Genomic DNA, 55,709 nt, shown 5'->3' with positions numbered 1-55,709 from the left:
GGTCGTTATCCAGTGGCTTGGAGTGACACGGAAAGCATGCTGGATAACAAAATGAGGCTTAGGGGGAAGAGAAGCAGTAGTACAGACAGGTTCCAACTTATAAAAAGGCACGTTCAAGGGGGGAAAGAGCCGGTTTTTATGTTTTTGCGGCACGCAAGTAGGGAGCTTGGAGTGACACGGAAAGCATGCTGGATAACAAAATGAGGCTTAGGGGGAAGAGAAGCAGCAGTACAGACAGGTTCCAACTTATAAAAAGGCACGCTCAAGGGGGAAAAGAGCCGGTTTTTATGTTTTTGCGGCACGCAAGTAGGGAGCTTGGAGTGATACGTAAAGCATACTGGAAAATAGAAGAAGGTGTTTGATAGGGGAGGTCGTTAAAGCTTGTTTAGACGTATTGGAACAGGGGGGAGCTTCTGGGTGCTTTTGTGGTGAGTGTTGGGGGAGTACAATGACGGGCAAGTGTTTTTTTATTGCAGAGACAATGGTGCGCGTTATGCTTTCGTTCTTGAGGGGAAGCTCAGGGGCGCCGCTTGGGGAGAAGAGCTTTGCAGGAATTTTCTTAGCCAACATGGAAAAGGATGTTAGGGGCATGAGAAAAAGTCTGTGTGGAATCAAGCGGGCTTGTTGGGGGAAAGGTTGGGGGGCGGGTTGTGGAAGAAAATAGAGGGGTGGAGGAAACGGGAGAATAAGAAAAGAACGAATAGAGACATTATAATCTTTATGTTTTTCTACACTACCTTGTTATAGAAGATCAAGGATAATGATGCCTTGTGAATTCGCTGCGGGTTGCTTTTAAAGCTCTTCAAAAGCACTTTGACTATTAAAGTTGAAATCCAAACACTGTTATCATTGTTATGAAAAAACAAATAGCAATAAATATTGTTGTTAAAAAAGTCATAATTCTGTATTGTGTTTTCCATAACCATATAATTATTTCAATTGCTGTAGGTTTTTCGTATTCATTACTTTCAGAAGCCTTGTCATTATCTTTAAAAGTTTCATGATAGAACTGATTGTAAGCAGCTCTCTTTTGAGGATCTTTAAGAACTTCATAGGCTTCACAAATTTTTCTGAATTTTTGTTCTGCTTCGGTACTAGAATTATGATCAGGGTGGTATTGCAGAACTAATTTACGAAAAGAAGATTTTATCTGTTTAGCGTTGCATTCGTAGCTTACACCAAGAATTCCATAATAATCGTCTTCATTTATTATCATTAAATACAGCCACTTGTATATTGCTCTTCTTTTATAAGATCGTTTAATTGATCCCCTTTGAATGTATCGACATGTGTTGTTTTTTGTGTTGAGAATATGTGCAAAAACATGTTTAATGAAAATGGCTATAGTGATTATACTGTATCTAAATGAGAGGAGATACAGTTCAAGACGCTTAAAAATGCAGGGTGTTTTTAATATTTTAGAAATATTTTTTTACAAAAATAGATTAAAAGAGAGACGATAAATCAAATGTAAAAGGGACGGCAATAATAGCCAAGGTTGTCATTATTGTAAATAAACAGGCAGGAACCTTAAATCTAAAACGCCAAAGTAAACTTATGGGAACAGACATTATCGTTGTTATTACGAATGCTACGATAAACCATTGCATGAATAATTTCATTATATTGATTTCATTATTAAGACGATTTTGTTTTAGTTCTTCCTCTCAAAACACAATCGATAATAGAAAAGCCATGATAAACAGGAAATTCTCCACCTGGACAAGCGCTAACAGAAAACTGTTCAAGCTCTAACCATTCTCTTTCGCGTTCTTTTTCCAATAGCTTCTTTTTTATTTTCTGTCTTATATATTCTTTTGAAATACAATTGATCGGAGAAGTACTTCCAACAAAAAGATCATCTGTTGTACATCCACTCGTTGTATGATGCGTAAATAAAATAGCGCTTATTACGATAGCGAAGAAAATAAAGTGTTTAAACATAAGGTATTTATTGTCGTTTGTTTCTGATGAGCTTTTATAAGTCATTTCTGTTGAATAAATCAATATGTGTTATTTTATGTTGGTAAAATACAACAAATTGTATGATAACGTTACTGTATTTTGGCACTCTGTATCTAAAGATGGCGATAGATAGTTCAAAGTGCTTGAAAATAAAAGATATCCTTTGAGAAGCACTTTTCATCAAGTTATGGAATGAATAGATCAAAGTTTATGGTAATTTTGTATACTCTATGATAACTTTGTATAAGATCTCAATTTCATGATCAAGTTTCTCAAGTTCTTTCTTGTTTTTAACTATACGCTCTTGATATGTCTCTATGTGTTTCATAAGGTTTGAGAGATGTGTATGCTCATGAGAGTGTTTTGCTTCATTCACATGTCGCATTGCATCTATTTCTAATTCTATAAGGGTGCACAGAGTATTAAATACATGATGTCGTTTTTTGATTATATTCTGCCATTTTTTTATTATATTGACATGTTTTTCATAGAGCGGTTGCGATAACTGCCGCTTGTTTTCCAAAAAAAATGTTTTTTCTATCCAGAGAATTTGGTAGAATTTTTCTTCCCACCAGCGACTTCCATTAACAAGGAAAATGCGGAAAAATCTCTCTCTTTCTGTAATCTCTTTTGAAGAGAATACTTCATTCGAATGAGTATATCCCTTTGAAGAATAAAAAAGATGCGTTGTTAAAAGAGCGATAATTAAGACGCTTCTCAATAAAGACTGTTTAATTAACATTGTTTTTTATACCCTCTTAGTGGCTTGATTATAGTCATTGTGAGGGGGGCTTAATGGTTCTTTAGAAATATTTTGAAAGGCGTTTTATGATCCGTTTAAAGATTTTTTAAATACTGCTTCCATTTTTCAAAAGTGCTATATCTTACAGGTGGTTTTACATTTTCTTTGGGCATCATTTTAAGGTATACCTCTCTAGCCATAACGCACATTGTTGCTGTGTTTCTAAAACGAGTGAGTTCATTGCCTATGATGAGCTGCTCTGTCTGAAGAGTTTGTTCTTTTCGACTAATGCCATTGGGAGAATCCAAAAATTTTTCTGCGTACGCAAACATTGGATCATCAAAGTTTGTTTCAAATTTTGCTTTGAGGAAAATATTTTCTATATAATCCCAATCTTTCCTGTATTTCATCCCGTTAGCTTTAAAATCCTTCAGTCTTGTTGGTAAGTCGTTAAATGTAAGTGTGGGCATCGTTTTATCATCTTGCCATAAATCAAAAAAGCGTCCACAAAAAACAAGCAATATGTGATAATGTCTTAAAATATTGAATTCTGGAGGATTATTGGGCAATATTATTAAATATTTCCAAAATTGACTTTTGTCATGGGGTATACTTACAGTTTTTTCCATATACGCTTTTAAATATTCTACCTCTTTTTTTGCTTTTTCTAATTTCTGAGAATATTCTAAATGAGTGTAATTTTCATGGACATATTTTTGGTAAAGCTTATCGTATTCAGCAAGGTCGCTTACTTGAGTACAACCCAATAATATGAATACAGAAAAAAACGTTATAAATATTATGACGTACGTTCTGAATAATAATTTCATCATTTTAACTTTTAATGATTATCATGAATATTTAATTGATTTCTGTTAAATAAATCAATGTGTGTTATTTTTGTGTTGAAAATATACGTAAAAACGTATTTAATAAAAATGGTTATAATGATCATAATGTGTATAAGTAAAGGTGTGGTACTGGCTAAAACCCCGCATATGTGGGGTTTTAGCTTATTGGAGGAGGTATGACAGCAGAAAGTATAAGGGGATCTGTAGCCAAAATGGTTGTCCTAAGGTGGGGAGAGTAGGCAATATCCAAAATACTCCAAATGAAATATACTTGTTGTTGTACATTCACGCACTTGTTTTAATAAAGATATCTCGCTCTAAGCTCATTTCACACCCATTTCATGCCTGGCGTTCGTAAATTTCATACTGGCACCTGTGAATAATATCGTGAGGGGTATAACGATAAAGCCCCGTAGATTATAAAGTCCGTAGATTGTACCCCCTAGAGATTATAAACATTGCGCACCCTATCTTTACTTTATGAAAAAGTAAGTTGGTACTATTGGGGGCCGTTGCCAAAATTGCGGCATGGGCTGTAGCTCTTGAGACGATTCATAATCTCGTTTACTGGGAGGCTTTTTACGAAGAGATATGCTTTTCTTGGAAAGTTTCTCGCTATACGGATCTTTCTGCTTGTGAAGTGTAAGCGAAGAGGGGTGATTAATTTCAATAGAACAGAGGGAGAGAGCTTTTCGCTTTTGGGGCTCTTATGCAAGAGGAATAACGCTATCCGTATCAATCAAAGTATTCGTATAAAAAAGATGCGTGTTGAAAGAGGGAGGCTTAGAGCACGTGGAAAACCATAGTGTATAAAATTGGTAATGAGGGATCTTCTTTGAAAAGGCGGGCTCTCAATTTTCTGCCATATGGGATGTCTAGTATATAGGATGTCTAGTATATGGGATGTCTAGTATATGGGATGTTTACCATATGGGATGTTTGGCATATGCGAGCGTGGGGTGGCTTAGTGAAAGCTTTATTGAGGGGGATTTTATCACTGTTTGTTTTTTGCTTTTGGTAAGGGGTGGGGAGAATGGGAAAGGAATTGAGTTGAGAGGAGGTTCTGGAAATGGCTCTGTTAGATCTGTTGTAAATGACGAATAAGATCGATGAAGCTTATTCTAATTTCTAGAGGGAATGCTTGTGTTGCTTGAGATGGATAGAGAGGCTAGAAAGATAAGATTATTCGTTTTGGGTCGGATAAAGGTATCAATGGGATATGTTCAAACAATGAGTTTATAATAATTCATTATTGAGATTCAATTTGAATTTCAATGAGAGCCTGAAATAGTGTGAGATGTTCTTAGTTCTCTTATTCAAACGCTCTTATATTGAATCAAGTAAAATCGTTTGTTTGCATATTACAAACAGGGTGAGCTTGTGGGGAAAAATATTCAAGAAATAAAATATTGAAAAAATAAAAATGCTTATATCGTCTCAAGTGCCAAGAGCTGTTGCAATAGTGAGGCTTGGCAAAGAGAAGGAGTAAAGGGGGGCAATCTTACAGAAATGAAAGAGAGGGAGGGGAAAGGAAAGAGGGAGGGGCAAGGAAAGAGGGGAAACCAATAGGAGAGGGACTATTCTTTGGGGGGCGGTCAATTTCAAAAGCCGTTCGTAAAGTATTTTAGAGATTAAGCGTGTTATTGAGGCCATTGATTTTGAAGCTATTGAAACGCATAGTTTAAAGGATGGAGGATTTGATGAAGCTGATGGAGGTTGGGGGAAAAGATTTAGGCTTATAGGGAAGACTTATAAGGGCAAAAAGAGAGAGGCAAAAGAAGAATAAAATGGTGCTGCGAGAGAGGATTGAACTCTCGACCTCTCCCTTACCAAGGGAGTGCTCTACCACTGAGCTACCGCAGCCCTTTTCAATCTTTGCGCTGTCTTGTGCCATATTGTCAGAAAATAGGCAAGAGAACATTTGTATATTCTTGCAAGAAAACGTATCTTATGTCATGACATATGCTTCTTATATGCTTAAATATCTAAATGAGTTGCTTGGATAGAAGCTCAACACTGTTTAAAAGGTTGCGCAATGACACAAATGCATCAAAAACAAAAACAAAATGAAATTAATCATCAAGATGAAAAAGCAAAACGACGTCAAGAAAGATTGGCACAACAATTGCGTCAAAACCTGAAACGTCGAAAAGAGCAAAGCCGAAAAAGAGCACAACCAGAGCTCTAAAATGCAAAAAAATGTTTTTTAGTAAATTTTTGCAACCAAACTTCTCAATAATTTGTTCTCATAGTTAGAATGCGTTCTAAAACGATTAATAAAGCATAACTTCCCGAAGGGGGACAATCCTTTGGAAGGGCAGGCACAAAGGAAAAGAGGGAAAACACGATGGATTCTATTCAAATTGTTGGGGGAGAAAAACTTAAAGGAACAATTCCTATTTCTGGGGCAAAAAATGCTGCATTGCCTCTTATGATTGCGGCGCTTTTGACAGAAGAAACGCTCACTTTAGAAAATATTCCGCATCTGGCCGATGTTGAATTGCTTATTCGTATTCTCAATAATCATGGTGTTGGATATGCCGTTGATGGACAAGAGTTTAACGATGAATGCGTGAATTCAAGAACAATTCATTTTACGGCGCAAAAAATAGCTACAACACGGGCACCATACGAACTGGTGAAAAAAATGCGTGCAAGCTTTTGGGTTATTGGACCTCTGCTTGCACGATGCGCAGAGGCTTATGTTTCGCTTCCTGGAGGATGTGCTATCGGGACAAGACCTGTCGATTTTATCCTTGAGGGACTTAAAACTTTAGGCGCACAGATTACTATCGAAAATGGATATGTTCATGCAAAAGCGCCAAGGGGGTTAAAAGGTGCTTGCTATCGTTTCCCTAAAGTCACTGTTGGTGGAACCCATGTGCTGCTGATGGCGGCGACAATGGCAAAGGGAACAACCACTCTTGAGAATGCGGCTTGTGAACCAGAAGTGACAAACCTTATTCGAACCCTGAATACTATGGGGGCTCAAATAACCGGTGAAGGAACAACAACGCTTACAATTGAAGGGGTTAAAAAACTCAACGGTGCTAGAGTACGCGTTATTGCTGATCGAATCGAAGCGGGAACATATGCAATGGCTGTTGCTATGACGGGAGGAGATGTCTTTCTTAAAAATGCAAATCCTAATCATCTCACAAAAGTGCTTAAGGTGCTGCAAAAAACAGGACTCGAGATTCAAATAGAACCTCAAGGAATTCATATTAAGCGAAATCCAAAGAACACCAAAATTATGCCCGTTGATATTAAAACAGGACCTTATCCTGCTTTTCCAACCGATCTCCAAGCGCAATTCATGGCGCTCATGACACGGGCTGAAGGAATCGCGCATATTACAGAGACAGTTTTCGAAAATCGTTTTATGCATGTTCAAGAACTCAATCGCTTAGGAGCACAGATAAAGCTTGATGGGCAGACGGCAACCGTTTATGGAACAGAGAATTTGCAAGGGGCTCCTGTCATGGCGACGGATTTGCGTGCTTCTGTTTCTCTTGTGATTGCAGCATTGGCGGCAAAGGGAGAAACAAACGTCAATCGTGTCTATCATCTTGATCGTGGATTTGAGAGATTAGAAGAAAAATTAGCTCGTTGTGGCGCAAAAATCCAACGCATCACAGTGTAAAGCTTTCAAAGATATGCTCCAAAGAATGGCTTTGGGAGGGGGCGATATATTTTTAGGTGTGCTTTTTGGAGGCTTGATCTCAAGAATCAAGGGTTGTTAATCCTCTCAATAAACGTGGGTTTTATCTCATGGTTTTTACGAGCGAGCATAAGAGTTTGAGAGGCGGGTGGGGTTCATAAAACAAACAAATAGAGACTTGTATCATTGTTTTCAGTGTCGTTTACGGCGCTTATGACACGGGTTGAGGGAACCGCGCGGATTACAGAGACGATTTTTGAAAATCGTTTTATGCATGTTCAAGAATTCAATCGTTTGAGGGCGCAAATAAAGCTTGATGGGCGAGAGGGCAACCGTCTCGTGGAACAGAGCATTTGCAAGCGGCTCCTGTCATGGCGACGGATTTGCGCGCTTGTTGTTTCTCTTGTGATTGCAGCCCTCTTATCTTGTTCCATTGGCGGCAAAGGGAGAAACAAACGTCAATCGTGTCTATCATCTTGATCGTGAATTTTGAAAAGTTGGAAGAAAAATGAATCCGTTGTGGTGCCAAAATTCAACGCATCACAGTGTAAAGCTTTCAAAGATATGCTCCAAAGAATGGCTTTGGGAGGGGGCGATATATTTTTAGGTGTGCTTTTTGGAGGCTTGATCTCAAGAATCAAGGGTTGTTAATCCTCTCAATAAACGTGGGTTTTATCTCATGGTTTTTACGAGCGAGCATAAGAGTTTGAGAGGCGGGTGGGGTTCATAAAACAAACACTGTTTTTAAATTTTATTGCCAATTTCCTGAAATTACTTTATACCTTAAAGGGTGACTTTGGTCGTCTACGCAGCGATCAACAGGGATTCAAAAACCCCTAAAATCCGAGTGTAAAAATGAACCTACTCTTGTGGGTATCCCGGGATTCCGGGAGTTTTTGCCATGTCCAGGTGCTCTCTAGCACTAAAAGCAAAAAAAAGCTGATTCGAACTCAGTACTTTCAGACTCCCGGAATACCAATGCGAGGGCGCTCGCACTCGGCAGGGGAGCTTGAAGTGAAAGCTAAAAATCCACATTTTAACGATATTTCGATTGGCAAAAAAATTCGCTTGAAAAGAACAATGATCGGAATGTCGCAAAAGAAATTAGGCAGCCAGTTAGGAGTAACCTTTCAACAAATCCAAAAATATGAAAAAGGCTTCAATCGTATAGGGGCGGGGCGTTTACAAGAAATTGCCGACATTCTTAATGTTCCCATTTCCTTTTTTTACTCCGATCTCTCAACAAAAGAAGACGTCTTGTATCCTTATGATGATGAGATCTCAAGCAAAGAAGAATACATTCTTTTGAAAAGTTTTAGAGAGCTCAAACCTCAAAAACAGAAAGCATTTTTGTGTTTGATTATCTCATGAGATAAAAACACTGTTTTAAATTTTATTGCCAATTTCCTGAAATTACTTTATACCTTGAAGGGTAACTTTGGTCGTCTACGCAGCGATCAACAGGGATTCAAAAACCCCTAAAGTTCAGTACATAAAATTAACCTACTCTTGTGGGTGTCCCGGGATTCCGGGAGTTTTTGCCATGTCCAGGTGCTCTCTAGCACTAAAAGCAAAAAAAGCTGATTCGAACTCAGTACTTTCAGACTCCCGGAATACGCATAAGAGGCGCTCGCACTCGGCAGGGGAGCTTGAAGTGAAAGCTAAAAATCCACATTTTAACGATATTTCGATTGGCAAAAAAATTCGCTTGAAAAGAACAATGATCGGAATGTCGCAAAAGAAATTAGGTAGCCAGTTAGGAGTAACCTTTCAACAAATCCAAAAATATGAAAAAGGCTTCAATCGTATAGGCGCAGGGCGTTTACAAGAAATTGCCGATATTCTTAATGTTCCCATTTCCTTTTTTTACTCTGGTCTCTCAACAAAAGAAGACGTCTTGTATCCTTATGATGATGAGATCTCAAGCAAAGAAGAATGTATTCTTTTGAAAAGTTTTAGAGAGCTCAAACCTCAAAAACAGCAAGCAATTTTAAGATTAAATTTTCGTTAGAATCAAAAAAAGACTAAAGAGGCTCTTGCTAAATAATAAATTATTATATAAAGCTTTTTTTAGAGAAGGGGGTTAACATTTCTCCTCCCCCCCCCCGCAGAAATGTCGAAATAAAACCTCCTTCTCATCGTTTTAAAAATCACGAAAAATTTTATCCTTTATCCTTTATTTTTTTAAAAAGAGTGACTTATTTGTGCTAGAAAAGTTGCTGTATTAGGTAAATTGGAGGGCGGGGTGTTTTTAGTAGGAATTTGGGAAGGGCTGGAAAAATCGTCTTGCCAAATAGAGTTCTCAAAAGGAAATCTTGGAAAGAAACTATCAAAGGGGCGGCTTAAAAGAAGCTACCAAAAATCCGGAACTTCAGGCTTTAAATGAGGACCAATCCGTACCGCCGAGACCTTTTCTGCTAAACCGGTGCGATCTGAAATCTCAACCGCTAAACCACAAAGGGTGGCAGGACCGCACGCCGGTTCAAAACGGTCTTGCTTCGTCTTATAAAGAAAACGGTGTAAGGGTTCTTCTTTATCCATTCCAAGAGATGAGTTATAATCTCCACACATGCCTGCATCTGTTAAATAGGCGCTCCCACCTTCTAAGATTTGCGCGTCAGCCGTGGGAATATGCGTATGGGTGCCAACGATAACACTCACACGACCATCAAGAAAATGACCAAAACATTGCTTCTCGCTTGTCGTTTCTGCGTGAAAGTCAAAAATAATCGTATCGGCTTGCTCCATCAACGAACAGGCAAGCAGAATATTTTCCGCTGTTTCAAATGGATCTTCTACTTTACACGGCATAAAAACGTTGCCCAACAGATTGGCGACAAGAACACGGGCGCCATTTTTTGCCGTAAAAACACCAGAACCTTTTCCGGGAGTTTCTTTCGAAAAATTGGCAGGGCGTAAAAAACGATCACTCTCATGGGCATATTGCAATGCTTCTTTGTGAGAAAAAGCATGATTACCTGTGGTGACAACATCAACACCGGTTATCAAAAGATCTTGATACGTTTCTTGTGTAAGACCAAAACCACCAGAGGCATTTTCACCATTTACCACAACAAAATCAAGCTGCCATTTCTCAATCAGTTGAGGAAGGTATTCAAAAACAGCTTTACAGCCTGTGCTACCAACAATGTCACCTAAAAATAAAAAACGCATAGGCGCTTTAATCACATTTTAACATTTTAAGAAACCTTTTTCTGTAAAAATTCCTTGTACCTGTAGATCATGTTCTGCTGCGGGAATAGAGGAAACCTCCTGACATGAAAACCCTATGCCCCATAATATCATTTGATGCCCTTGTTTTTCAAGAGCTTCAACAGCACGGTCATAATATCCTCCTCCATAGCCAAGACGGTGACATTGACGATCAAACGCAGAAAGCGGAACAATAATATTATTGGGGGCAACAACGTCATTGTCTGCACTGGGACCAAAGGTGCCAAAACGCATGGGCTCTAAAATCGTGCTGGGCGAAAATGTACGGAAAATCATGGTGGTGGAATTAAGAACTGCTGGTAAGGCTAAATGCCCACCGCGTAACGCTACAGCATCCAGTAAAGGACGCGGATCAATTTCCGATTTAATGGGCCAATAGCCTGCTAAAATGAGGCGTGAAAAATCGGTTCCCTTCTTTTCGAGGTATTCAATAAAGTGGCAACAAGCACGCTGCGAAAAGAGTGCGCGCTCTTCTGTTAAAAGAGCATCACGACGCGATAAACCGCTTTTGCGTTGCTGTGTGCGAAGGGATGAAGCAGATTCACAGAGGGGATTGTTTGTCATTGTCTCGTCAATTATTTTATAAGATGCTGGTATTTTATCCATTGTTGGCGTTTTGTAAATCTCTGTATGGATAAGAGCTGTGCTCATGAAAAAAAGCATGAAAAAAGTGTGTGCTCTTTAGGGGGTATCTTGGTGCAATAAGCCGCTTTTGCGTTGCTGTGTGCGAAGGGATGAAGCAGATTTATAGAGGGGATTATTTGGAAGTGCTGTCTGTTTTATAAAATGAAGCCTATCGTAATTTTTATTTCTTGAAAAGAGTATCGTCATTGGTCTTATGTAAAAAGATGCTCTCAATTTTAGCTGGAAAAATTTTTATGCAAAAAAGTTAATACAAATAAAGGGTGATCCACAACAGCCGATGGAAAAAGCTGATCCCGGGAACCTATACAAATAGGTGGGCGCCATATGAAAAAGCCCACGGGCTTGATCAGGGACAGCTCCCTTGGAGATCATTAAGGTCTCAGGAATACGTTATTTCCTGTCGAGAAGCGCAGAACACCCTCCTTAATATAAAATAATTTCAGAGCTTCTGCTAGAGATAAAATAACCTCGCCCTCTTCTTTTTCATAACGTTTTTCAGGAGAGTTTTTAGAACCTTGCTGGTGGTTGCTCGAAATGGCTGTATGATGGATGGCTTATTCAAAGTAAAAAAGCAAAAAATATGAGTGAGGGTGGGTGATTGAGTGACGCAGAACGATTTATTGGCAATGGCTCTTTTGGAACAATGCTTGATTTTTATGTTTCGCAGGAATGCTTGGAGGAGTTTTGAAGGGAAATATTTCTTATTCAAAAGGATGTTGGTTGAACTGGTGTTGCACCTTTGAAGTTTTTACTTTGTGAAGCCATATTTCAGGGCTATTTTATCAACTTTGAGGGGGGAGGAGAGCCGATACGGTATGTGCTGCTATGGTTGAAGTTCATAAAAATAAAAAACAGACGATGATAGTTTATCAGAGGCGCTAAGCGATGTTTTAAGATTTTTTCAAAAAGTGTTTTTTGAGCTTCGTGTTTACAAATTTTTTATCCATGATGGAAGGTGTGAAAAGAAGAAACGGCGTGAAGAGGACTCAAGCGTGGAGCGTTTGCTTGCTATGAGAAGAAATGCTGTAGGGGGTATATTGGAAGTGTTTGGACGCTGCTTGCAATACAAAAAAGGTCAAAATTCAAAAAAAGCACTGTGAATTGTGTGGGGGGATGTGTGGTTATAAGCAGGGGGCTTTTAGTTTATTGAGTGGAATGTGAAGCCGGCTTGCGTCTTATCTAGATTTGAAAGGATGTCGTAAAGTGTCTCGTTCTTGAATGGTTTCAAAGAGCTTGTGGTGATTGTTCGTCTAACAGAGCTTGCACGCGCTTTTGAATCCTGCGCATTTGTGGATAGTAAACCAATGCTGTTTTATAAGCTTTAAGAGCAAGTTTGGGACGCTCCGTTGCTTCCATGACAACGCCAAGTTCAAAAAAAGCACTATAATTGCGCGGCTCAAGTTCAAGAGCGTGGTTGAGATCAAGCATGGCAAGCTTGAAATCGTTCAGTTGAATGTGAATCCAAGCGCGTCTTATCCAAGCTTCAGCATGAGTAGGCAAAAGTGCAAGAGCATTATCAATATAATCAAGCGCAAGTCCATAATCGTCGCTGTTGAGTGCATTTTCAGCCCATGACATCAAAAGATCGATCGTCTCGCTCCCTGATTGGGACCATAAATGTTGAAGTTGTTGACTGATCTTTTTCGCTTTAGCAACATCAGCACAATATTTCAATTCTTTGAGTAAACGTGAAATTTCTGCTTCTTTGCGCTGCTTAACTCTGTCAACATGGGAAAGCTGCTCTTTGTCAAGATCTTCAAGAATAACCGCCGAGGAATCAGAATCGGAGGGCGTTGAGGAAGGGGGAGGAGAATTGGGAATAAGATCATCTAACGGTAAAAGCGATTGTGGAGAAGGCCGATCTTCAGGAAGAGAAGGAGGATTTTGCCCATAGCTCGAGGGAACAAAACAAAAAACGCCAACAAAAGAAAGAAAAAACGCGCGCTGGAAAATACAGAAAAAACGCAACTGGAAAAATCGAAAGGCTTTTAAAAAAATAGAAGAATCCATAAAAACAAGCCCCCAAAAGATAAATCACCAAATATTATCAAATACTAGACTTGTAATCAACGGACTTATAACAAAAAAACTCAAGAAAAAAAATTTTAAGCCTACAATTAAAGTAGGCATAAAAACATTGATCCTAAAGAAATTATCCCTAAAAGAATTAGCCCTGACGTGCTCTAAAACGTGGATTCGTTTTATTAAGAATATAAACACGACCCTTACGACGCACCAAACGATTGTTACGGTGGCGCTCTTTTAGTGCTTTAAGCGAATTTTTAATTTTCATCATATTCACCGTTTAAATAGTTTACGTAACACAATACTATAACACAATATTAAAACACGAAAATACAATATTACAACCCCAATAGACTGCTCACTTTAATGAGCATTGCATTGCGATATCGTACTTGCATCATAACATCACACGATACACTTTTTCACTGTGATCACAAAAAGAAAAGCGCACTCTTAAGGTACGCATTAATACACTTCATTAGCACAACGATAAGTGAAAATTGCAAAAAAGTAGGAGAAATCTAACAAGAAATCTTATTCTTGTCAAGGGTATATCCCTTACAAATTCCTATAGTGTGTTAACGGTTGGCCTTGAAGGTAAAAATTTTCTCGTAAAAAGAAGGACACCAAAAAGCACAAAGAGTGGAAAAAAGTAAAAGCTTCCTATTTGTGAGAAAATAATCCTGTTTTTTCGTAAAATATCATCGTTAAGTAAGGCTCATGTAAAATTTATAACATGAGGTGTTTTTTGTTCGTGTGTGAGGATATTCTTAAGGCTTATTCTTAAAACCTAAAAAATAAACCGCATGATGATGACAAAGATGATGAATTGATAAGGATAAATTTCTATTGTTCAGAGAAAACATAGTAAAATAAGAGTTTTGCATAGTCTTAAGGTTTTCTCATTGCAAATTTGTGTAGCTTTAAGCATAGCATTCGCTTCTTGCATATCACAAGCGGGATTGATCTATGGTAAAGATACTTGAAGATAAGGAATAAAACGGTCTTTTATGAATGCTTTCAAATGCTAAGAGTGTTGTAACATTGGGGGGTGGCAAAGCGGTGTGATGGCGTTGGTGTTTACGCTGCATAAGTTTAAAGAGGGTGGTGCACTATAAATGTTTAAGCTATTATCGAGAGCTTTATGCTCTATGACGGGGGCTGCTGTTGTGAAGTGGTGGGGCAATGTGCATTGGCAAAATGTTTCTTTAAAATAAGCGCGTGTTAAAACAAGTGCGTAAATTGGCAACACAAGTGTCTTCTGTTTGAGGCTTTTTATTTTACGTGAGGGGTGAGAGGATATTTGGTTTGGGAATGGATAAGCTTAGTGCTGTAATCATATCCTGTAATTATATCTTTGATGTGGAGATCAGGGACGGAGCGGAGCGCTCGGTACTTTTAATGAGGGATTAAATCTGTGTGGTTAGAGTGAAAGATTATGCATAAATTTCTCTTTTAAGGCAATAGTTTATGATTCTTTGCAACCCAATTATTTCTACGTGGGTGGAGTGCTGGATATTGTCGAGCAGATGGGGAATTCAAATTATCCAATAAGGGAGCCAGTATACTGAGAATACACTTTGGCTCTTGAATGTGGATAGTTTGAATCCTTTTTAATATCCATGTTGCAGAAAAAATTTGACCTTCCCAAGGGTGGTCTATGATGATGTTTATTGAAAGAGTGAAAGCTTCACATTGTCTGGCGATAGACGTAATAAAAGTATGTCATAATACCAATTTATATACATGTTGCAAATGCCAAAGAGAGCTGACGTAATGATCATTGGTATCCCGATCAATAGGGGCAGTGTTTCTCTTCCTCCTGTGAGGTATATTAGACAAAGAATTCCTGTCATTAATAAAAAGCCTATCGACAGGATTTTCGTTACGAAAACAATGGGTTTACGAAAAGTTAAAAGAAAAAGGAACAACATATGTCTAAATGGACCCCCTTTACGTTTTTGGGGAAGAACAGACTGTACCTCATTTAAAGTTTTATTATTGTTAGAAATGAAGTGTTTTTTGCCACAATAAGCGTTTTAAAGGCAATGATAGTGTTAAAATGATCGTATTAAAAAGTATAGTTTAGCTTTATCAGGATAATAAAATAAACATTTATATTTATAAATTATTAGGTGCTCTTGAAAGAAGCTTGGATTGAGAAAAATTGTGGGAACTTCATGAAGCGCTGGTCTGTTGGGGGGGGACGAATGTCATTGCTGAGCAGGATTAGAGAGTTACAGACAATCTCTTATGGGTGGTTAAGAATATGCGTAAACAAAGTGCGTTTACGATAAGGGGAGTTCATAAAGAATTGTGCGAGATGCAATAAAATCAATGCGCATTATACGGTGATGATGTGCCTTATAATTCATTGTCTTAACAGGATTAAAAGGTGGAAAAATTGATGCACTAAAAAAGGGGAGGATTTTGTGAGAGAAGAAAAATTGATCTGAAAAGAAGAAACTTAAGCCTTTGGGGAGAAGTTCAGGAAACCTTTTCGAGGAATGTGTTGGGGGAATTAATGAAAGAAGAAAATCTTCTATCCGTTGAAGGAAAAAGAGAGAGGAGAAAAAGAAGAAAGTTGCTATGCTGGAGAGGGCTATCGTCTGGCCGATATTGGGCCGAATTCTCGAGAGTTGTTTTGGGAGAGTAATACGTTTTACCTCTTTGCAGCAATTTTATGGAAAACAAAACGATGCTTTTGTGAAAAAATGAACATAAGAAGAGAAGCTAGAGACAATAAAAACGCAATCATGGGGATTGGTATCTATGGGGGTGCAATAAATCAGTCTATTTCTTAAAGGTTGGCATTAAAAGAAAAATGAAGGGGCTGCGTATGTTATGGGGAATATTTATGCTGTGGAAGGTGGAGGGGTGGTGAAGTTAGGGGCTGGTGGATTGTTTTGAGCTGTGGGGGGATATTTTTGAGAAAAGGAAGGGGAGAAGAGCTAGGGGGTGGAGTTGAAGGGGGGGAGCGCTTGTTGTGCTGCTTGGATATCGGTGTGGAGTGAAGCTTTGTTTTTGAGGGCGGATGAGATGTTCGTGTAGGATGAAGCGGTTTGGAGGAGGAAGAGGTGATGTTTTTAAAAGAGGCAGGGCTTGTAGGAGGGCTTCACGCCCTTTCAGGGGCAAATTAAAAGGTTAGGGGAGCGCTTTTGAAGCCGCTGGATATCGGTGTGGGGAAGAGGTTGTTTTTTCAGTTCATTTTGGAGAAAAGTGTGAAAAAGTATTTATATATATGTGGGCTTAAGATTTGTTGGCTGGTCCCAGTAATTGGATGATATGCCCCATTTTGCGGTTGGGGTGAACAGTGCTTTTGCCATATAAATGGATCGAGGTGCGCTCTTGTGTGAGGAAATATTTTAACGTGCTAAAATTGTTACCAATAAGATTGGTCATTTGGCAATCGCTGTGGCGATAGGGACTGCCTAAGGGAAGTCCGCAAATAGCGCGGATATGCTGTTCAAATTGTGAAGTTATGCATGCCTTTTGTGTCCAATGACCAGAATTATGGACACGCGGTGCTAATTCATTCACTAAAAGATGACCATTCGTTAAGACAAAAAATTCAATGCAAAGAACACCAACATAATTGAGGGCATCCATAACTGTTAAGCTGATTTCTTGTGCTGCTTTTTGCACCTCAGGTGGAATATGTGATGGAACAAAGGATTTATGAAGAATACCATTTTTGTGTTGATTTTCAGGGCAATCATAAAAAATATGTTCCCCTTGTTTTGTACGTGCCGAAAGAACCGAAATTTCCGATAAAAAAGGAACTATTTCTTCCAAAATACAAGGCTGTTCCTGAAAAGTCCTTAAGGCTTCGTCAAGGGTTTGTTCATCTGGGTGATCAAGCTTGATCTGGTTTTTTCCGTCATAACCAAAACGACGCGTCTTTAAAAGACCACGTCCGCCTAAGGTATCAAGAGCGGAAAGAAGAGAAGAAGAATTGTCAACAGCATGCCATAACGCGGTGCCAATCCCTTGATCACGCAAAAATTGCTTCTCAAAAAGTCGATCTTGCGTGATCTCTAATGCTTTGGAAGAAGGATAAACAGGCTTACTCTTTTCTACATATTGAACCGTTTGAAGCGAAAGATTTTCAAATTCATAGCTGACAACATCACACTGAGAAATAAAATGATCTAAAGCTGATATATCGTCATAGGAGGAAACAATATGGTTGTTTGCTGTTTGAGCGGCTGGGCAATTGGCTTCAGGGCAAAAAATAACGGTTCGAAATCCTAATTCTGCGGCCGCTATGGCGAGCATCCTTGCTAATTGGCCGCCCCCGATTAAACCAATGACGCTGCCTGGAGGTAACATGGTGAAGGGAGTGGTGTTGGCTAAGGAGGTGTTGGTTGAGGGGGTGGTGTTGGAGGGGGTGGTGTTGGCTGAGGGGGGAGTGGAAAACGGTGCCATTTTAAACCTCCGTTACAGGCGTTTGGGCGACATTGGCTGTTTGTTGTTGACGCCAATCTTGTAATCGTTGGGCGAGATCATGGTCATAAACGGCCATAACGGCCGCGGCTAAAAGTGCTGCATTAATTGCGCCTGCTTTGCCAATTGCTAATGTGCCAACGGGTATCCCTGCTGGCATTTGCACGATTGAAAGCAAAGAATCTTGACCAGAAAGAGAGTGAGAATGCACTGGAACGCCAAAAACAGGAAGAGGAGTAAGGGCTGCTAACATACCTGGAAGATGCGCTGCACCCCCTGCACCGGCAATTAAAACTTTAAACCCTGCTTCTTTTGCTTCTTTGGCAAATTGATAAAGGCGTTCAGGAGTTCGGTGTGCTGAGACAATATGCGAACTATGAGAAATACCAAGATTCGTCAAAATATCTGCACTATGGCACATCGTTTGCCAATCCGATTGGCTCCCCATTAAAATCGCGACATCACATGATTTTTTCATCATTCTCTATCCTTTTCAAAGGTTCAATGCGATTCTTTATCATTATTTTTTTAAAGTTTTATATTCTTTTTGCAAAGCCAATTGATGACAGAGAAACAGTTATTTTTCAAATAAGGTGGAAAGCTAAAAATTTAAAGGGGATCTCGAGAGATGAAAAACTAAAGTATTGAAGGCATGAAGCACTTCTTGTGAGGGGGGAGGGGAATGCAACGGGGTGGTGTGGGACCCATGAGGCTGTTGAGCTTGCGGCATTGTCTTTTATTTAAGATAAGAGGGAAAAATGCATTGAGGAAAAGCCATTGATTATAAGTTTTTTAAAAAAATGTCTTATTTTTTATTTGCTAAAATAAACAAGATCACCATATGATATAAAATCTGTTGCAATTTGAAACATTACTTATGAGAAAAGAGATTTTTATGTCAAAAATGTGTTGCAAAATGAGGATATTCTTATGAGAAAAAAAGAGATGTATATCTCTCGATTTCAAAGCCTATTTATTTTGTTGTTCAAGTGATTCTTTTGTGAGTGGGGGATATAATCTTTATAGGGGATATAATCTTTATAATTGTCGATATATCTTTAACAATGGCCGATATAAGGGGAAGCGAATAATCAACGCTTTTGTGCTTTTAACGCTTTTGTTGAGATGTGCTTCTGAGCGATTATATCGTTCTTTGTTTTTTCACTTAAATATAATGGTAATATCAATCGCGAGTGACGAATTGTGAATAATAAATCCATGGTCTCTTTTTTGCCCAATTTTGTAATATGGTGAACGCTGAAATAAATAAGAGTTAAACAACGGATGTAAAGGAGATTTAAAAGCTATGTTTCTTCCATTTTTAATCGCTTTAGGTACTGCAGTAACGACTATGTGTGGTAAAAAAAATATAAGTTATGCTTTGTGGGCAATTTTATTCGTTGTCATTCTTCTCACTTTCAATCATCACGCAACTTCCACTTTAAATTTATCTTTTTGAGAGAATAGCCATGGAACATGTTGAACAAAAAAATCCTCACTTCGTTATCTTTATGAATACGCTAGGACTCTTTGGATTATCCGTTGTCTTGGTGGTGGCTTTTTATTATCAATTGGTAAAGTTTGAGTTACCTTGTCCCCTTTGTTTGCTGCAGCGCGTTGGATTGATGCTGGCAGGTTGTGGGTTCTTGCTCAATATTCACCATAAGGTGAAAAATACCCATTATGGTATGGTTATTCTCGGTTGTATGGTAACCAGTGCTGTGGCAGCACGCCAAGTGTTTTTGCATATCACACCTGATGATTTAGGATATGGTTCAACGTTCTTTGGATTGCATTTTTATACTTGGGCTTTCATTATTTCTGTCCTTTGTATCTTTGCTGTCTCATTTGTCATGATTTTAGGCGAATTGGCACACAAGTTCAAAGAATTTTCTCCTTTTCCAGTCTTGAGTAAAGCGGCAAGTTTCTTATTTGTATTTTTGATTGCGGCAAATTTGATTTCTACCATACTGGAATGTGGTGGTGGACAGTGTGCCGATGATCCTGTAAGGTATGAATTGTTATCAAATTGGTTCCCTTCATAGTCTTGAATTTTTTTAATAATCCCTCATTATAATTTTTATTGTTAAAAGAGGCGGAAATATTTAAGAAACCGCTTCTTTTTTATTTATTTGGAAGACATTTCAGAAAAATTGTTCGATAATCTGATCTTTTATACCAATGCTGGCTTTTATGAGCGATAGCGATTGATATTTTTTTAGCGAAGACTTGTACTGTGAACCTTTTATGCTGTCTTTTGAGAGAGATGAAGGGATTGATTGGCTTGGAGGAGTTTGTAGAAAAGCCCCAGATTGTTGAGCTGCGTGGGTTAAGAAGCCTCGTTTTTAAAGGTGCATTAACGATAAAAAATTTTTGTTCTTGATTTTTCTTAACATTGTGTTAAATAAAGTTTTGTATTCATTTTGGTGCTTCTAAAGCGTTTTTATTGCTTCTAGAGGGATTAATTTAAAATTTTGAAAGTTATGTGAATAATTTTCTGTAGAGGTTTGTTTATTAGAGGCAAACCTTTTTTTTTATCTAACGTTTAGATGTTTTCTCTCAGTGTGAAGCTTTTTTTTAGAAAAAGGTAAGCGGCTTGATGATGACTCTCTTATTTATTAATATATTGATTTATAATGATAAATAACCCTTTTAAAGTGAAGCGCGTTGCTGAATATAATAAAGTTGCTGAATATAATAAAGTTGCTCATCACCAGTTCTCTTATATTGAATCAATTAAAATTACTTGCTTGTATATCATAAGTGAGTGGGCCATGTGGGTCAAAACTGTACAAGAAAGGCATGCCTTTAATGAAGTGTCTCTTGAACCGAAGGCTGTCTGCAACATTGGGAGCTGGCAGAGTTTTTGTGATGATGCCGGCTTGTTCTTCTATAAGCGTAAACTTGTTTTTCCATAAGCGTAAAGATAGGGGGGGCTGAATGGATTTTATATCCTTCATGGGAGCTTACCATTCCTTTACGGGTAGCGTTTTGCAAAATGGGTGTGATGGAGCGTTGAGAGATCTTTCTTTAAAACAAGCGCGTGAATATGCAACACAAGTATATTCCTTTTGGCACGTTTTGTATTACGAAAAAATATTGACTTATAAGGATAAGTTATCGTTGCGGATGTTGAATGAGAAAAACGAAGAGCTTCTCTCATTTCAAACTTTCTTATAGTCAATTAATTAAATGTGCTCTTCTACGTTACAAAAAAGCACTGGGTGTAAATAAAAATTCTTTTAAAAGTCGTAAAATGCTTCTTATGACCCTTTTTGATCGTTAGAATTTTTCGAAAAATTTTATGCTGCTCAATACAATAATAGGGCGGTTTATATCTATGATTTAAGTGAAAATAGGGGGATTTAGATGAAAAGGGAGGCGAGTTTTTAATGACAGTTGTTGAAAACGTTATTGTGTAATGCATTTTTTACAGATTTTCTGCTTTCTGTAAATATGTAAAAGCGTAAAAACAGAAATGTGTAAAAAAGGAAGCTGGGATTTTATGTGGGGTGTATGATTTTATCATGGCATGGAATGTGGAGAGAAGATTGCGGTGTGGGGATGAAGAGTTTTATGAAGGGGGGAGAAGTTTGGATGAAGAGGTGGGTGCGTTGACGAGAGAGGAGAGAGGGTGTGGGGAAAGTTGTTTTTGAAGTGAGATTGACCGATGCTTTGCGTGATCTTACTTTAGGGTGGTGAAGGAGGGGCAAGAATATTTTAAAATAGGACGTATCTGTCGCGTTTGATGCAACATTATCCTTTGTGGTGTCGTGATCTGAAATCAGCAGGGGAATTCGCTAGAGTAAGAAGCTGTATTGTTGACAAACCTATGTTTACAAAGTGGTGCGAGGGAAATTTGAAAGTTTCGTTTGGCTGCTTTCTGTAAATGTGGAGAAGCGTAAAAACGGAAATGCGTAAAAAAGGAAAAGGCTTTATGTCGTTAGAGGCGTTGTGGTTAATGATACGCAATGTATAGGGATTGTGTTTTCGAAGGTAGGAAGAGCAACATAAATGGAAGGAGTGGCTTAGAGGAAGTGTGTGAAGAGAGGGAAAATGGGGAAGGCTGTATGGGAAATGCATAGAGTATGAAGTGTGGGGCAGTGAAGCATGTTGTGAATGGTGTGTGAAGAATGGAGAAGGTTTTTGAGAAAAGGAGGGGCTTCTGGCGTGGGGGAGTGGTGTTTATCTGAAGGGCGCATGTTTAAAGTGTGGAAGGTGAGGAAAAGTTGGAGAGAGGATGATTGTGAGTAAGTTTTGGAGGGATTAGTCAGAGGTGTTGGGAAAATGCTTTAGGGGAAAAAATTAGCATAATTTCTTGTCATACTGAAACCAAAATCATCATAAAAACTGAAGGAAATTAGCGGGTAAAACTGGTGGAAAAAAGTTTTGATTCTTAAGGGGTGGGGGGGCCGTTTTTTTGAGAGTATGGAAGAGTAAACTTGAAAAACCTTTCCCTTTTTGTGGAATTTTTATTCACAAACTTAAGAAAATAGGATATGAACGCTGGAAATAACGCGCAGCTTAACAAAATATGTGCACTGTAAAGGAAATGTTTGTTTATGTCAAAAGAAGAAGTTTTAGAATTTTCTGGTATCGTTACTGAACTCTTACCTAACGCGATGTTTCGTGTGAAACTGGAAAATGACCATGAAATTATTGCTCATACCGCTGGTAGAATGCGGAAAAATCGTATACGGGTGTTGGCCGGTGATAAAATCATGGTGGAAATGACACCTTATGATTTGACAAAAGGGCGTATTACATATCGCTATAAGTAGCATCGTGGGTGGCTTGCACTTTTTTCTAAAAGCTATCATATTATTTCTATTATTTTTTAACAGTTTTTTAGTTTGCTTTTCATGAGTGAAAAAAGGGGAGTGTTTGAAGAGCCTTGAAAAACTGTAAAATCGTTGCGGAAAAAGGATAAGGAGATCAATAGCGCTTAAAAGGGAGCGCTAAAGGGGCGCTTAAAAGGGGGCGCTAAAGGGGGTGAAGAGGGAAGTCGATTGTGAAGGGGTGGAAATGAGCAATATAAGAGAGTGGGGGAAAAAACGTTTGGCAGATACTCTTACAGAAGAAATTTATTTGGTGCTTGCCTCCGCTTCGCCACGGCGTTTGGCGCTCTTGGCACAAATAGGGATTGATCCCCAGCAGGTTTATGCAAGCGATATTGATGAAACGCCAAAATTAAAAGAACATCCTGCAAACCTTGCCAAACGTTTGGCAAAAGAAAAAGCGCTGAAAGCCCAAAAAATTTTGCGCTGGTACAGTCAGAATGGTCAAGACGAGTTGCAGAATGTTCCCCAAAAATTGTCTGCGCAGAAAATGATTATCTTGGCGGCTGATACGGTGGTGGCTGTTGGCCGGACCATTCTCCCCAAACCAGAAAGCGAGGATGAGGCTTATGAATGTTTACGATTCCTTTCTGGACGGGCGCATAAGGTCTATGGTGCCATTTGTGCGCTCAATGAACGTGGAAAAATAACCGTAAAATTGGTTGAAAGTCGTGTTCGTTTTAGACGCTTAACCTCTGCTATGATGAAGGCTTACCTTGCTTCAGGAGAATGGCAAGGCAAAGCGGGGGGCTACGCTATCCAAGGAAAAGCAGGGGCTTTTGTTGTTCATATCACGGGTTCTTATTCTAATGTTGTGGGATTGCCTTTGGCTGAAACAACCGATCTCTTGACCGCTTATCACTATCCACTTTTCACTCACTGGGCTGAACAAACGCATGAGAGAGATTGATTGGTCCGTAGAGCTAATGCAAGGTAAAAAACAACAAAAAGAAAATATGAAAACAAATAGAAGCAAAATTAATGAAGGAGCCAATGACAAAGGTGTCCCAAAAACAAAAAGAGCCTAATTTACAAAAAGAAACCTCTCATCGCCCACCACATCCTTGTCCTATTTGTGGTCAGATGTCACAAAAATCTTCTTATCCTTTTTGTTCCACACGCTGTCGAGCTATTGATCTTAATCGTTGGCTTTCAGGTGCTTATATCTTACCACCCCCACCACAAGTAAGTGATGAAGAAGAGTAAAGAAGAGGCATGTCTTTTGAGAAGCAAATGCTTAGAAAACGTTTTTGTGTGAAAGCTGAAGGGATGGGCGTTGTTTGTTCTAGCGGGGAGGTCTGAGTGAGATATTTTGCGTGTGGCGTTGGAGAGAAGCTTGAGTTTGAGAAGAGGAGGGATGAGGTTAAAGAAATATCTGAGCCTTTTTGTTTAGAGAATTGGGGAAAAGATTGAGTGGTGAGAAATAGGGAGCGGCTGAGGAGATAATGCTTAGTCTGGTTGTTTTGCTGCTGAGGGGATACGAGAAGATTGGCTGTTTTGAGTAGAAGACATTTAGGCATTTGAAGGCATTGGCGTTAAATGTAGTTTTAAATATTTTCTTTTTAGCTCTTCATAAATACCAACAAAAAACAGTAAATTGTCAGTCATATTAAATAAAAATTATCACTTGTTCAAATTGGATCTGTAATAAATACCTTTTTTGAGACAATTATCCTGAAAATCATAGAAGTAAAAAAATCTTCGTCAGTTACTTGAAAGAATGATATTTGTAATAATTGATTTTAGCTTTTCTATCGTATAACCTCAATTGCTCGGCGCCGTTTGATGACGTACAAGAAAATTTTCGGCGTTGTGAATGGCTGAAGAAAATGTGATGTTTCTCAAAAGATGGTCTACAGAGCCTTTACCTTAGTTGCTTTCTGGTTGCCGGTTTAGCGTCATTGATATAGACGCAGATTGGGATCAGTCAACGATGGATGTTTTAATACATATATATCCAAGACTTACCATTGGTGGTTTTGTTATCATTGATAATTATAAATTGCTTTGTTGCAGGAAGGTTGTTGGTGCCTTTAGGGTGTGAGGGAAAAATTGATAGTCCAATCAGTATTGCTAAGGAAAAAAAGAGGGGCACGTGTTTTGGTGCAAAGAGCTTGATCGCTGCGTAGACGACCAAAATTACACTTTAAGTGATAAAGTAATTTCAGAAGATTGGCAAGAAAAATGAAAAATTTTCTATTCTGTTATACCGTAAAACGGCGCTATTTGAAGGGGGAGTGAAGAGCTTGAATATTCATGATAGGGCTTTGATTTGTTGAGCCTGATGAAGTGCTGTCGTTTGAGGAGGGTAGTCTGAAGACTGTAAGGGGACTAGGCAAAAAGCTGGATTCATTTTCAGAGCAGTGTTTACAAAGCGGTGCGGGGTGGTGATGTGGAAATTTTATTTGTCTGATTTCTGTGAATATGTAAAAGCGTGAAAACGTATATCCGTAAAATAATGCGGAGGATTTGTACTGTGTGTATGCTTTTATCATGGCGTGGAATGTGGTGAGAGTAGGGGGATGCATTTGTGAATGGAGCGGGGAAGCTGGGATGAAAAGGGGTGTTAAGTGCATTTTCTGGAGAAGAGTATGTGGAGAATATTGGGAGGAAGGGCTTATTTGTCTTGTTTGATAACGCCTCTTTTGAGGGGTGGTGATAATTATATGAAGTGATCAGTAGTCCTTCCCTGGATAAGAAGCTGGATTGTTTACGGACCAGTGTTTATCGAGCGGTGTGGGGTGGTGAATCTTTCGTTGGCTGTTTTCTGTGAATGTGTAAAAGCGTAAAAATGTGAATCTGTAAAAGTGAAGTGGAGGATTTATGGATTTATGCATTGTGCGTGTTTTGGGGTTACGTTGGGCTTTTGTCTGGCATGGATGGGGTGAAATAAATGGGGGGGTGAAGAGACTGTGAATTGAGGAGGGAAGCTGGAATGAAGAGTGCTGTAAGTTGTAAGTGTGTGACGGGAAAGAAAAAGGGGGGCGTGGAATGGAGAGAGTGCCTATGGACAAAGGGAGGGCGTGGATAAGAGGCGGGGTGGTGTAAAGGATTGCGGTAAAGGATGGTGTGAGGGTGATAGAAGAGGGAGGTGAGGAGATAGAGAGGAAAGGGTGTGGGGTTTTGAGAGAAGGTGAAGGTGAAGAAAATGCCCTGAAAGTATGGTGATGAGGTGAGCTAAAGGGGACGATGGGATGAGAGCAGGGCTCGAAAAAATAACTGGGAAAGGGAGCCGTGGTGGGGAAATGAAAAAAACTTCCTCACCCCCATTTATTTTTAAAGGGGAGTGAGGGGCTTATCAAGAAGAAAAAAGTTAGTTTTTTTTCATAATTTTCCAAGTTTTTCCATCAGACATATACATAATCTTTTGGCCTGTGGTTATCTTTTGTGTGCCGTGAGTGGTGTGAAGCGTAGAACTAGAAGCCGCTAGATGATCTATAAAGATTGATTTCCACTTAAATGAAGCAGGAGATGGAAAAGAGATATTGGGTGCCCAAGAACGATCTTTTGAACGAATAACGACAAGCTCTTTTTGTTTCAAGATGTTAGAAATTGTTTCTGCAGACAGATCTTTCCCATTGGAAATGGGGACTTCTGGTTTAGCTGTAGGCGAGGCTAAACCTCCAAAGTCGCTTATACTTGTCATACAAAAAGTGAACGTACATGATGTTTGGATGAGGTCAGAATCTCGACACTTTCCTTGATTAGAAACTTTCAGAGTCCCTTCGTATAGCTTGTTTTGTTTTAAGCCATTAGGATCAAAAAAAATCGAACTTTGCGGACTTAAATCATAACAGGAGGAAAGATGTCTCTTCCAACGAGAATGGTCTTCAACAAAACTTGAAGATTTACGGAGTTTGCCAAATGTATTTGGTACTTCTATGGTCCCAATATTCACTTTTTTACCCGTTGTAAAATCGACTACTTTCGCTGTAACTAGATTCTCATTTTTTTCAACATATAATCGATATCTGCGTCCCATTTCCCATGGAAACTTGATTTCACATCGTACTCCTGAACCTTCCTGAGTAAAATGCTTACATGTATTACCCTTCCATCCCGTTGCATTCCAGATAGAAAAATGAATGGTACGGCCGCTCCTGTTGAAAAAACCAATTTGTCCACTTTTTCCGTTTTAGAATTCAAATTTATTTCCCCAGAAATAGATGGAGTTAGGCCCACCATCGTAGTTTACTTGCTGGGTGAAAACAAATAGATCAAATAATGCATTCTCAGGCCATTCATGCTCTATTGTAATAACTTTGCCGGCAAAGATGGCATAGCTTGGTTTACTTATCAGAAGGAATAAAAGTATTAAAATAACCTTTTTTACAGTATGGTACATACTCAAACTCCTTTATTTTGATAAAGACAGTATAAGTTTATAAATATTAAAGCTTATACTCAATGTTTTGTTAAGTAAAAAGAGAAAAAGTAATTTTGACTTTTACTCTAAACTATATGCTGTAAAGACTGCTTTGTTTTAAATGTTTTTGCGTGCTCCTTTTCTGCTGTTCAAATTTAAGTTTTAATGGTGGAGTTTGTGGGTGAGAGTTTAAAAAGGGGAGTGATGATGTGGGGTATAAGAAAAGTTGCGGTTTTTATTTAAAATGATAGCGTATTTTTTTTCTCCCTCTTGCTATGAGGCTTGTAGAAACCCATATTCTTTTTAGCACTACGGTTCTTCTTCATGCTGCTTTTTCCGCGGTGTTTTTTAGAGGCTGGATAATCCTTTCTGGATGTTTCTTTTGTGGAATATTGGAGAGGTTAAAGTGTGGTGATGGCTTGAGGTTTAAGGAAAAAAAATGAACTTGGAAAAATATAGCGAACGCGTACAGGGTTTTTTACAATCAGCACAAAATAGCGCTCTTGCTTCTGATCATCAGCAGTTTATGCCGGAGCATTTCCTGAAAGTGTTGTTAGACGATTCTCAAGGATTGGCTGCATCGCTTATCCAAAACGCTGGTGGTGATCTTACTCTTATTCAAAAGGCGCTAAAAGAAGCACTTGATGCTTTGCCTAAAGTGCAAGGGGGAAATGGACAGCTCTATCTTTCGCAGCCATTGGCAAAAGTTTTCGCGCTGGCTGAGGATATTGCGAAAAAAGCCGGTGATCAGTTTGTGACCGTGGAGCGCATGTTGCAAGCGCTGATCATGGAAAAGACCGCAAAAACAGCCGATATTTTAACAAGTGGAGGATTGACCCCGCAAGCGCTTAATCGGGCAATTAATGCGCTGCGGAAAGGAAAAACAGCAACAAGCCCCCATGCCGAAGGACAATATGATGCCTTGCAAAAATATGCCCGGGATCTCACAAAAGATGCACGCGAAGGAAAACTCGACCCTGTTATTGGACGAGAAGAAGAAATTCGACGCACTATTCAGGTGCTCTCACGGCGGACGAAAAATAATCCCGTGTTGATTGGTGAGCCTGGGGTGGGGAAAACAGCTATTGTGGAAGGGTTAGCTCTGCGCATTATCAATGGCGATGTCCCTGAAACTTTGCGGGATAAACAACTCTATGCGCTCGATATGGGAGCGCTTATCGCTGGTGCAAAATATCGTGGAGAATTCGAAGAACGTCTCAAAGCAGTGCTGGCAGAGGTGCAAGCCGAAAATGGACAAATTATCCTCTTTATTGATGAATTGCACAATCTTGTTGGAGCAGGAAAATCTGATGGTCCTATGGATGCGTCTAACTTGTTAAAGCCTGCTCTTGCACGCGGAGAACTCCATTGTGTGGGTGCTACTACGCTCGATGAATATCGAAAATATGTTGAAAAAGATGCTGCTTTGGCACGCCGCTTCCAGCCTGTCTTTGTACCTGAACCCTCTTTGGAAGATACTATTTCTATCTTGCGCGGTATTAAGGAAAAATATGAACAACATCACAAAGTGCGCTTGGCTGATAGTGCTTTAATTGCGGCCGCGCGTTTGTCTAACCGCTATATTACGGATCGCTTCTTGCCGGATAAAGCTATTGATCTTATCGATGAAGCGGCGGCACGTTTGCGTATGCAGGTCGATTCAAAGCCGGAAGAACTCGATGCTGTTGATCGGCGTATTTTACAGTTGAAGATCGAACGGGAAGCTTTGAAAACAGATGTCGAGCCAACAGCAAAAGAACGGTTGAAAAATGTGCAGGAGGAACTGAAAACATTGGAACAACAGTCCGCTGAGATGACAAGTGCTTGGCAGGCTGAGAAACAAAAATTAGGGCATGCTGCTGATTTGAAAAAACAACTCGAAGAAGCCCGTAATGCTTTGGCTATTGCACAGCGTGATGGACAATTCCAACGCGCTGGAGAACTGGCTTATAGTGTCATTCCTGAACTCGAAAAACAATTGAGTATCGCGGAAAATGATGACCAACAAAATCATCTCGTTGAAGAAACGGTTACAGCTGAACATGTGGCGCGGATTGTTTCGCGCTGGACCGGTATTCCTGTTGATCGAATGCTGGAGGCAGAACGGGAGGCGCTGTTGCGGATGGAAGATGAAATTAGCAAACGTGTGATTGGGCAGGGAGAGGCTGTTCAAGCTGTTTCTCGTGCTGTACGGCGTGCGCGTGCGGGGCTGCAAGATCCTAACCGTCCGCTGGGGTCTTTCATGTTCTTGGGACCTACGGGGGTGGGAAAAACCGAGTTAACCAAAGCTCTGGCCGCTTTTCTCTTTCAAGACCCAAATGCCATGTTGCGTATTGATATGTCGGAATATATGGAAAAGCATGCTGGGGCGCGGCTGATTGGGGCACCTCCTGGATATGTTGGATATGAAGAAGGGGGCGTGCTGACGGAGGCTGTACGTAGAAGACCTTACCAGGTCATTCTGTTTGACGAAATTGAAAAAGCACACCCTGATATTTTTAATCTCTTGTTGCAAGTGTTGGATGAGGGACGCTTGACGGATAGTCAAGGACGTACCGTTGACTTTCGAAATACCTTGCTGATTATGACTTCTAATCTTGGTGCTGAGTTTTTAACTGCTTTGCCTGAAGGGCAAGCAACAGATCAGGCAAAAAATGATGTTATGAATGTCGTCAAAGCCGCTTTCCGTCCTGAATTTTTAAACCGTATTGATGAGATTATTCTCTTTCAAAGGCTGCAACGTCAAGATATGGAAGCTATCGTCGATATTCAGATAGAACATTTGCAAAATCTACTCAATGAACGCAAAATAACTTTGCAAATCGAGCCAGAGGTGAGAAAATTTCTTGCCGATAAGGGCTATGATCCGCTCTATGGTGCTCGTCCGCTTAAACGGATTATTCAAAAAGAAATTCAAGATCCTCTCGCAGAGAAAATCTTGTTTGGAGAAATTCACGACGAGACAACGGTGAAAATTACAAAACAAGGAGATCGGTTGGAATTTTTGCCTGAAGATTAAGTTTGGAGAAATTCATGGTATAAAGGGCGGTGATAATCTTATTGTGCGATAAAACACCGCGCTTTGAGGCGTGCTGATTTAGAAAAATTCACTGTGAGACAGCGGTGTTTTATTGCAAAGCAAAGGGAGTAGCCGGTGTTTTTGCATATTAAATGAGCGTTCTCGAATATCGTAGGATTCTTTTCCTTCTGTTTGTCGTGAAAACTATTTTCTTGCAATGTTATAAGTGAAGTCACAAGCAGGATTGCTTTGTTGCTTTATTGCTTTGTGTGTAGAAGCGTTAAAGAGAAATGCCGTTTATCCACCGTAAAACATTGCTTTTTGAGGGGGCTGATCTGTGGCATGGGAATTTTAGACGAAGATATTTTGACGATGGATTGGAGTTTTGCTGTTTAAGCAAAAGGTGGAGGATGCGTAAAACGCGCTGCTCTCTCATTTTTTCGGTGATGTGCGTTTTTCTGCTTTAAAATTTTGCTAAAAGTTTTTTTAAACTGTTTGATTGATTGCACTCTTGTCGGTGGCTAATAGATGATGAAGCATGATTATCTGCACAATCAAGTTTGCTATTTTGCAGTTTTTTAATCAAGATAAAGGCTTAAAAAACAAGACCTCTAACTTGTTTTGGTTAAAATTTTTGCTATTCGTGTTACAAAGGCAAGTTTAAGTGGAAGGTGTATATTAAAAATACCATCTATATCTTAATTGATTTTACTTAACATTTACCAATAAACTATAATATGGTAAATATTAAGTAAAATAAAAAGATAATGAACTTTTTTCAAGGATTTTAATAAAAACTGTATTGGAATTTATTGATAAAAAGGATCATTTGAAATTTAAGCGGGGTAAAATTTAAATGGGGGGCATAATCTTATGAAATTAGCCACAAACAAGGAAATAATTAACAGCTGGTTTGCAGAGGATGTTAAGAGTTATAATCGGCGTATTCCAGAAAGCTTAAAGGATTTCTATGAGGATAGGAAAGATTCGTTAATAAGTGATGCTGAGCTTCAAAAGAAAATTTTGGACTCTTTAATACAAGATGTGTCGTTAACATCGGATGATTCCAATCCATTAAAGTTGTTTCTTGAACAAGGCTTTTCTTTTAGGGAGGAGCAAGGGGCGAGAGTTTTTGATACTATTAGAGGTGAGCATTCGATATCTGTTAAAAGTGGAGAAAGCGTTGATCAATTTAAAGTGAATGATCCAGAAATTGAAGCATCATCTATACCGGACAAACGAGAAGATCACTATACATTTCTAATGACGTGTGATCGAATAGAGCATGCTTTTAGAGAAGAGTATGGGCTGGACAATCTTTTAAAAGAGATCAGATCGTCTGTCCGAGAGCAGGATAATATTGAGAATTACAATTGGTTAGAAAAGCTTATTGATAGTGCATTAAATAGTGAAAATGCACCGTTACAAGAAACACAAGAAATCTACATTCCAGACATTCGTGATCATCGTTTAGATGAAAAATCATATGAGCTCGCTATAAAAATCATTCGACGAGCAGTCAACTGTCTTGGGGTTCCCTCACGTTTGTACAATGCTTGTTTTTTTCAAAAAGCTTGTTCTTTGCGTGATCTTGTATTCATTTTTGGCATAGATGCTCAATTTGACATAAATGATCAAGTTCTTAACGAAGTCATGGATATGTCGACAGTTTATGACGCTAAAAATAACCTTTTAAAAGTACAAAATTTTGGTGAGAAAAATAGCGATGTTATTGGTCTTGCTATGTCAAAAAAAGCGATATCTATCCATGACTTAAAAAGTACAGGGTATAGCGAGTTTGATCCAAGCAATTTGAGCACGAATATCTTTTTTCATATTTCGCAATCGTCATTATTTCGTCCGTTTGAAACAATGATTGTCTTTAAAGCAGGGACTGATGATCAGATTGAAAAAACAATAAAAAGGTACGAAGGCGCCAATGGCATGAAGTTAAAAGAAGAAGCAGAGAAAGAAGCTTTAAAAAGAGTGAAAGTGCTATAAAAAAGATTAATTGAGGCATTCAAAAGTCATTGGAAAATTATAAGTGACAACAAAAATGCAGCTGATTATCCTATTTGCCTTAAAACACTGCTCTCTGAAGGGGTGTGGTGTCTTGATCTGAATTTGATTTAAGGATGTTTTGTTGTTTGATATATTAACAAATAACGTTGATCGTTGTGCTTTTGCCTAATCAGAAATTAGCCACAAGATTGCTTTTTGTTTTTTCGGCTGGAGCTCTCTAAAGTTTCTCAACAGAGTGTGTTCTTTTTCGCTATAGGTTTCTTGATTGTGGTGTAAGAGGGTTTCTTTTGTGGGAAGATCTTCTTTTGTGGTAATGTCTGCATAAAAAAAGTTTACGGGAACTTCTCGTTTTTGAGCGATTTCCAGTAAACATTTGGCACTTACACGATTGAAGCCTTTTTCATATTTTTGGATTTGTTGGAAACTGACACCTAAATGGCTTCCTAATTCTTTTTGGGAAAGTCCCATGGAAATGCGTCTGTGACGGATTCTTTTGCCTATCAAAATGTCGATAAAATGTGGATTTTTAGTTGGCACTTCAAGCCCCCCTCCGGTTGCGAGCGCCCTCGCTTTGGTATTCCGGGAGTTAAAGGTACTGAATCCGAGTCAGCTTTTTGCTTTTAGTGCTGAGAAGCACCTGGACATAGCAAAATCTCCCGGAATTCCGGGACACCCGCAAAGTGGGATAAATTTATGTGTCAAGTCTTCGGGTTTTTAATCCCTCTTGATCGTTGCGTATACGACCAAAATTACATTTTAAGTGATAAAGTAATTTCAGAAGATTAGCAAGAAAAATCAAGAATTTTCTATTCTATTATGCCGTAAAACATTGCTCTTTGAAGGGGCTGTGGTGTGTTGGTTTGAATGTGACTTAAGGGGGATATGAATGGAATAATGTTGATTAGTGCGCTGTTGCTTAATCAGAAATTAACCACAAGATTGCTTTTTGTTTTTTCGCTTCGAGCTCTCTAAAGTTTCTCAACAGAGTGTGTTCTTTTTCGCTATAGGTTTCTTGATTGTGGTGTAAGAGGGTTTCTTTTGTGGGAAGATCTTCTTTTGTGGTAATGTCTGCATAAAAAAAGTTTACGGGAACTTCTCGTTTTTGAGCGATTTCCAGTAAACATTTGGCACTTACACGATTGAAGCCTTTTTCATATTTTTGGATTTGTTGGAAACTGACACCTAAATGGCTTCCTAATTCTTTTTGGGAAAGTCCCATGGAAATGCGTCTGTGACGGATTCTTTTGCCTATCAAAATGTCGATAAAATGTGGATTTTTAGTTGGCACTTCAAGCCCCCCTCCGGTTGCGAGCGCCCTCGCTTTGGTATTCCGGGAGTTAAAAACACTGACTTGACTCAGCTTTTTGCTTTTAGTGCCAAAGCACCTGGACATAGCAAAATCTCCCGGAATCCCGGGATACCCGCAAAGCGGGATAAATTTATGTGTCAAGTCTTCGGGTTTTTAATCCCTATTGATCGTTGCGTAGACGACCAAAATTACACTTTAAGTGATAAAGTAATTTCAGAAGCTTGGCAAGAAAAATCAAGAATTTTCTATTCTATTATGCCGTAAAACATTGCTCTTTTAGGGGGGAGTGAAGAGCTAGAATATTTGAGGGCAGGGCTTGATTTGTTGAGCTTTATGAAGTGTTGTCGTTTGAGGGGGGCGACTGAAGATTGTAAGGGGGTACTAGGCAAAAAGCTGCGTTCATTTATAGACTGTTGTTTATAGAGCGGTACGGGGTGGTGAACCTTTCCTTGGCTTCGTTCTGTAATAATGTAAAAGCGTAAAAATGTATATCCTTAAAAGTGAAACGGAGGACTTATAGATTTATATATTGTGCGTGTTTTTGGTCATGGTATGGAATGTGGTGCGAGGATTGGGGGAAGTGTCTTCGTGAATGGAAGTTGGGAGGAAGAGTGCTGTTAAGTTGTGAGAGTGTGATGGGAGAGAAAAAGGGGGGAATGGAGAATGAAGAAAGTGCGCATGGATAGGAGGAGAGTGTGGGTAATCCGGTGGTGCAAAGAGATGCGTGAAGGAGGGCGGTTTTGGAGATAGGGCTTGATTTGTTGAGCCTGACGAAGTGCTGTCGCTTGAGGAGTGGTTGGGTGCAAGCTTTATTTTGTGGGGAAAGCTGCTTTTTGAAGTGGGATTGTAGACTAGTGCTGGTTGGGAATTTTCATTCTTTGAGACGTGGGGTGGAGGTCAATGTAATAATATGGAAGATTGTGATCTAATAGTTTTTACATTCTTTCTTTTTTTAAAGATATTACTTGATATTAGAGTAAATGCTTATATCAATAGGAGTATTTCTTTAAAAATTTTCACTTAACTTATTAAGCGATTTATTAGAATAAAAGACTCTTCTGAAGTTCATATCACCAATTGTATTGAAGGAAGTGTAATTTTAAGTGTAGCTAAGTTTAACATCGGATGGTTGATATGAATTTGTTTTTAAAAAAGAGTCCATTAGCTCTTTTTTGCTCTCTCTTTATTTCTAAAGTTGGTGATTATGCTTATGAAGTTGTTTTTATTTTACTTGTCTTAGAATTAACAGATAACACCTTTTTTACAGGTCTTGTGTATTTTTTTCGATTTATCCCTTTTCTCTTTTTTGGCCCTATAGGAGGTTGGTTAGCGGATAATTTTTCTTTGAAGAAAAATATCATCTTAAGTGAAGTTGTTAGATTATTAGCTTCATTGTTTGTTTTTATAACTTATATAACAGGTACGGCACATATCATTGTTCTTATTTTTGCAGCAATATGTACAACGATAGGAAGAAGTATTTTCCAACCAAGTTTTCAAGCTGCTATTCCCAGAATGTTTTCAATAAAAGATCTTACAAAGGCCAATAGCATTGCTCAAATTATCATGGAAACTGCATCCGTCATTGGCCCTTTGGTTTGTTCCATACTGCTTTTTTTAGTAAATAAATCGGCAGTACTCATTTTTGATTTTTTTACCTATTTTATATCTATTATCGTGTTATTTAATCTCACGAATTTAAATTCAAATGAGAATAAATCATTCAATTTTATAAAAATTTATCGAGAAACAGCTTCATATCTTAAATATATTTCTACAGAACATAATAATTTATTTATTACGCTCGTTGGCTCGTCGTTTGCTATTCTCTTTACGGGTGCAATTTTAAGATTTTTAATTCCAGCTTTTGTTCTCTCTATAGGGGGAGAGGAAAACTTTGTTAGTTATATTTTTTCTCTCATGGCTGTTGGAACTATTGTTGGTGGTTTGTTATATAGTAAAATTATATTAAATATTACATCGTTGAAGCTCATGATATTTTGGCTTCTTTATGGGGTTATTCTGTTTGTTATGCCTTTAGCTGCTGGACTTTATTTAAAACTCCTTCTCGTGTTAGCATTTGTTTTAGGATTTATGGGTGCCTTTGTGGATATTGGTTTAGTCTCAGCTATTCAATTATATTCTCGTCGTGAAGATTTTGGTAAAAGTTTTGGAACCTTTTCAACTTTAGCGAACTCTGCGGAAGCAATCTCTGGCTTTATTGCTGGACTTTTGGCTCTCGTGGGATTGTTAAGCTCTTTTTTAGCTATGTCCGCATTAATTATTTCCACGGGAATTATTGGCGTTGTAAAAATTAAGAAAAATAAAGAGTTAACACCTCTTAACACGACAGTCGATGACGACCATTGATATATTTGATATCTCCATGCCTTTTCTTTTTTCTAAAGACGGTTCGCTAATTATCTTATTCATGAGATAAAAACACAGCTCTTTGAAGGGGGAATCTGAAATGAATGAGTGGTCAGTGGTGGAAACTTGCTAGGCAAGCATTTGAATTCTTTACAGACCGTTGTTTATAGAGTGGTACGGGGCGGTGAACCTTTCCTTGGCTTCGTTCTGTAATGATGTAAAAGCGTAAAAATGTGAATCTGTAAAAGTGAAGTGAAGGACTTATGGGTTCATATATTGTGCGTGTTTTTGGTCACTTTGGGCTTTTGGGGGCGTGGAATGTGGTGCGAGGATTGGGGGGAAGTGTCTTCGTGAATGGAGGGGAAATGAAGGGTGCTGTGCGTTGGTTTATGTAATGCAACACACCATGAAAGTAAGTATACATATACTATATGTATACTACATGCTTTACATGTGTTTTTTCGTACTTTTAACATATATATTTTGTGTGTTAAGCATAAGCTTTAAGTACTATGAGAGATGGTGGCGTTTTTTTAACAAGTGAGAAATTGATTAACTAATGCTTGATAGTAAAGCAGTATGTTGTTAAGGCTATTCTTTGAAAGGAGACTCTTATTTCTGGTGTAGGAGCTTCTCAGAAGAGAATGCAATTAATAGGGGAGTTAAGATGTCAAAATATTTATTTCCGTTACCGCTTGTATTGGTGGCTGGTTGTGCATCTATCAGTAATTATTCATCAAGTTATGTCAGTCCAAATATTACGAAAGATGATGTAAAATTAATTGCTAACGATTTTGTTCGTAATCTTAAAAAACCTTTACCGCCCGCTACAACAACTCTTATTGTGAAAAAAAATAAAACAGAAGACAACTTTACTCCTGTATTTATTGATCTCTTGCGACGGAATGGATATAACGTGATCTATACAGATCAACCAAACAAACAGCAAAATGGTGTAATCTTGACTTATCAAATAACGCCAATAAAGACAGGTATCATGTCTATGGTTTCTTATGATGAGGTTGGAGTAACGCGTTATTATGTCCGTACTTATAATAGATGAAACCCCTTAACCGGTTTGTCTCAAAGAAGTAGATAATGAAGAAATGTGTTTCAGGGAAAATGTTGGGATTGAATTAATCAATAAAAATTTGCAGATGTGAAATTGCATATTCAGACGATAGTTATTCGTAGTCTCGTTTACAATTTCAGTGTTGTAACGAAGAAAGATGTCGTTTTATCTGTTTGCAATTCTTCATGTTCTGTCTCAGTTATATAGCGCTTTTATCGTTTCTGTCTTATAGAAAATTACTTTCTGTTCTACGGCTCTATATGCCAATCTAATAGTCAGATCTGATCAATCAAATTCATATGAGCTCTTTACAGAAATCTGTTGTTTGAGATTGTTGTAAAGGTGTTTTGTTTTTATCAAATTATCGCGTGGTGGTTTGGGAGTTTCCTTTGGCTGCGTTCTGTAATGATGTAAAAGCGTAGAAATGTGAATCTGTAAAATGAAGCGGAGGATTTGTGCTTTGTGAGAGCTTTTATCATGGCATGGAGTGTGGTGGGAAGGATTGGGGGAAGTGTCTTCGTGAATGGAGGAGAAAGTTGGGATGAAGAGTGTTGTTGAAGTGCGTTTTCTGGAGAAGAGTGTGTGGGGAATAGCTGTGAACAGATTGCAGAGCTGATGTGTAAAGAGATGTGAAGAGAGAAAAATCGTGGTTGGCGTTTATATTCTATGCGGAGCTTAACAATTATATTTTTATGGGGGATATTCGTGAAATGGGTGTGAGAAGAATTGAGAGGTGTTTTTTAATAAGTGGATGAATGAGCAATACAATGAAATCCCATTTAGGGGAAATCCCATTTAGGGGAAATCCCATTTAGGGGAAATCCTATTTAGGGGGAATCCTATTTAGGGGGAATCCTATTTTAGCTCTTGTTGTTTTAGACATTGTGTTTTGTATGAGGGGCATTTTGCAGGAAAGATGTTTTGAGGGATGTGGCTCCCCTTAAAGAAAAACACAAAAATATCAAAAGAAAAATATAAAAACTTGACAAGGTAAATGTAAAAAGGTATCATAATGATACAATCGGAATTGTGCGTTTAAATCAGATGAGATCTTTTGATAAGATTCTGTGAGAGGGGTGGGGATGTTTTTCCAAGGTTCTGGTGTTTGTTATCCTATTTTGAAGTTTGTTATCCTATGATGTCGTAAACCGGTGTCGTGAACCGTTTTTTGAGATCTGGTGGTATCAGGCGGGCAAGGCTTTAGGCTGAGGGGAATATTGGCAACGGATGTCGATTGATGGGCTTTTGTCTAATCAGAAATCAACCACAAGATTGCTTTTTGTTTTTTCGGTTTGAGTTCTCTAAAGTTTTTTAAAAGGGCGTGTTCTTTTTCGCTATAGGTGTCTTGATCATGGGGGAGAGCATTTTCCTTTGTGGGAATATCTGCTTTTATCGCAATATCGGCATAAAAAAAGGTAATGGGAACTTTTAAGATGTTGGCAATTTCTTGTAAGCGTCCTGCGCTTACACGATTGAAGCCTTTTTCATATTTTTGGATTTGTTGAAAACTGACGCCTAAATAGCTTCCTAACTCTTTTTGAGAAAGTCCCATTGAAATGCGTCTGTGACGAATTCTTTTGCCTATCGAAATATCATTGAAATGTGAATTTTTAGTTTGCACTTCAAGCTCCCCTCCAGTTGCGAGCGCCCTCGCATGAGTATTCCGGGAGGTTGAAAGCACTGAACTCAAATCAGCTTTTTGCTTTTAGTGCTGACAAGCACTTGGACATAGCAAAAACTCCCGGAACTCCGGGATACCCACAAAGTGGGGTAAATTAATGTTTGAGTTTTCGGGCTTCAACTCCCTATTGATCGCTGCGTAGACGATCAAGGCACCTTTTGAGTGATAAAGTAATTTCAAAAGATTGGCAAGAACAATTAAAAGATTTGGAAAATGAGAGCATTTTTTTGTATCTTAAAAACTGTCTCATTATCTTCTTATGCCTTATGCTGTAAAATATTGTCATTTGAGGTAGGGTGAGATGGGGGCATTAGAGGCAAGGATATGCCGTCGACGGATCTTCAAGCATATCAATAATTCGGGCATATCAATAAGGTGCTTTTTGTGAGAGTGTCTGGATATTTGAGGGTAGGGGTTATCTATCCGTGTCTGGTGAAACAGTATCCTTTGAGGGGTGGTGAGGGGTGTTTTCCAAGTGCAATATACGCGATAAAAGTTGAATTGTTTACAGACTCTTGTTTATTGAGTGGTGGGCTGGTTTGGAAATTTCATTTGGCTACTTTCTGTAAAGATGTAAAAGCGTAAAAACGTGAATCCGTAAAAGTGAAATGAAGAATTTATGTGTTGTATGCTTTTATCTTGGCATGGAATGGGGTGAGAGGACTGGGGAACGAGTCTGCAAATGAAGTGGAAAGCTAGGATGAAGCATGTGAAAATTGGCGCTGTGGGAGAAGCTTTTTGGTGTGTGTGAAGCTTTGTCTTTTGGGTGGGGTCTTTGCTTCGAAGCGGAATTGATCGGTATTTGTAGGAGCTTTCGCTCTTTGTGTTGGAGAGGGATGGGTGTAAGAATATTCAGAAAAGGCTTGCTTGTTGAATCCGTTGTTTGAGGGGTATGGTGTGCTGATCTGTCTAAGTGCTTGGTAGGAGGAAACTGCTACAAGATGTCGGATTCTTGACAACGCAGTGTAAGATGCTGGGGGAAAAATTTTGTTTGGCTGCTTTCTGTAAAGATGTAAAAGCGTAAAAACGTGAATCCGTAAAAGTGAAGTGAAGGATTTATGCTTTGTGTATGCTTTTCATGGCATGGAATATGGAGAACTAGGGTGCGCGTTTGTGAATGGAGCGGAGAAAGCTGGGATGAAGAGGGGTGTTAAGGTGTTGACTGGAGAAAAGTGTGTGAGGGAATATTTTAGGGCAGCGCTTATCTGTCGTGTCTGATAAAATTGCCTTCTTTGAGGTGTCGTGATCTGAAGCTTATATTTTAAGGGTGTTGGATATATTGGTGAGGGATGTTGACGGGGTGCTTTTGTCTAATCAGAAATTAACCACAAGATTGCCTTCTGTTTTTTCGGTTTGAGTTCTCTAAAGTTTTTTAAAAGGGCGTGTTCTTTTTCGCTATAGGTGTCTTGATCGTGGTGTGAGAGATTTTCCTTTGTGGGAATATCTGCTGTTAAAAGGTCCGCATAAAAAAAGTTCATAGGAACCTCTAGTTTTTTGGCAATTTCGAGCAAACACCCCGCGCTTACACGATTTAAACCTTTTTCGTATTTCTGGATTTGTTGGAAACTGATACCTAAATGGCTTCCTAATTCCTTTTGAGAAAGCCCCATTGAAATGCGTCTGTGACGGATTCTTTTGCCTATTGAAATATCATTGAAATGTGAATTTTTAGTTTGCACTTCAAGCTCCCCTCCGGTTGCGAGCGCCCTCGCATGAGTATTCCGGGAGGTTGAAAATACTGACACTCGGATCAGCTTTTTGCTTTTAGTGCTGAAAAGCACTTGGACATAGCAAAAACTCCCGGAATTCCGGGATATCCGCAAAGCGGGATAAATTTATGTACCGAGCGTTCGGGTTTTCAACTCCCTATTTGACCGTTGCGTGGACGATCAAAAACACAAGCCTATCAGTAAAGTAGTTTCGGAAGATTGGCAAGAACAATTAAAATGTTTGCTGTACGGTTATACTGTAAAATAGGGATGTTTGGGGGTGGTAATCTGATGTTAGTAGGGGAATTTATTGGGTAAGAGGTTGGATTATAGTTTAAAACCGGTGCGGGGTGGAAGCTTTATTTAGCAGAGGAAAATTTGCTTTTTGAAGTCGAATTGTAGATCAGAGTTTATCTGGCGTGTTTGATGAAACACCATTCTTTGAAGTGTGAGATAGCCATATGAAATAATCAGCAGGGGAATCCGTTAGAGTGAGAAGCTGAGTTGTTGACAAATCCGTGTTTATAGAGCTGCGTGGGGTGGTGATGTGGGCGTTTCATTTGGTTTTTTTCTGTAAAGATGGAAAAGCGTAAAAACGTGTATCTGTAAAATTATGCGGAGGATTTGGGCTTTATGTGGGTTCTTGTCTTTTAGGGTGTGGTCTCATTTTTTATTGTTGATGGCTTGTTAAATTTTGTTGCTGATTTTCATGTCATTTTTTGTGTTTGAAGTATTGGTTTTTCTTTAGTTGGAAGGAACATGATGATGGTAGATGAACATTGTCTTCCCTTACGTCGAAAAGGGCGTAAAAAAACAACTTTGAATAAAACAACAAAGCGATTTAATGAAGCTCTTTTGACAGCCGCTGAGCAGGCTGGATATCACTATGGTGAGGATGGGCTGGTGTCTTATCTTCAATATCATGCGTTGAATAATCCTGTTCCTTTTTTTTCGCTGCTGGCAAAAGTCTTGCCTCTTCAGGTTACGGGAGAAGCAGGGGGAGATGTTAAAACAGTTTCGCGTATTGAGATTGTGCCAGTGAAGCCCAAAAATACTGAACCGGAGAAGCCTGATCCTTTGGTCACTGAGGCTTGAAGCTACGAGAAAATGTTGGGGTTGGGCATATGATGTTTAAGGGATATAGTCTTTGAACGGGGATGCTAGGTGTTTGTCTGAAAGCTTATGATTGAAATTGCGGTGAGGGGCGTGTGCTTTAGGCGTGTGAGCTGTGAAGTTGTTGGGCTTTGGTGGGGGAAGCATGAGGGCGTGGACTGGAGGAGACTTCGGTGCATATGGTGTTTTTTGGGGTATATGGTGTCTGGGGTGGTCTGTGTGAAGGGGGCGGGCAAGATGCTTTTATGGCGATGTGTGAGGGGCGCGATACCTGAAAGATGTTGGGGAGTGCTTGATGATATTTGCTGTTTTGGATTTCTGGTGAAGGTTTGGTCTTTTCTCGTTATTGAAATGGGGGAGATGTTAAAACAGTTTCGCGTATTGAGATTGTGCCAGTGAAGCCCAAAAATACTGAACCGGAGAAGTGTGATCCTTTGGTCACTGAGGTTTGTGATATTGAAAAATGTTAGGTTGAGGTGGATGATGTGGGGTGATGTCTTGGAAGGGGGATGCTTTGGTGATTGCCTATCTTGAGGGGATTGAAGCGGAGGCTATCGCGCTTGTAGGCGCTCGTGATACTGGGAAGGGGCTTTGGTGGGGGATGCATGAGGACGTGGACTGGAGGAGACTTCGGTGCATATGGTGTTTTTTTGGGGTATATGGTGTCTGGGGTGGTCTGTGTGAAGCGGCGAGGGCAAGATGCTTTTATGGCGATGCGTGAGGGGCGCGATACCTGAAAGATGTTGGGGAGTGCTTGATGATATTTGCTGTTTTGGATTTCTGGTGAAGGTTTGGTCTTTTCTCGTTATTGAAATGGGGGAGATGTTAAAACAGTTTCGCGTATTGAGATTGTGCCAGTGAAGCCCAAAAATACTGAACCGGAGAAGTGTGATCCTTTGGTCACTGAGGTTTGTGATATTGAAAAATGTTAGGTTGAGGTGGATGATGTGGGGTGATGTCTTGGAAGGGGGATGCTTTGGTGATTGCCTATCTTGAGGGGATTGAAGCGGAGGCTATCGCGCTTGTAGGCGCTCGTGATACTGGGAAGGGGCTTTGGTAAATGATGCCGTAAGGGCCCGTGTGCTGGAGGGTTTGGTGCAGGGTATTTGTGTGGTGGATATGGAACAGTGTTTTGATGGGTGAGGGGCATGAAACTTGAGAGAAGTGTTATGTTTGCGGGATGCATGTGTTTTGGTGGGGTATCTTGGGGGATAAAGTGTGAGGATTGGTGATGCTTGAGAGGCATGGTCTTGGAGGATGTTGGGCTTTGGATATGCCTGAGAGCGTGTGCTGAGGCTATGATTTGGGGGGATACTGTGCTTGTGGTTGGGGGATGACAGGCGCGGTGTTTGAGGGGTGTGTTGGGGAAATAGGGACCTTTGGGGAGATAATGATCTTTGGGGGGATAAGGACGTTGGGGCATATAGGTGGAGTCAAGGGGATCTCATGTAAAAAAGTGAAATTTATTGAACATGTGCGATGAAGAAAAGATAAAGCGCTGCTTTTGAGAAGGGCGTTTTTCGTTCAATTGCTCTTTTCGTTCAATTGCTCTGGGATAATGAAACTTGGGATAAGCAAAAGGGTGCAGCGCAATTATTGCTAAAGTATGAAAATTTATAATGACAACGGTTCAGAAAATTTCTCAAAAAATTGAGCAGAAAACGGCTCAAGTAGCTCTTATTCCAAAGCTTATTCCTGTTTTTACTGGAAATGCCGATGTGCGAGCCGCTTGGGGAGGACGCGGTTCTGGAAAAACACGTTCTTTTGCTTTGATGTCGGCCGTGGTGGGATATCGCCATGGAATGGCTGGAGAACGCGGTATTATCCTTTGTGCACGGCAATTTCAAAATTCTCTCAATGAAAGTTCGTTGGAAGAAATTAAACGCGCTATCGAAGCTTATTCTTTTTTACAAGACTATTATGAAATCGGCGATAAATATATTAAGTCAAAAGATGGACGGATTGTCTATGTGTTTGCTGGGCTTGATCGCAATATCGCAAGCATTAAATCAATGGGGCGCGTTTTCCTTTGTTGGGTGGATGAGGCGGAGCCCGTGACCGAGACCGCTTGGCAAACACTTATTCCAACTTTGCGCGAAGAAGGAAAAGATTGGAATGCAGAATTATGGGTGACATGGAACCCATGCCATGAAAATGCTCCCGTGGAAAAACGTTTCCGAAATGTCGATAATCCTCATATCAAAGGGGTGGAAATCAATTGGCGCGATAATCCGCAATTTCCTGAAAAACTCAATCGTGATCGAATGGACGATTTACAGCAAAGACCAGAGCAGTATAACCATATTTGGGAAGGAGAATATCTCCAAGCTGTGCAAGGCGCTTATTATCAGAAATGTCTGCTCGAAGCCGAGATGGAAGGGCGGATTACCACTGTTCCACGGGACCCTTTGATGCAGGTGAGAATCTTTTGGGATATCGGGGGAACAGGCGCAAAGGCCGATGCTACCGCATTGTGGGTGGCGCAGTTTGTTGGAAGGGAAATCCGAGTGCTCGATTATTATGAAGCCCAAGGACAACCTCTCTCAGAGCATGTGGGGTGGGTCTTTCAAAAGGGATATGATAAGGCTCTTATGGTCTTGCCTCATGATGGCGCAACAAAAGATCGTGTCTATAATGTGAGTTTTGAAAGTGCCCTTCAACAAGCTGGTTTTCAAACCAAAATAATTCCTAATCAAGGAACAGGCGCTGTTAAAATGCGTATCGAAGCCGTAAGGCGGTTGTTTCCTGCACTATGGTTTAATCGTGAAACAACATCTGCGGGGAGAAAAGCGCTCGCCTGGTATCATGAAAAGCGTGATGAACAGCGCAATATCGGTCTAGGGGCTGAACATGATTGGGCTAGCCATGGGGCCGATGCCTTTGGACTGATGTGTGTGGCTTATGAACAACCAAATGCTAGAGTGCGAAAAAAAACTTATCGCTCTTCTCACCATTCTCAAACTTCATGGATGGCTTTTTAATGAATATGTCTACAAATTCTTCTTTTGATCAAATCGAAACGCTTGAAAATCAAGCTCTCTTTAAAAAACTCGTGGGTTGGTATCAGGATGATATTACCCATGTCGAAAAATGGCGAAAAAATGCCCAAGAAGATTACGATTTTTATAATGGGCGGCAATGGAATGAGCAAGACCTTGCCGTCTTGCACGAACAAAACAGACCGGTGATGACTTTTAACCGTATTGCACCTTTAATTAATGCTGTGATCGGTGCTGAGCGCAATAATAAAAGACAAGTCCAATTTATTCCACGACAAGAAGGTGCAGCTTTTGCTAATCAGATTCTAACAGGAGCAGCCGAATGGTTTCGCGATGAAGCCGACGGCGAATACGAAGATTCCGATGCCTTTCAAGATGCAATTATTTGCGGCATGGGCTGGACAGATACACGCCTTGATTATGAACAAGATCCACAAGGAAAACCAATCATTGCGCGGCTGGACCCTATGAAAATGGTGTGGGATGCAAGTGCTGTTAAGTCTAATCTCATTGATGCTCAACGCTTATGGTATATTGATGAAAAACCTCTTGCCGTAGCGCAGCAAATGTTTCCAAATGTTCATTGGAGCGATCTTCATGCTGATTGGGTGAAACATCAGAGCTTTTTACAGCCAACCAGCAATGGGATAACACAAAGTTATCAGGTAGAGGGAGAAGAGACAAGCTGTTATCAACGTCCTAAAATGGTGACATTGGCAGAATGTCGCTGGTTTGAACGCGAGGTGGTTTATAAAGTCCTTGAGCCGCAAAGTGGAAAATTTATCGATTATTCAGAGCAGGATTTCCAAAATTTAAGCAAAACCTTTCCTCATATTCAAGCAACAAAGTTGACCAAAAAAATTGTCAAACGGGCATTTTTGGGCAGAAAGCTGCTCGAAGCGCCTGATAAGCCCTTGGTTCCACCCAATCAATTGGGATGGGAGTGTATTACCGGTACTTTTGATAAGTTAAGCCGACAGTTTTACGGAATTGTTAAGCCAACAAAAGATCCGCAACGGTGGGCAAACAAATATTTTAGTCAAGTAATGCATTTGCTCAATAGCCAATCAAAAGGCGGCATTATGGCAGAACGCGATGCTTTTGATGATGATCGACAAGCCGTCGAGAGTTGGGCTAGAGCCGATAGTATTACTTGGTTGAAAAGTGGGGCTGTCTCTGGCGGAAGAATCCAGCCTAAACCCGTGGCGCAATTTCCGCAAGGTTTTTTTCAATTGTTTAATGAAGCAAAGAGTGCTCTCGAACAGGTGACGGGATTGTCTTCTGAATTTATTGGGACGCGAGCTGTCAATCAGCCTGGCATTCTTGAACAACAACGGCGACAATCGTCACTTAATCTTTTGGCTTCCTTTTTTGATGGGTTGCGTCGATATCGGCAACGACAGGGAAAAATTATTCTCTATCTTATTCAAAATTATCTCTCCGATGGGCGGTTGGTCCGTATTGCCGGGGATGAAAATGCTCAATATGTTCCACTGACACGCGAAATGGTGACAAGTTTGGAATATGATATTGTCGTGGATGATGCGCCAACAAGTCTTAATGAAAAAGAGCGTACTTTTGCATTGATCATGCAATTGCTTCCTTTGATGCAAAATTTTGCAACGCCAGAGATTATGCTCGATCTTTTACGCTATTCGCCTTTACCCGCTTCACTCATTCATAAAATCGCTATAAAGGCGCAAAACGCTCTCCAAGAAGAGCAAAATGCCTCAGCACAGATGGGGGGTAATGTGGGAACAGAGCAGATAATGCAGATGTTGCAGACAGTAAAGGCTCAACAATAGGACGCTTTGTCATGCGCGACTTCTGATAAATTCCATCTACCAGAAATTGCTTATCGATACAATTTCCATAGCATAATGTCGTCTTCCTTTATCTTCGAAGAGCTGTTTTATGGGACTATTCCTGTTGGGGAAAACAGGGTGGAGAGGGAGTCTTGCCGTTATGTGGGGTGAACATGGTGGGGAATGGTGGAGCCCAAGTGATGGGAGAGCATTGAGGGAATAAATGCTCACAGGCTGTTTTATCTGAAAAATTTAATTTTATTGTTAAAAAAAAGAAAAGGCTAATGTCATGGATCAAGAACACTTAACGCCGGCAGAACAAAACCAATTAAAACAAGATTTTCTGGTCTCAACACAAGAGGGAGAAGATGGTGAAATTGCAAGAGAAGAAAAAACTCTTGAAGATAATTTCCAAGGGCAAACGCATCAAAAACAGTCCTCTTCGCAAAAGGTAGAAAAAGAGGTTCAAGGAGGAGAAGATGTTCCACCAGATCCACAAAAAGACTTTATGGGCTATATGCAATGGTTGGGAAAAACACTCCAAAAACAAGGGCTTTTACATGAAAAACCCCAAGATAAACCGACTGTTTGTGAAGCAGAACAGTTGCACGCATTCTATCAACAGTCTGTTGCCAGTGTTAAACAAAAACATCATGATTTTGATCAAGCCGCCGATTTTATTTATGAAACGCGGGCTAAACAGTTGGCTGCTTGTGCTTCGCTCTATCCTGAGATGGCAGATCCCCAAAATATTGATGCGATAATTGGTGATGAGTTGAAGCAGATCTTGCGCGATTGTGCGCAAAAAAATCAAAACCCTGCTGAAGTGATTTACACGATTGCACAAAAAATTGGCTACACAAATGTTCCCAATAACATGGATGAAAATTTACAGGAAAGACACAATTCTGCGCGTACTCTTGCTGCTTATAACGGTTTAACGCCAAATGGGCCGATTTCTTTGGATATGCTTGATAAAATGTCAGAAGCAGAATTTAGCGCTTGGGTTGCTGATCCTAAAAATAAAGCTGCTTTTAATCGTTTAATGGGGGGAAGAGAATTTTAAAAACAAAAATGTGGCAGGTGTTTTTTGCGGGAACGTGGAGCGGCTTTTGGGGCGTGAAGGTGGCAGGCGTTTTTTGAGGGAACAGGGGCGGGGGGAGTGGGGAGAGAAGATGTTTCAAAGAACGGATGCGGTGAGGAGAGCTCTTATAAGGGGGGAGGAAGACGCTAACAGAAATTAGATAAAACTCACGAACAAACTATTCACCATTTGAAATGAAATGTGGTGTTTTAACAACCGGCGCTTTGCCGGGTTTTTTATGTCAATAAAACTTTTAGAGGACAAAATGACTGTAACTTATATCGGACTTAATGACCCAATGGCAGTGCGCACATGGTCTAAATTATTAAACCAAGAAGTCTCAAAAGCACTTCCAATTGCACCGTTGATTGGAAATGATTCAAACAGTATCGTACAATTAAAGGATGAAACCACGAAAGCAAGTGGGGATGCCATTAGCTTTAATTTGCGTGTGCAGTTGCTAGGCGATGGGGTGAGTGAAGGGCAGACATTGGAAGGCAATGAAGAAGCTTTACAGTTTCTCAATGATCGCTTGGCAATTAATGAACTCGTTCATGCTGTGCGTGTCAAAAATGAGGGAACAATTGATCAGCAACGAATTCTCCATGATTTGCGCACCGAGGCAAAAAATGGTTTGGTTGATTGGTATGCAGATCGTCTGAGTATGATGTTCTTCATTCAAGTGTGTGGTTATACCGCAAAAGCTATTAACTTTGAGGGACGTACGATTACTCTTAAACCTGTCCATTATGGGTTTAATGCGCCAACGGCACCAACCAATAAACGCGTGGTACGTCCTAACGATAAAGCAAAAGATGAGGACTTAAAAGAAGGCGATGTTTTTGATCTTAAGCTCATTGATAAAGCTGTCGAACGGGCTAAATTGGCAAATCCTAAAATTAGACCTGTGCGGATTGATGGCGAAAATGTCTATGTGCTGTATCTGCACCCAACCCAAGTGACGCAATTGCGAACCAATACAGATGCGGGGCAATGGCTCGACATTACTAAGGCAATCTATAGTGGAAGTCGTATCAAAAATCCGCTCTATGATGGGTCTTTGGGCATGTATAATGGTGTGGTTTTACGCGAAGCTGAACATATTACCGAAGGGGTTGAATCTGGGACGGCAAATAAAGCTGTACCAAATGTGCGGCGGGCTGTTCTGCTTGGTGCGCAGAGTGCTGTGATTGCTTTTGGTAAAGATCGAGGAGCAACACGCTATAAATTGGTGGAAGAACTCTTCGACTATGAAAGAGAATTCGGGGTCGCGGCAAAAACCATTATCGGTATGAAAAAAACTTGCTTTACCTTGCCAGGAAGTACGCAAGGGGCTCAGGATTTTGGCACTATCGTCATCCCAACTTATGGAGCGCCCGCTTAAAGCGAATGTTTGCTCTCTTCCCCCAACAAGAGGGATCTGTTGGGGGAAAAATTTAAAATGCTTCCAGAAACAAGGACAGGCTTATGACCACTTTATCCACTGATCCCCAAAATCTAAACCTTACACATTCAGACCATTCTAAAACTTTTGCTTATATGGTCGCGCTTATTCAAGATGAAATTGACGATACAACAGCGGAATATTCCCTGCAAATTCAAGATTCAATTTTTGCGGCTTTGCGTTTGTGTGAACGCGAACCCTTTTTCTTTAATGAAAAAAGAGAAAGGACGTTTAAAACACAAAGTGGTAAAACATGGTATGGGCAAGAAGAGGGAATTTGTATTAAATCAGAAAAGGTTTTAGAGAGCGTCTTTTTAGCAACAAACGATGAAACACCAACAAAATTGTTCTTTAAGCCCTTGGAAGTGTTGCATCAACAATATGGCGCGCATCCTGTACTGGGAACGCCATTCTTTTATACGTACCTTGATCAAAAAATAGGTCTCTTTCCAACACCAGAACATGTGGAAACCGTAAAGCTCTCGTATGCTCCTATTCATATTGCGGATGAACAGCTGAGAGAAGATGATAATCCTTGGTTGCTTCATGCTTTTGATCTTATTAAAGCGCGGGCAAAATATGAATTGTATAAAAATATCCTTAAAGATCCTGAATATGCCGCCGTTTCTTTCAGAGATTTTCAAGAACAGCTTCAAGCTTTGCGTATTGAAACATCGCGTCGAAAAGGTTCTTCAAAAATTCGTCCAATGCGTTTTTAAAAGGCTTTTTTCGAAATCGTTTATGGCGGGCGTTGAAGGTTGGTTTGTCCTTTATGGTTGGATGCGCGTTGGGTGTTGATGGTGAAGCGCTGGTGTTTGGCGTTGGGCTCCACCATTCTTTATGGTCACATTTTGCTCGATAAATGAGACAGCCTGAGGTTGTGTATTATGGTACTTTATGTCCTTAGAGTTTTGTTCTAAGGGCTTTTATGGTTAGTTTTATCAATAAGCCTTGGTGTTTTGAATGGCACTGGGCTCTTTTAGAGATTTTATGAAGGGTTTTAAGGCTCTTTCCCAATCATGGGGATTGGTGACGACGGTTGGTTTTGGTTAGGCGCTGGTGGATGGCGTTGGGCTCCACCATTCTTTATGGTCACATTTTGCTCGATGAATTAAACAACTTGAGGTTGTTTATTTTCTTGCATTTTATGCCTTTAGAGTTTTGTTCTAAGGGCTTTTATAGTTTTTATCAATAAGCCTTGGTGTCTTGAATGGCACTGGGCTCTTCAAAGATTTTATGGGGGCCTTAATGGCTTTTTCCCCCGTCATTGTGGGTGATTGCGGGCAGTTGATTTTGGTTTGGCGCTGGTGGATGGCGTTGGGGTGGCTATTATTGATGGTATCGTTTTTTTGATGCATTAAACAACCTAAGGTTGTTTATTTTCTTAAATTTTATGCCTTTAGAGTTTTGTTCTAAGGGCTTTTGTAGTTTTTTTTATTATTAATAAGCCTTGGTGTCTTGAATGGCACTGGGCTCTTCAAAGATTTTATGGGGGTCTTGATGGCTTTTTTCCCAATCGCTGATTATCGACCCGATGTGGCGGATATCAATGGAATTTTTACTGATGAACTTGTTAATGTGCTTCCAGCTGATGGCTCCTATATTCCTATGCCAAGTTTTGAACCTTTATCAGAGCCTTGTCCGGAGCCAATTTTAGGCGCTCTTGCGGTTAAAACAAAAAATGGTGTTTCTATTATTGCTGGGACAAGAGAAAAAATCTACTTGCTTGATAATACAACAATGAAGTGGAGGGATATTAGCCAAAAAGGAAAATCTTATCTTGCTAATATCGATGCTCCGTGGTCTTTTGCTTTGTTTGGTGATTTGATCATTGCTGTTAATGCCAATGATAGACCACAAGTGATCGATATTAACCATGATAAAACATTTAGAAATTTAGGAGGTAATCCGCCACAAGCGGGGATTGTTCGAATCTGGGGAGATTTCGTTTGTTTGATGAAATTAACCGAAAATCCAAGACGGGTTCATTGGTCTGGATTGAATGATGCTGAATTTTGGACCGTGGGGAAAAAAAGTTGTGATTATCAAGATTTTCCTGATGGCGGATTCGTCCAAGGGGCAACCGAGACAACAAATCCAATTATCTTTATGCGTTCTGCAATCTATGCCGGTTCTTTTATCCCTGGATCAAAGATTATTTTTAGTTTCCAAAAAATCCACGATAAACGAGGCGCTAAAAATGCTGAATCAATCGTTTGTCGGGGCGATTTAGCATTCTTTGCCGATGAGGGCGGTTTTTATCAAATAACAAATGAGGGACAGATTATCCCTATTGGGTTCGAAAAAGTGGATCGAACGATGACAGCAAAATCAAGGAAGGATAATCTGTACACCCTGTCGGCTGCTATCGATGGGGTGTATAATCGTGTTTATTGGATGGTTGATTCTGATGAGAACATTCATAAACGGATCTTGCTCATTTATGATTGGGGATTGCAAAAATGGACAAAAGCTCTCGTCGATATCAAAATGATATTGCCTATTTTCTTAGCCGGAACAACCCTAGAAGGTCTTGATTTTGTGACTAAGAATATTGACGATTTGTCCTTTTCTCTTGATAGTAAAGTGTGGAGAAATGAATCACCTATGCTGGGGGCATTTGATCAACAGGGCAGACTGGGGTCGTTTTCTGGGTGTCCTATGGCTTGTGTCGTGACATCACAAGAAATGGGACAGACAAATGGCATGATAACACGCGTGAAAAATATTATGCCTCAAGTCAATAGTGGAAAGTTTTATTTATCTGTGGGAATGCGCTTTCGACAATCTCTTGAAGAGGAAACTGTTTGGTTGCCAGAAAAACAACCCTCTTATAATACTGGACAAATTCATTGTCGCGCAAGGGCACGGTTTTATCGCTTTAAATTGCGTATTCCTGAAGGGGTGAATTGGACTCATGTCACCGGATTTGATGTGGAATTGACGTCTGCCGGCATGCGATAGGCATGCCCTTTTATAATACCATGCAATAGGCATGCCCTTTTATAATACCATGCGATAGGTTCAAAGCCTCTATTATTAAAGAACAAATGCCCCATAGGCTTCCCAAGCCTTTATAAACAAAGGCACAATGCGATAAGCCGTGTCTTTATAGTATGAAGAACAATGTGGTGCGTTATGTTTCATGCTTTTCTGCAATAAAGGAAAAATAGGCTGCACCATGGTTTCTATAAAGTAGGAATGGCGTATTCCCTATTTCTTGTTACAAGGGATGATGGGGGATTATTTTTTGTTGTGGTGTCTCTCTTCTTCTTTTTGAAAGTTGTGCGGTAAGCACGAATGCGTGAAGTATGCATGGGGATGCGTATTGCTCAAAGAGGGGGTGACAAAGCTAAAAGAGCCCAAATTATGATGCTTGAGAGTCAAGATTTATATTCTGCTCATCTGACAGAGCAGTGGCCATGGGAAAAAATAGCTCCCTATCAAGAGGCACTCAATGCTGCATTGAAAAAATATGCGCAGCGCTTTCCGGATGATGTTTGTCTGGAAAAAATTGCTGAAGAAATCGCTACAGGACAAGCACAATTGTGGCTGGTCTTAAAAAATAAAATCCAATTTAGTGCTTTTGCAATTACCAAAGTTGAAATAACCCATACGGGAAAAAAATGCGTCGTTCTCTCAGATCTTGCGGGAGAGGGAGGGCTGAAATTGGTCAAGTTGATTGATGAAGTCGAAAAATGGGCGCGAACAATCAATGCGGACGAAATGCACATGTTTGGAAGAACTGGATGGGCGAAAAAGCTCGCTCATCACGGATATTCTCGTAATCTTATTCAATATAGAAAGGTTCTGGGTTCATGAGTAGAAAAAAAACACCTCAAGTGCAGACAACAACACAAACAAATGCACCACCCGCTTGGGCCGCTGATATTCTTAAACAAGCCAGTGCTAACGCGCTTGGACTTTATAATAAAGGAATTGGCGGAAACGTTTATCAGGGAGAGAGAGTTGCCGGTCTTAGCGATATGACAAAAAATGCGCTGACCGGTTTACAACAAGCAGCAGGGCTCTACAATAATCCAACGGTAACGCAATGGTTGAATGCACCAACCAACAGCGCTACAAATCTTTCCGGTATGGCTAAGGGAAGCTGGATTGGAAGCAATAGTAAATTTAATACTGCATTGCAAAATGCTTTGAATAAAACTTCTGATGCGATTAATCAATCTATGTCTGGGGCAGGACGTTATGGTTCTGGCGCTCATACTGGTGTGCTGGCCGATGAGTTAGGCGCCTTGGCAACAAATGCTGCGGTACAGCAGTATAATCAAGATATTAATAATATGATGAACGCGAACCAGATGATTGATCGCTCTCAGCAGGATCAGGTTAATGCAGCAAATAGCTATTATCAAGGACAGAGTAATGCGCAAAGCAATGCTTTGAAAGGAGGAATGATTCAAGATATGAATCGTCAAAATGTCTTAGATGCGGAGCGCCAAAAATGGTCAGAAAAAGATAATCAAGATTGGAATCGCTTAGAACGCTTGTTACAGGTAGGAACACAGGCCGCTGGAAATTACGGAACAACTTCAGGAAAATCTACAACAATACCTTCTGTGACAAAAGATCCGTTGCGTGATGCGCAGCAAGTGCTTGGATTGGTCGGAGGAATTTTAGGGCTTTGTGACGTAAGAGCAAAAGAAAATATTATCCCTGTGGGGCAGAAAAAGGGATATCCACTTTATACCTTTAATTATAAAGGAAATCCACAACGTTATCAGGGCGTTATGGCGCAAGATGTGTTGTGTGTGAAGCCTGAAGCTGTTTATGTCAATGCAAAAACAAAGTTATTGCATGTTGATTATGACAAAATAGGTTTGAAAATGGAAAAAGTGAAAATGGAAAAAATACCGGCATCTAAAAATAAAGTTGCGGCTTTCTTTTCTTCATTTTTTGCTCGTTTTCCCTTTTTGAAAAAAGAGTATCTTCTATGAGTTCGATTTATGATTGGTCAATTGTTGCATCAGAAAATGCTTATGCCGATGAAAGTATAAACTGGGCAGAAGGGCAACCGCCAAGCACAGTCAATGATAGTGCTCGCGCTATGATGCAACGCATTAAAGAATATTTGTTGGATAATGGGGGCGGGATTGAAACACAGTTTACTGTCGATGTGGAAAACGAGAGGACATCACTTCGTTTGGCAACAAAGTCTTTTTTTGAGACTTATATGGATGGCATTGTTGTGCGCTTTAAAGCACAAGGCGTCAATAGAGGAAAGACAAATATTTCTTTGAATCAATTACTTCCACGACCAACTTATATGGCAACGCCAGAGGGTATCATGCCTTTAAAAGGGGAGGAAATTCAAAAGGGGGGGCTTTATGAAGTCGTCTATACGCGTGATATTGCCGGAAAAAATGCTGATGGCTGGTTTTTAACCAATCCTACTATAAAACTTCCTGAAATCCCTCCCTTTCCTCCTTTGCCTGAAACTTTTTCTTCTGGATTTATTGGGACTTTTGCTACAGAAAAAATACCCTCTGGATGGTTACTCTGTGATGGTAAAGAATATTCGCGAAGGAACTATGCTAATCTCTTTGCTGTTTTGGGAGAAACATGGGGAAAAGGAGATGGGAGAACAACATTCAATGTTCCCGATTTGCGTGGAATGTTTTTACGGGGGCTCGATAGTGGAAAAGCAATTGATAAAGGACGTCGCTTGGGAAGTCGACAAGAAGAGTCTTTTAAATCTCATACCCATGAAGGAAAAACAGATTCAACAGGTAACCACCAGCATAGTTATCCAATGATTGAAAAGGTAGTTTGGGATATGAATCACGGTGAATATTATAGAAATCTGGCTCAAATTTACAATAAAAATTTGTTGACAGGTCCTGCGGGAGAGCATGAACATAAGGTCTTGTTGCAAAAAACAGGGGGAGATGAAACACGTCCTGTCAATGTGGCGGTGGTTTATGCTGTCAAAGCCTGAGAATGAAAGCTGTGTGAGAGAAAGATAAAAATGCTTGCAAAATGTTTGTTATGAAAAAAGTCTTATAGAATATATTGTGCAGAAAGTTTTGAGGCGCTTTAGAAAAAAAACTCAACTCTCTTTATTCTTTTATTTTTTGTGCTGCCTTTGTTGGATGCCTAAAGGTGAGTTTACCTATTGTTCTTTAGAGGATCAAGACAGTGATTATTAAAGGTAGGGAAAGAACAAAAAAATTTCTTTATTCATGGCGTTTTTTGCTGAGGAATAAAGATTTTATCCCAAATACCTCTCTCTTGTGGTATCGTGATCCATTGTTTCAAGTGCTGGGTTTAAACCGCTGCTGTGCGATGACAAAAAGCCCCTAGATAATTTTATCCTATTATAGCGTAAAGTACCGTCATTAAAACACTATTATTGAAGGTGGTGATATCAGTAAGATAGCTTAAAGTATTTAATACATTAGCAACTGTTCTGGGGAGGATTTGCTTGGTTAAGTATTATGCAAGTGAATCATATAAATAATGAGCAGATATGGAGCTCCTTCAGAGGAGTTGGATTGTTTACAAACCGATGTGGGGCTAAAACCTTTGTCCTTTGAGGGTGGTGGGAAGAGGTCAACGGATATGTTTATTTAAAGTGAGAAAAGGCAAAATGAAGCACTCCCTTTTTTGGCAAAGCATGTAGGAAAAAAGGCTCCTCTTTGCTTTCAAAATGGGTGTACTGTTGGCTAGAAGCAGCAGGTTGGTGATGCGTTGTAACGTATGGTGAGGCATTGAACTCTCTGAGATGGCATTTTGTGCTTATCAGGAAACTTCTTGAAACAGGATGAGAGTGATACGAGAAAATCTGTAAGACAATAGTTTGTTCCGTTGTGTTGTAAAATACCATTGTTTGAGATGCGGTTAAAATTTTATGCATAGGGTGTTTTTCGTCTGTGAGTATTCCTAAAGCAGTGTTTTTTTGTAGAGTAACTCTAAATAGGGACGCATTACAAAGAGGCATTTGAAGGGGAAAGCCAAGTTAAATCTGTTAGATAAGAAGCCAGATTGTTTACAAACCATTGTTTATTGATTGGCATTATTTAAAGACCGGTGTGGGCGTTGTCATTTTGGGAAAGGTTGATACAGCATGCAAGGTGATCAAACATTTTTCTTTGATTATCAGGTGATAAAGTCAACATTTTAGGTGGAAAATAGAGTATAATCTAAAAAAATACCTTGTAAAAATTTTCGATGAGGAAATTTTTTTTAAAGCCTTTCATATGGTTGTCTGAGGTTGTCTGAGGTTGTCTGAGGTTGTCTGAGGTTGTCTGAGGTTGTCTGAGGTTGTCTGAGGTTGTCTGAGGTTGTC

The 55,709-nt window shown here is 39.7% G+C and carries 47 protein-coding genes, 1 tRNA gene, 1 other RNA gene and 2 pseudogenes; 33 read left to right on the top strand and 18 right to left on the bottom strand.

Annotated features, from left to right (window positions below):
- The first annotated feature begins 448 nt into the window (after nucleotides 1-448).
- The gene (locus ACFIMU_RS06560; protein WP_375696909.1) at nucleotides 449-664 is read left to right on the top strand and encodes a hypothetical protein; all 216 of its coding nucleotides are present in this window, start codon (nucleotides 449-451) and stop codon (nucleotides 662-664) included.
- A 312-nt stretch (nucleotides 665-976) separates the two neighbouring features.
- On the opposite strand, the pseudogene ACFIMU_RS06555 reads toward ACFIMU_RS06560, so the two are convergent.
- The 4 genes and pseudogenes from ACFIMU_RS06555 to ACFIMU_RS06540 all read right to left on the bottom strand — a co-directional run.
- Nucleotides 977-1,216, bottom strand: a pseudogene (locus tag ACFIMU_RS06555) (DnaJ domain-containing protein); the annotation flags it as partial.
- 422 nt (nucleotides 1,217-1,638) lie between these two features.
- Nucleotides 1,639-1,944 carry a hypothetical protein gene (locus tag ACFIMU_RS06550; RefSeq protein WP_375607055.1) on the bottom strand — a complete coding sequence of 102 codons (306 nt, stop codon included), beginning with the start codon at nucleotides 1,942-1,944 and terminating at the stop codon, nucleotides 1,639-1,641.
- A gap of 229 nt (nucleotides 1,945-2,173) precedes the next feature.
- The gene (locus ACFIMU_RS06545; protein WP_375614450.1) at nucleotides 2,174-2,707 is read right to left on the bottom strand and encodes a hypothetical protein; all 534 of its coding nucleotides are present in this window, start codon (nucleotides 2,705-2,707) and stop codon (nucleotides 2,174-2,176) included.
- A 95-nt stretch (nucleotides 2,708-2,802) separates the two neighbouring features.
- Nucleotides 2,803-3,474, bottom strand: coding sequence for a hypothetical protein (locus ACFIMU_RS06540; RefSeq protein WP_375615235.1), 672 nt, complete (start codon nucleotides 3,472-3,474; stop codon nucleotides 2,803-2,805).
- A 586-nt stretch (nucleotides 3,475-4,060) separates the two neighbouring features.
- Here ACFIMU_RS06540 and ACFIMU_RS06535 point away from each other — a divergent pair.
- Both ACFIMU_RS06535 and ACFIMU_RS06530 read left to right on the top strand, forming a co-directional pair.
- Nucleotides 4,061-4,204: a hypothetical protein gene (locus ACFIMU_RS06535; RefSeq protein WP_375607052.1), complete on the top strand. Its 144-nt coding sequence runs from the start codon at nucleotides 4,061-4,063 to the stop codon at nucleotides 4,202-4,204.
- Nucleotides 4,205-4,461: 257 nt separating this feature from the next.
- The gene (locus tag ACFIMU_RS06530) at nucleotides 4,462-4,662 is read left to right on the top strand and encodes a hypothetical protein (protein WP_375614448.1); all 201 of its coding nucleotides are present in this window, start codon (nucleotides 4,462-4,464) and stop codon (nucleotides 4,660-4,662) included.
- A gap of 684 nt (nucleotides 4,663-5,346) precedes the next feature.
- Here the strand turns inward: ACFIMU_RS06530 and ACFIMU_RS06525 are convergent.
- Nucleotides 5,347-5,421, bottom strand: a tRNA-Thr gene (locus ACFIMU_RS06525).
- Nucleotides 5,422-5,593: 172 nt separating this feature from the next.
- Here ACFIMU_RS06525 and ACFIMU_RS06520 point away from each other — a divergent pair.
- The 5 genes and pseudogenes from ACFIMU_RS06520 (at nucleotide 5,594) to ACFIMU_RS06500 (ending at nucleotide 9,230) form a co-directional block, all read left to right on the top strand.
- Complete coding sequence (locus tag ACFIMU_RS06520) at nucleotides 5,594-5,746, top strand: hypothetical protein (RefSeq protein ID WP_375607050.1); 153 nt, start codon at nucleotides 5,594-5,596, stop codon at nucleotides 5,744-5,746.
- Between the two features lie 159 nt (nucleotides 5,747-5,905).
- Nucleotides 5,906-7,201, top strand: coding sequence for a UDP-N-acetylglucosamine 1-carboxyvinyltransferase (gene murA / locus ACFIMU_RS06515; RefSeq protein ID WP_375607049.1), 1,296 nt, complete (start codon nucleotides 5,906-5,908; stop codon nucleotides 7,199-7,201).
- Between the two features lie 219 nt (nucleotides 7,202-7,420).
- A pseudogene (locus tag ACFIMU_RS06510) lies at nucleotides 7,421-7,731 on the top strand (UDP-N-acetylglucosamine 1-carboxyvinyltransferase); the annotation flags it as partial.
- 502 nt (nucleotides 7,732-8,233) lie between these two features.
- Nucleotides 8,234-8,590: a helix-turn-helix domain-containing protein gene (locus tag ACFIMU_RS06505; protein ID WP_375696908.1), complete on the top strand. Its 357-nt coding sequence runs from the start codon at nucleotides 8,234-8,236 to the stop codon at nucleotides 8,588-8,590.
- A gap of 172 nt (nucleotides 8,591-8,762) precedes the next feature.
- On the top strand, nucleotides 8,763-9,230 hold the full coding sequence (locus tag ACFIMU_RS06500; RefSeq protein ID WP_375696907.1) for a helix-turn-helix domain-containing protein: 468 nt from the start codon (nucleotides 8,763-8,765) through the stop codon (nucleotides 9,228-9,230).
- Between the two features lie 341 nt (nucleotides 9,231-9,571).
- Here ACFIMU_RS06500 and ACFIMU_RS06495 read toward each other — a convergent pair whose 3' ends face one another.
- The 5 genes from ACFIMU_RS06495 to ykgO form a co-directional block, all read right to left on the bottom strand.
- Entirely contained in the window at nucleotides 9,572-10,393 is an 822-nt protein-coding gene (locus ACFIMU_RS06495; RefSeq protein WP_375607046.1) for a TIGR00282 family metallophosphoesterase, read from the bottom strand.
- Nucleotides 10,394-10,411: 18 nt separating this feature from the next.
- On the bottom strand, nucleotides 10,412-11,017 hold the full coding sequence (locus ACFIMU_RS06490; protein WP_375614721.1) for a 5-formyltetrahydrofolate cyclo-ligase: 606 nt from the start codon (nucleotides 11,015-11,017) through the stop codon (nucleotides 10,412-10,414).
- 339 nt (nucleotides 11,018-11,356) lie between these two features.
- Nucleotides 11,357-11,517, bottom strand: a non-coding RNA gene (ssrS, locus tag ACFIMU_RS06485) — 6S RNA.
- 805 nt (nucleotides 11,518-12,322) lie between these two features.
- Entirely contained in the window at nucleotides 12,323-13,108 is a 786-nt protein-coding gene (locus ACFIMU_RS06480; protein ID WP_375607045.1) for a tetratricopeptide repeat protein, read from the bottom strand.
- A gap of 157 nt (nucleotides 13,109-13,265) precedes the next feature.
- On the bottom strand, nucleotides 13,266-13,391 hold the full coding sequence (gene ykgO, locus ACFIMU_RS06475) for a type B 50S ribosomal protein L36 (RefSeq protein ID WP_004863016.1): 126 nt from the start codon (nucleotides 13,389-13,391) through the stop codon (nucleotides 13,266-13,268).
- A 2,281-nt stretch (nucleotides 13,392-15,672) separates the two neighbouring features.
- Here ykgO and ACFIMU_RS06470 point away from each other — a divergent pair.
- Entirely contained in the window at nucleotides 15,673-15,927 is a 255-nt protein-coding gene (locus ACFIMU_RS06470) for a hypothetical protein (RefSeq protein WP_375607044.1), read from the top strand.
- 445 nt (nucleotides 15,928-16,372) lie between these two features.
- Here the strand turns inward: ACFIMU_RS06470 and ACFIMU_RS06465 are convergent, their stop codons facing one another.
- Nucleotides 16,373-17,551: a 5-(carboxyamino)imidazole ribonucleotide synthase gene (locus tag ACFIMU_RS06465; RefSeq protein ID WP_375615231.1), complete on the bottom strand. Its 1,179-nt coding sequence runs from the start codon at nucleotides 17,549-17,551 to the stop codon at nucleotides 16,373-16,375.
- Between the two features lies 1 nt (nucleotide 17,552).
- Nucleotides 17,553-18,050, bottom strand: a complete 498-nt coding sequence (gene purE / locus ACFIMU_RS06460; RefSeq protein WP_330168079.1) for a 5-(carboxyamino)imidazole ribonucleotide mutase — start codon at nucleotides 18,048-18,050, stop codon at nucleotides 17,553-17,555.
- 825 nt (nucleotides 18,051-18,875) lie between these two features.
- On the opposite strand from purE, the gene ACFIMU_RS06455 reads away from it, so the two are divergent.
- From ACFIMU_RS06455 to ACFIMU_RS06420, 8 genes are all read left to right on the top strand, one after another.
- Entirely contained in the window at nucleotides 18,876-19,028 is a 153-nt protein-coding gene (locus ACFIMU_RS06455) for a DUF5993 family protein (protein ID WP_273790835.1), read from the top strand.
- Between the two features lie 10 nt (nucleotides 19,029-19,038).
- Entirely contained in the window at nucleotides 19,039-19,614 is a 576-nt protein-coding gene (locus ACFIMU_RS06450) for a disulfide bond formation protein B (protein WP_375607042.1), read from the top strand.
- A 591-nt stretch (nucleotides 19,615-20,205) separates the two neighbouring features.
- Nucleotides 20,206-20,487, top strand: a complete 282-nt coding sequence (locus tag ACFIMU_RS06445; RefSeq protein WP_375696906.1) for a hypothetical protein — start codon at nucleotides 20,206-20,208, stop codon at nucleotides 20,485-20,487.
- Nucleotides 20,488-20,509: 22 nt separating this feature from the next.
- Nucleotides 20,510-20,749, top strand: a complete 240-nt coding sequence (locus ACFIMU_RS06440; protein WP_375696905.1) for a hypothetical protein — start codon at nucleotides 20,510-20,512, stop codon at nucleotides 20,747-20,749.
- 1,382 nt (nucleotides 20,750-22,131) lie between these two features.
- Entirely contained in the window at nucleotides 22,132-22,350 is a 219-nt protein-coding gene (gene infA / locus ACFIMU_RS06435; protein ID WP_004857577.1) for a translation initiation factor IF-1, read from the top strand.
- A gap of 244 nt (nucleotides 22,351-22,594) precedes the next feature.
- Entirely contained in the window at nucleotides 22,595-23,317 is a 723-nt protein-coding gene (locus ACFIMU_RS06430) for a Maf family nucleotide pyrophosphatase (RefSeq protein ID WP_375614711.1), read from the top strand.
- 83 nt (nucleotides 23,318-23,400) lie between these two features.
- A complete protein-coding gene (gene yacG, locus ACFIMU_RS06425) occupies nucleotides 23,401-23,613 on the top strand; it encodes a DNA gyrase inhibitor YacG (protein WP_375607039.1) in 213 nt (70 codons plus the stop codon).
- A gap of 667 nt (nucleotides 23,614-24,280) precedes the next feature.
- The gene (locus tag ACFIMU_RS06420) at nucleotides 24,281-24,451 is read left to right on the top strand and encodes a TylF/MycF/NovP-related O-methyltransferase (protein WP_375607038.1); all 171 of its coding nucleotides are present in this window, start codon (nucleotides 24,281-24,283) and stop codon (nucleotides 24,449-24,451) included.
- A 1,269-nt stretch (nucleotides 24,452-25,720) separates the two neighbouring features.
- On the opposite strand, the gene ACFIMU_RS06415 is transcribed toward ACFIMU_RS06420, so the two are convergent.
- Together ACFIMU_RS06415 and ACFIMU_RS06410 are read right to left on the bottom strand one after the other, a co-directional pair.
- The gene (locus ACFIMU_RS06415; protein ID WP_375696925.1) at nucleotides 25,721-26,494 is read right to left on the bottom strand and encodes a DUF3472 domain-containing protein; all 774 of its coding nucleotides are present in this window, start codon (nucleotides 26,492-26,494) and stop codon (nucleotides 25,721-25,723) included.
- A 48-nt stretch (nucleotides 26,495-26,542) separates the two neighbouring features.
- On the bottom strand, nucleotides 26,543-26,752 hold the full coding sequence (locus ACFIMU_RS06410; protein WP_375696904.1) for a hypothetical protein: 210 nt from the start codon (nucleotides 26,750-26,752) through the stop codon (nucleotides 26,543-26,545).
- Between the two features lie 460 nt (nucleotides 26,753-27,212).
- Between ACFIMU_RS06410 and clpB the strand changes: the two genes are divergently transcribed.
- Nucleotides 27,213-29,792, top strand: a complete 2,580-nt coding sequence (gene clpB / locus ACFIMU_RS06405; protein WP_375607035.1) for an ATP-dependent chaperone ClpB — start codon at nucleotides 27,213-27,215, stop codon at nucleotides 29,790-29,792.
- An 873-nt stretch (nucleotides 29,793-30,665) separates the two neighbouring features.
- The gene (locus ACFIMU_RS06400; RefSeq protein ID WP_375607034.1) at nucleotides 30,666-31,793 is read left to right on the top strand and encodes a hypothetical protein; all 1,128 of its coding nucleotides are present in this window, start codon (nucleotides 30,666-30,668) and stop codon (nucleotides 31,791-31,793) included.
- Between the two features lie 186 nt (nucleotides 31,794-31,979).
- Here ACFIMU_RS06400 and ACFIMU_RS06395 read toward each other — a convergent pair whose 3' ends face one another.
- Nucleotides 31,980-32,351 carry a helix-turn-helix domain-containing protein gene (locus tag ACFIMU_RS06395; RefSeq protein ID WP_375607090.1) on the bottom strand — a complete coding sequence of 124 codons (372 nt, stop codon included), beginning with the start codon at nucleotides 32,349-32,351 and terminating at the stop codon, nucleotides 31,980-31,982.
- A gap of 379 nt (nucleotides 32,352-32,730) precedes the next feature.
- Nucleotides 32,731-33,102: a helix-turn-helix domain-containing protein gene (locus ACFIMU_RS06390; RefSeq protein WP_375696924.1), complete on the bottom strand. Its 372-nt coding sequence runs from the start codon at nucleotides 33,100-33,102 to the stop codon at nucleotides 32,731-32,733.
- A 1,155-nt stretch (nucleotides 33,103-34,257) separates the two neighbouring features.
- Between ACFIMU_RS06390 and ACFIMU_RS06385 the strand changes: the two genes are divergently transcribed.
- The 3 genes from ACFIMU_RS06385 to ACFIMU_RS06375 all read left to right on the top strand — a co-directional run bounded on the left by ACFIMU_RS06385 (nucleotide 34,258) and on the right by ACFIMU_RS06375 (nucleotide 36,556).
- Nucleotides 34,258-35,493, top strand: a complete 1,236-nt coding sequence (locus ACFIMU_RS06385) for an MFS transporter (protein WP_375607032.1) — start codon at nucleotides 34,258-34,260, stop codon at nucleotides 35,491-35,493.
- Between the two features lie 263 nt (nucleotides 35,494-35,756).
- Nucleotides 35,757-35,888, top strand: coding sequence for a hypothetical protein (locus ACFIMU_RS06380; protein ID WP_375607031.1), 132 nt, complete (start codon nucleotides 35,757-35,759; stop codon nucleotides 35,886-35,888).
- A 272-nt stretch (nucleotides 35,889-36,160) separates the two neighbouring features.
- Nucleotides 36,161-36,556, top strand: a complete 396-nt coding sequence (locus ACFIMU_RS06375) for a hypothetical protein (RefSeq protein WP_375607030.1) — start codon at nucleotides 36,161-36,163, stop codon at nucleotides 36,554-36,556.
- A gap of 1,258 nt (nucleotides 36,557-37,814) precedes the next feature.
- Here the strand turns inward: ACFIMU_RS06375 and ACFIMU_RS06370 are convergent.
- The gene (locus ACFIMU_RS06370; protein WP_375607029.1) at nucleotides 37,815-38,186 is read right to left on the bottom strand and encodes a helix-turn-helix domain-containing protein; all 372 of its coding nucleotides are present in this window, start codon (nucleotides 38,184-38,186) and stop codon (nucleotides 37,815-37,817) included.
- Between the two features lie 1,370 nt (nucleotides 38,187-39,556).
- Nucleotides 39,557-39,925 (bottom strand): helix-turn-helix domain-containing protein, encoded by a 369-nt coding sequence (locus tag ACFIMU_RS06365; RefSeq protein ID WP_375696903.1) that lies wholly within the window; start codon nucleotides 39,923-39,925, stop codon nucleotides 39,557-39,559.
- A gap of 795 nt (nucleotides 39,926-40,720) precedes the next feature.
- Here ACFIMU_RS06365 and ACFIMU_RS06360 point away from each other — a divergent pair.
- The 11 genes from ACFIMU_RS06360 to ACFIMU_RS06310 all read left to right on the top strand — a co-directional run bounded on the left by ACFIMU_RS06360 (nucleotide 40,721) and on the right by ACFIMU_RS06310 (nucleotide 54,359).
- The gene (locus ACFIMU_RS06360; protein ID WP_375607089.1) at nucleotides 40,721-41,050 is read left to right on the top strand and encodes a hypothetical protein; all 330 of its coding nucleotides are present in this window, start codon (nucleotides 40,721-40,723) and stop codon (nucleotides 41,048-41,050) included.
- A 511-nt stretch (nucleotides 41,051-41,561) separates the two neighbouring features.
- Nucleotides 41,562-41,789: a hypothetical protein gene (locus ACFIMU_RS06355; protein WP_375696902.1), complete on the top strand. Its 228-nt coding sequence runs from the start codon at nucleotides 41,562-41,564 to the stop codon at nucleotides 41,787-41,789.
- 898 nt (nucleotides 41,790-42,687) lie between these two features.
- Nucleotides 42,688-44,049 (top strand): PBSX family phage terminase large subunit, encoded by a 1,362-nt coding sequence (locus ACFIMU_RS06350; protein WP_375607027.1) that lies wholly within the window; start codon nucleotides 42,688-42,690, stop codon nucleotides 44,047-44,049.
- The gene (locus tag ACFIMU_RS06345; RefSeq protein ID WP_375609346.1) at nucleotides 44,049-45,872 is read left to right on the top strand and encodes a portal protein; all 1,824 of its coding nucleotides are present in this window, start codon (nucleotides 44,049-44,051) and stop codon (nucleotides 45,870-45,872) included. The genes ACFIMU_RS06350 and ACFIMU_RS06345 overlap by 1 nt, the downstream gene beginning before the upstream one ends.
- Before the next feature lie 289 nt (nucleotides 45,873-46,161).
- On the top strand, nucleotides 46,162-46,938 hold the full coding sequence (locus tag ACFIMU_RS06340) for a hypothetical protein (RefSeq protein WP_375609347.1): 777 nt from the start codon (nucleotides 46,162-46,164) through the stop codon (nucleotides 46,936-46,938).
- 283 nt (nucleotides 46,939-47,221) lie between these two features.
- The gene (locus ACFIMU_RS06335; RefSeq protein ID WP_375607024.1) at nucleotides 47,222-48,340 is read left to right on the top strand and encodes a N4-gp56 family major capsid protein; all 1,119 of its coding nucleotides are present in this window, start codon (nucleotides 47,222-47,224) and stop codon (nucleotides 48,338-48,340) included.
- 83 nt (nucleotides 48,341-48,423) lie between these two features.
- Nucleotides 48,424-49,119, top strand: a complete 696-nt coding sequence (locus ACFIMU_RS06330) for a hypothetical protein (protein ID WP_375696901.1) — start codon at nucleotides 48,424-48,426, stop codon at nucleotides 49,117-49,119.
- A 781-nt stretch (nucleotides 49,120-49,900) separates the two neighbouring features.
- Nucleotides 49,901-51,364, top strand: coding sequence for a hypothetical protein (locus ACFIMU_RS06325; RefSeq protein WP_375608194.1), 1,464 nt, complete (start codon nucleotides 49,901-49,903; stop codon nucleotides 51,362-51,364).
- Nucleotides 51,365-51,769: 405 nt separating this feature from the next.
- On the top strand, nucleotides 51,770-52,222 hold the full coding sequence (locus tag ACFIMU_RS06320; RefSeq protein ID WP_375607088.1) for a hypothetical protein: 453 nt from the start codon (nucleotides 51,770-51,772) through the stop codon (nucleotides 52,220-52,222).
- Entirely contained in the window at nucleotides 52,219-53,358 is a 1,140-nt protein-coding gene (locus ACFIMU_RS06315) for a tail fiber domain-containing protein (protein WP_375607021.1), read from the top strand. The genes ACFIMU_RS06320 and ACFIMU_RS06315 overlap by 4 nt, the downstream gene beginning before the upstream one ends.
- Nucleotides 53,355-54,359: a phage tail protein gene (locus ACFIMU_RS06310; RefSeq protein ID WP_375607020.1), complete on the top strand. Its 1,005-nt coding sequence runs from the start codon at nucleotides 53,355-53,357 to the stop codon at nucleotides 54,357-54,359. The genes ACFIMU_RS06315 and ACFIMU_RS06310 overlap by 4 nt, the downstream gene beginning before the upstream one ends.
- Nucleotides 54,360-55,709 lie beyond the last annotated feature (1,350 nt).

Origin of the sequence: Bartonella sp. AC70YNML, from assembly GCF_042196545.1 — a bacterium.
Classification (GTDB): domain Bacteria; phylum Pseudomonadota; class Alphaproteobacteria; order Rhizobiales; family Rhizobiaceae; genus Bartonella.
This window is presented reverse-complemented; position numbering and strand designations above follow the sequence as displayed.

Bases quoted from the DNA above. Each gene is read 5' to 3' on its own strand.
- ACFIMU_RS06560 (WP_375696909.1), top strand. From the start codon at position 449: ATGACGGGCAAGTGTTTTTTTATTGCAGAGACAATGGTGCGCGTTATG.
- ACFIMU_RS06550 (WP_375607055.1), bottom strand. From the start codon at position 1,944: ATGTTTAAACACTTTATTTTCTTCGCTATCGTAATAAGCGCTATTTTA.
- ACFIMU_RS06545 (WP_375614450.1), bottom strand. From the start codon at position 2,707: ATGTTAATTAAACAGTCTTTATTGAGAAGCGTCTTAATTATCGCTCTT.
- ACFIMU_RS06530 (WP_375614448.1), top strand. From the start codon at position 4,462: ATGTCTAGTATATGGGATGTTTACCATATGGGATGTTTGGCATATGCG.
- ACFIMU_RS06520 (WP_375607050.1), top strand. From the start codon at position 5,594: ATGACACAAATGCATCAAAAACAAAAACAAAATGAAATTAATCATCAA.
- murA (WP_375607049.1), top strand. From the start codon at position 5,906: ATGGATTCTATTCAAATTGTTGGGGGAGAAAAACTTAAAGGAACAATT.
- ACFIMU_RS06500 (WP_375696907.1), top strand. From the start codon at position 8,763: ATGTCCAGGTGCTCTCTAGCACTAAAAGCAAAAAAAGCTGATTCGAAC.
- ACFIMU_RS06495 (WP_375607046.1), bottom strand. From the start codon at position 10,393: ATGCGTTTTTTATTTTTAGGTGACATTGTTGGTAGCACAGGCTGTAAA.
- ACFIMU_RS06490 (WP_375614721.1), bottom strand. From the start codon at position 11,017: ATGACAAACAATCCCCTCTGTGAATCTGCTTCATCCCTTCGCACACAG.
- ACFIMU_RS06480 (WP_375607045.1), bottom strand. From the start codon at position 13,108: ATGGATTCTTCTATTTTTTTAAAAGCCTTTCGATTTTTCCAGTTGCGT.
- ykgO (WP_004863016.1), bottom strand. From the start codon at position 13,391: ATGAAAATTAAAAATTCGCTTAAAGCACTAAAAGAGCGCCACCGTAAC.
- ACFIMU_RS06465 (WP_375615231.1), bottom strand. From the start codon at position 17,551: ATGGCACCGTTTTCCACTCCCCCCTCAGCCAACACCACCCCCTCCAAC.
- purE (WP_330168079.1), bottom strand. From the start codon at position 18,050: ATGATGAAAAAATCATGTGATGTCGCGATTTTAATGGGGAGCCAATCG.
- ACFIMU_RS06455 (WP_273790835.1), top strand. From the start codon at position 18,876: ATGTTTCTTCCATTTTTAATCGCTTTAGGTACTGCAGTAACGACTATG.
- ACFIMU_RS06450 (WP_375607042.1), top strand. From the start codon at position 19,039: ATGGAACATGTTGAACAAAAAAATCCTCACTTCGTTATCTTTATGAAT.
- ACFIMU_RS06445 (WP_375696906.1), top strand. From the start codon at position 20,206: ATGATAAATAACCCTTTTAAAGTGAAGCGCGTTGCTGAATATAATAAA.
- ACFIMU_RS06440 (WP_375696905.1), top strand. From the start codon at position 20,510: ATGGATTTTATATCCTTCATGGGAGCTTACCATTCCTTTACGGGTAGC.
- infA (WP_004857577.1), top strand. From the start codon at position 22,132: ATGTCAAAAGAAGAAGTTTTAGAATTTTCTGGTATCGTTACTGAACTC.
- ACFIMU_RS06430 (WP_375614711.1), top strand. From the start codon at position 22,595: ATGAGCAATATAAGAGAGTGGGGGAAAAAACGTTTGGCAGATACTCTT.
- yacG (WP_375607039.1), top strand. From the start codon at position 23,401: ATGACAAAGGTGTCCCAAAAACAAAAAGAGCCTAATTTACAAAAAGAA.
- ACFIMU_RS06410 (WP_375696904.1), bottom strand. From the start codon at position 26,752: ATGTACCATACTGTAAAAAAGGTTATTTTAATACTTTTATTCCTTCTG.
- clpB (WP_375607035.1), top strand. From the start codon at position 27,213: ATGAACTTGGAAAAATATAGCGAACGCGTACAGGGTTTTTTACAATCA.
- ACFIMU_RS06400 (WP_375607034.1), top strand. From the start codon at position 30,666: ATGAAATTAGCCACAAACAAGGAAATAATTAACAGCTGGTTTGCAGAG.
- ACFIMU_RS06385 (WP_375607032.1), top strand. From the start codon at position 34,258: ATGAATTTGTTTTTAAAAAAGAGTCCATTAGCTCTTTTTTGCTCTCTC.
- ACFIMU_RS06380 (WP_375607031.1), top strand. From the start codon at position 35,757: ATGGGTTCATATATTGTGCGTGTTTTTGGTCACTTTGGGCTTTTGGGG.
- ACFIMU_RS06375 (WP_375607030.1), top strand. From the start codon at position 36,161: ATGTCAAAATATTTATTTCCGTTACCGCTTGTATTGGTGGCTGGTTGT.
- ACFIMU_RS06360 (WP_375607089.1), top strand. From the start codon at position 40,721: ATGGTAGATGAACATTGTCTTCCCTTACGTCGAAAAGGGCGTAAAAAA.
- ACFIMU_RS06355 (WP_375696902.1), top strand. From the start codon at position 41,562: ATGTCTTGGAAGGGGGATGCTTTGGTGATTGCCTATCTTGAGGGGATT.
- ACFIMU_RS06350 (WP_375607027.1), top strand. From the start codon at position 42,688: ATGACAACGGTTCAGAAAATTTCTCAAAAAATTGAGCAGAAAACGGCT.
- ACFIMU_RS06345 (WP_375609346.1), top strand. From the start codon at position 44,049: ATGAATATGTCTACAAATTCTTCTTTTGATCAAATCGAAACGCTTGAA.
- ACFIMU_RS06340 (WP_375609347.1), top strand. From the start codon at position 46,162: ATGGATCAAGAACACTTAACGCCGGCAGAACAAAACCAATTAAAACAA.
- ACFIMU_RS06335 (WP_375607024.1), top strand. From the start codon at position 47,222: ATGACTGTAACTTATATCGGACTTAATGACCCAATGGCAGTGCGCACA.
- ACFIMU_RS06330 (WP_375696901.1), top strand. From the start codon at position 48,424: ATGACCACTTTATCCACTGATCCCCAAAATCTAAACCTTACACATTCA.
- ACFIMU_RS06325 (WP_375608194.1), top strand. From the start codon at position 49,901: ATGGCTTTTTTCCCAATCGCTGATTATCGACCCGATGTGGCGGATATC.
- ACFIMU_RS06320 (WP_375607088.1), top strand. From the start codon at position 51,770: ATGATGCTTGAGAGTCAAGATTTATATTCTGCTCATCTGACAGAGCAG.
- ACFIMU_RS06315 (WP_375607021.1), top strand. From the start codon at position 52,219: ATGAGTAGAAAAAAAACACCTCAAGTGCAGACAACAACACAAACAAAT.
- ACFIMU_RS06310 (WP_375607020.1), top strand. From the start codon at position 53,355: ATGAGTTCGATTTATGATTGGTCAATTGTTGCATCAGAAAATGCTTAT.